53 protein-coding genes (1 of these 53 running past the window's edge) are annotated in these 57,671 nt (G+C 47.6%); 5 read left to right on the forward strand and 48 right to left on the reverse strand.

Going from position 1 to position 57,671, the window contains the following annotated elements; all coding sequences use genetic code 11:
• Positions 1 to 395: 395 nt before the first annotated feature.
• Positions 396 to 2,117 (reverse strand): adenine deaminase C-terminal domain-containing protein, encoded by a 1,722-nt coding sequence (locus CI595_RS19955; RefSeq protein WP_095175393.1) that lies wholly within the window; start codon positions 2,115 to 2,117, stop codon positions 396 to 398.
• A 15-nt stretch (positions 2,118 to 2,132) separates the two neighbouring features.
• A complete protein-coding gene (locus CI595_RS19960) occupies positions 2,133 to 3,437 on the reverse strand; it encodes an NCS2 family permease (protein ID WP_095175394.1) in 1,305 nt (434 codons plus the stop codon).
• Positions 3,438 to 3,667: 230 nt separating this feature from the next.
• On the opposite strand from CI595_RS19960, the gene CI595_RS19965 reads away from it, so the two are divergent.
• The gene (locus CI595_RS19965) at positions 3,668 to 4,591 is read left to right on the forward strand and encodes a LysR family transcriptional regulator (protein WP_095175395.1); all 924 of its coding nucleotides are present in this window, start codon (positions 3,668 to 3,670) and stop codon (positions 4,589 to 4,591) included.
• A 332-nt stretch (positions 4,592 to 4,923) separates the two neighbouring features.
• Here CI595_RS19965 and CI595_RS19970 read toward each other — a convergent pair whose 3' ends face one another.
• The 23 genes from CI595_RS19970 to CI595_RS20080 all read right to left on the reverse strand — a co-directional run bounded on the left by CI595_RS19970 (position 4,924) and on the right by CI595_RS20080 (position 26,297).
• Positions 4,924 to 6,609, reverse strand: coding sequence for a DUF4091 domain-containing protein (locus CI595_RS19970; RefSeq protein WP_095175396.1), 1,686 nt, complete (start codon positions 6,607 to 6,609; stop codon positions 4,924 to 4,926).
• Between the two features lie 26 nt (positions 6,610 to 6,635).
• Positions 6,636 to 7,442, reverse strand: a complete 807-nt coding sequence (locus tag CI595_RS19975; protein ID WP_095175667.1) for a protein-ADP-ribose hydrolase — start codon at positions 7,440 to 7,442, stop codon at positions 6,636 to 6,638.
• A gap of 4 nt (positions 7,443 to 7,446) precedes the next feature.
• Complete coding sequence (locus tag CI595_RS19980) at positions 7,447 to 8,319, reverse strand: SIR2 family NAD-dependent protein deacylase (RefSeq protein ID WP_095175668.1); 873 nt, start codon at positions 8,317 to 8,319, stop codon at positions 7,447 to 7,449.
• A 56-nt stretch (positions 8,320 to 8,375) separates the two neighbouring features.
• Positions 8,376 to 10,280 (reverse strand): GGDEF domain-containing phosphodiesterase, encoded by a 1,905-nt coding sequence (locus CI595_RS19985; protein WP_095175669.1) that lies wholly within the window; start codon positions 10,278 to 10,280, stop codon positions 8,376 to 8,378.
• Complete coding sequence (locus CI595_RS19990; RefSeq protein WP_095175397.1) at positions 10,270 to 11,712, reverse strand: glycosyltransferase family 2 protein; 1,443 nt, start codon at positions 11,710 to 11,712, stop codon at positions 10,270 to 10,272. The genes CI595_RS19985 and CI595_RS19990 overlap by 11 nt, the downstream gene beginning before the upstream one ends.
• A complete protein-coding gene (locus CI595_RS19995) occupies positions 11,705 to 12,847 on the reverse strand; it encodes a HEAT repeat domain-containing protein (RefSeq protein ID WP_095175398.1) in 1,143 nt (380 codons plus the stop codon). The genes CI595_RS19990 and CI595_RS19995 overlap by 8 nt, the downstream gene beginning before the upstream one ends.
• 21 nt (positions 12,848 to 12,868) lie before the next feature.
• Positions 12,869 to 15,025 carry a hypothetical protein gene (locus CI595_RS20000; RefSeq protein WP_095175399.1) on the reverse strand — a complete coding sequence of 719 codons (2,157 nt, stop codon included), beginning with the start codon at positions 15,023 to 15,025 and terminating at the stop codon, positions 12,869 to 12,871.
• 15 nt (positions 15,026 to 15,040) lie between these two features.
• Positions 15,041 to 16,207, reverse strand: coding sequence for a CotH kinase family protein (locus CI595_RS20005; protein WP_162291929.1), 1,167 nt, complete (start codon positions 16,205 to 16,207; stop codon positions 15,041 to 15,043).
• Between the two features lie 78 nt (positions 16,208 to 16,285).
• Positions 16,286 to 16,489, reverse strand: a complete 204-nt coding sequence (locus CI595_RS20010; RefSeq protein WP_095175401.1) for a hypothetical protein — start codon at positions 16,487 to 16,489, stop codon at positions 16,286 to 16,288.
• 6 nt (positions 16,490 to 16,495) lie between these two features.
• A complete protein-coding gene (locus CI595_RS20015) occupies positions 16,496 to 17,173 on the reverse strand; it encodes a DUF4956 domain-containing protein (RefSeq protein ID WP_095175402.1) in 678 nt (225 codons plus the stop codon).
• Between the two features lie 82 nt (positions 17,174 to 17,255).
• On the reverse strand, positions 17,256 to 17,951 hold the full coding sequence (locus CI595_RS20020; RefSeq protein WP_095175403.1) for a polyphosphate polymerase domain-containing protein: 696 nt from the start codon (positions 17,949 to 17,951) through the stop codon (positions 17,256 to 17,258).
• A gap of 6 nt (positions 17,952 to 17,957) precedes the next feature.
• Positions 17,958 to 18,842: a hypothetical protein gene (locus CI595_RS20025; protein WP_095175404.1), complete on the reverse strand. Its 885-nt coding sequence runs from the start codon at positions 18,840 to 18,842 to the stop codon at positions 17,958 to 17,960.
• A 191-nt stretch (positions 18,843 to 19,033) separates the two neighbouring features.
• Complete coding sequence (locus tag CI595_RS20030; protein ID WP_095175405.1) at positions 19,034 to 19,855, reverse strand: MerR family transcriptional regulator; 822 nt, start codon at positions 19,853 to 19,855, stop codon at positions 19,034 to 19,036.
• A gap of 84 nt (positions 19,856 to 19,939) precedes the next feature.
• Complete coding sequence (locus tag CI595_RS20035) at positions 19,940 to 20,266, reverse strand: branched-chain amino acid transporter permease (protein WP_278277954.1); 327 nt, start codon at positions 20,264 to 20,266, stop codon at positions 19,940 to 19,942.
• The gene (azlC, locus tag CI595_RS20040) at positions 20,263 to 20,982 is read right to left on the reverse strand and encodes an azaleucine resistance protein AzlC (protein WP_095175670.1); all 720 of its coding nucleotides are present in this window, start codon (positions 20,980 to 20,982) and stop codon (positions 20,263 to 20,265) included. The genes CI595_RS20035 and azlC overlap by 4 nt, the downstream gene beginning before the upstream one ends.
• 171 nt (positions 20,983 to 21,153) lie before the next feature.
• Positions 21,154 to 21,726, reverse strand: coding sequence for a DUF3795 domain-containing protein (locus tag CI595_RS20045; protein ID WP_095175407.1), 573 nt, complete (start codon positions 21,724 to 21,726; stop codon positions 21,154 to 21,156).
• 39 nt (positions 21,727 to 21,765) lie between these two features.
• Positions 21,766 to 22,296 carry a dihydrofolate reductase family protein gene (locus tag CI595_RS20050; protein ID WP_095175408.1) on the reverse strand — a complete coding sequence of 177 codons (531 nt, stop codon included), beginning with the start codon at positions 22,294 to 22,296 and terminating at the stop codon, positions 21,766 to 21,768.
• A 19-nt stretch (positions 22,297 to 22,315) separates the two neighbouring features.
• Entirely contained in the window at positions 22,316 to 23,044 is a 729-nt protein-coding gene (locus CI595_RS20055) for a hypothetical protein (protein WP_095175409.1), read from the reverse strand.
• A complete protein-coding gene (locus CI595_RS20060) occupies positions 23,031 to 23,855 on the reverse strand; it encodes an ATP-binding cassette domain-containing protein (protein ID WP_095175410.1) in 825 nt (274 codons plus the stop codon). The genes CI595_RS20055 and CI595_RS20060 overlap by 14 nt, the downstream gene beginning before the upstream one ends.
• 9 nt (positions 23,856 to 23,864) lie before the next feature.
• A complete protein-coding gene (gene lepB, locus CI595_RS20065) occupies positions 23,865 to 24,533 on the reverse strand; it encodes a signal peptidase I (RefSeq protein WP_162291930.1) in 669 nt (222 codons plus the stop codon).
• On the reverse strand, positions 24,523 to 25,032 hold the full coding sequence (locus tag CI595_RS20070; RefSeq protein WP_095175412.1) for an RNA polymerase sigma factor: 510 nt from the start codon (positions 25,030 to 25,032) through the stop codon (positions 24,523 to 24,525). Before CI595_RS20070 ends, lepB begins: the two co-directional genes overlap by 11 nt.
• 221 nt (positions 25,033 to 25,253) lie before the next feature.
• Complete coding sequence (locus CI595_RS20075) at positions 25,254 to 25,742, reverse strand: helix-turn-helix domain-containing protein (RefSeq protein WP_095175413.1); 489 nt, start codon at positions 25,740 to 25,742, stop codon at positions 25,254 to 25,256.
• A 108-nt stretch (positions 25,743 to 25,850) separates the two neighbouring features.
• The gene (locus CI595_RS20080) at positions 25,851 to 26,297 is read right to left on the reverse strand and encodes a MarR family winged helix-turn-helix transcriptional regulator (protein WP_095175414.1); all 447 of its coding nucleotides are present in this window, start codon (positions 26,295 to 26,297) and stop codon (positions 25,851 to 25,853) included.
• Positions 26,298 to 26,451: 154 nt separating this feature from the next.
• Here CI595_RS20080 and CI595_RS20085 point away from each other — a divergent pair, with 154 nt between their 5' ends.
• Positions 26,452 to 28,197, forward strand: coding sequence for an FUSC family protein (locus CI595_RS20085; RefSeq protein WP_095175415.1), 1,746 nt, complete (start codon positions 26,452 to 26,454; stop codon positions 28,195 to 28,197).
• A gap of 20 nt (positions 28,198 to 28,217) precedes the next feature.
• On the opposite strand, the gene zwf is transcribed toward CI595_RS20085, so the two are convergent.
• From zwf to CI595_RS20140, 11 genes are all read right to left on the reverse strand, one after another.
• Positions 28,218 to 29,615 (reverse strand): glucose-6-phosphate dehydrogenase, encoded by a 1,398-nt coding sequence (gene zwf / locus CI595_RS20090; protein WP_095175416.1) that lies wholly within the window; start codon positions 29,613 to 29,615, stop codon positions 28,218 to 28,220.
• Positions 29,608 to 31,038: an NADP-dependent phosphogluconate dehydrogenase gene (gene gndA / locus CI595_RS20095; RefSeq protein WP_095175417.1), complete on the reverse strand. Its 1,431-nt coding sequence runs from the start codon at positions 31,036 to 31,038 to the stop codon at positions 29,608 to 29,610. The genes zwf and gndA overlap by 8 nt, the downstream gene beginning before the upstream one ends.
• A gap of 66 nt (positions 31,039 to 31,104) precedes the next feature.
• Positions 31,105 to 32,076: a beta-propeller fold lactonase family protein gene (locus CI595_RS20100; RefSeq protein ID WP_095175418.1), complete on the reverse strand. Its 972-nt coding sequence runs from the start codon at positions 32,074 to 32,076 to the stop codon at positions 31,105 to 31,107.
• 25 nt (positions 32,077 to 32,101) lie between these two features.
• On the reverse strand, positions 32,102 to 32,800 hold the full coding sequence (rpiA, locus tag CI595_RS20105; RefSeq protein WP_095175419.1) for a ribose-5-phosphate isomerase RpiA: 699 nt from the start codon (positions 32,798 to 32,800) through the stop codon (positions 32,102 to 32,104).
• Between the two features lie 243 nt (positions 32,801 to 33,043).
• Entirely contained in the window at positions 33,044 to 33,400 is a 357-nt protein-coding gene (locus tag CI595_RS20110; protein ID WP_095175420.1) for a molecular chaperone Hsp90, read from the reverse strand.
• A 194-nt stretch (positions 33,401 to 33,594) separates the two neighbouring features.
• On the reverse strand, positions 33,595 to 34,305 hold the full coding sequence (locus CI595_RS20115) for a class I SAM-dependent methyltransferase (RefSeq protein WP_095175421.1): 711 nt from the start codon (positions 34,303 to 34,305) through the stop codon (positions 33,595 to 33,597).
• A gap of 109 nt (positions 34,306 to 34,414) precedes the next feature.
• On the reverse strand, positions 34,415 to 34,627 hold the full coding sequence (locus CI595_RS20120; protein WP_243135221.1) for a UPF0158 family protein: 213 nt from the start codon (positions 34,625 to 34,627) through the stop codon (positions 34,415 to 34,417).
• A complete protein-coding gene (locus CI595_RS20125) occupies positions 34,603 to 34,959 on the reverse strand; it encodes a KilA-N domain-containing protein (protein WP_095175422.1) in 357 nt (118 codons plus the stop codon). The genes CI595_RS20120 and CI595_RS20125 overlap by 25 nt, the downstream gene beginning before the upstream one ends.
• 65 nt (positions 34,960 to 35,024) lie before the next feature.
• A complete protein-coding gene (gene rlmD / locus CI595_RS20130) occupies positions 35,025 to 36,455 on the reverse strand; it encodes a 23S rRNA (uracil(1939)-C(5))-methyltransferase RlmD (protein WP_243135222.1) in 1,431 nt (476 codons plus the stop codon).
• 235 nt (positions 36,456 to 36,690) lie between these two features.
• On the reverse strand, positions 36,691 to 37,641 hold the full coding sequence (locus tag CI595_RS20135) for a 3'-5' exoribonuclease YhaM family protein (protein WP_095175423.1): 951 nt from the start codon (positions 37,639 to 37,641) through the stop codon (positions 36,691 to 36,693).
• Positions 37,642 to 37,716: 75 nt separating this feature from the next.
• Positions 37,717 to 39,060 (reverse strand): S1C family serine protease, encoded by a 1,344-nt coding sequence (locus CI595_RS20140; protein ID WP_187144051.1) that lies wholly within the window; start codon positions 39,058 to 39,060, stop codon positions 37,717 to 37,719.
• A gap of 532 nt (positions 39,061 to 39,592) precedes the next feature.
• On the opposite strand from CI595_RS20140, the gene CI595_RS20145 reads away from it, so the two are divergent.
• From CI595_RS20145 to CI595_RS20155, 3 genes are read left to right on the forward strand one after another with little or no spacing between them, the layout of a single operon-like run.
• Complete coding sequence (locus CI595_RS20145) at positions 39,593 to 41,971, forward strand: endonuclease MutS2 (RefSeq protein WP_095175672.1); 2,379 nt, start codon at positions 39,593 to 39,595, stop codon at positions 41,969 to 41,971.
• A 17-nt stretch (positions 41,972 to 41,988) separates the two neighbouring features.
• The gene (locus CI595_RS20150) at positions 41,989 to 42,693 is read left to right on the forward strand and encodes a response regulator (protein ID WP_018592951.1); all 705 of its coding nucleotides are present in this window, start codon (positions 41,989 to 41,991) and stop codon (positions 42,691 to 42,693) included.
• Positions 42,690 to 44,111: a sensor histidine kinase gene (locus CI595_RS20155; protein WP_095175424.1), complete on the forward strand. Its 1,422-nt coding sequence runs from the start codon at positions 42,690 to 42,692 to the stop codon at positions 44,109 to 44,111. The genes CI595_RS20150 and CI595_RS20155 overlap by 4 nt, the downstream gene beginning before the upstream one ends.
• A 67-nt stretch (positions 44,112 to 44,178) precedes the next feature.
• Here the strand turns inward: CI595_RS20155 and trmL are convergent, their stop codons facing one another.
• From trmL to dapF, 12 genes are all read right to left on the reverse strand, one after another.
• On the reverse strand, positions 44,179 to 44,679 hold the full coding sequence (gene trmL, locus CI595_RS20160; RefSeq protein ID WP_095175425.1) for a tRNA (uridine(34)/cytosine(34)/5-carboxymethylaminomethyluridine(34)-2'-O)-methyltransferase TrmL: 501 nt from the start codon (positions 44,677 to 44,679) through the stop codon (positions 44,179 to 44,181).
• Positions 44,680 to 44,732: 53 nt separating this feature from the next.
• A complete protein-coding gene (locus CI595_RS20165; RefSeq protein ID WP_095175426.1) occupies positions 44,733 to 45,722 on the reverse strand; it encodes an AIR synthase family protein in 990 nt (329 codons plus the stop codon).
• Between the two features lie 136 nt (positions 45,723 to 45,858).
• Complete coding sequence (locus CI595_RS20170; protein WP_095175427.1) at positions 45,859 to 46,569, reverse strand: 3'-5' exonuclease; 711 nt, start codon at positions 46,567 to 46,569, stop codon at positions 45,859 to 45,861.
• Positions 46,570 to 46,702: 133 nt separating this feature from the next.
• Complete coding sequence (gene nth, locus CI595_RS20175; protein WP_095175673.1) at positions 46,703 to 47,353, reverse strand: endonuclease III; 651 nt, start codon at positions 47,351 to 47,353, stop codon at positions 46,703 to 46,705.
• A gap of 78 nt (positions 47,354 to 47,431) precedes the next feature.
• Entirely contained in the window at positions 47,432 to 49,210 is a 1,779-nt protein-coding gene (locus CI595_RS20180; RefSeq protein WP_095175428.1) for a B12-binding domain-containing radical SAM protein, read from the reverse strand.
• Positions 49,207 to 49,374: a FeoB-associated Cys-rich membrane protein gene (locus tag CI595_RS20185; protein WP_095175429.1), complete on the reverse strand. Its 168-nt coding sequence runs from the start codon at positions 49,372 to 49,374 to the stop codon at positions 49,207 to 49,209. Before CI595_RS20185 ends, CI595_RS20180 begins: the two co-directional genes overlap by 4 nt.
• A 169-nt stretch (positions 49,375 to 49,543) precedes the next feature.
• Positions 49,544 to 51,532 carry a ferrous iron transport protein B gene (gene feoB, locus CI595_RS20190; RefSeq protein WP_095175430.1) on the reverse strand — a complete coding sequence of 663 codons (1,989 nt, stop codon included), beginning with the start codon at positions 51,530 to 51,532 and terminating at the stop codon, positions 49,544 to 49,546.
• Positions 51,529 to 51,756 (reverse strand): FeoA family protein, encoded by a 228-nt coding sequence (locus tag CI595_RS20195; protein WP_095175431.1) that lies wholly within the window; start codon positions 51,754 to 51,756, stop codon positions 51,529 to 51,531. Before CI595_RS20195 ends, feoB begins: the two co-directional genes overlap by 4 nt.
• A gap of 21 nt (positions 51,757 to 51,777) precedes the next feature.
• Positions 51,778 to 53,070: a cation:proton antiporter gene (locus CI595_RS20200; RefSeq protein WP_095175432.1), complete on the reverse strand. Its 1,293-nt coding sequence runs from the start codon at positions 53,068 to 53,070 to the stop codon at positions 51,778 to 51,780.
• Positions 53,071 to 53,254: 184 nt separating this feature from the next.
• Positions 53,255 to 55,390, reverse strand: a complete 2,136-nt coding sequence (nrdD, locus tag CI595_RS20205) for an anaerobic ribonucleoside-triphosphate reductase (protein ID WP_095175433.1) — start codon at positions 55,388 to 55,390, stop codon at positions 53,255 to 53,257.
• A 182-nt stretch (positions 55,391 to 55,572) separates the two neighbouring features.
• A complete protein-coding gene (locus tag CI595_RS20210) occupies positions 55,573 to 56,919 on the reverse strand; it encodes an MATE family efflux transporter (protein WP_330397453.1) in 1,347 nt (448 codons plus the stop codon).
• An 8-nt stretch (positions 56,920 to 56,927) separates the two neighbouring features.
• On the reverse strand, positions 56,928 to 57,671 hold the 3' portion of the coding sequence (gene dapF, locus CI595_RS20215; protein WP_095175435.1) for a diaminopimelate epimerase. The gene runs 90 nt beyond the window's last position; 744 of the gene's 834 nt are visible here — the last part of the coding sequence; the start codon falls outside the window, past its right edge — the gene reads right to left on this strand; it ends in the stop codon at positions 56,928 to 56,930.

Here is a 57,671-nt window from a genome sequence, read left to right on the forward strand (position 1 = left end):
AGAACTGTGAAATGGGAAAAATAAAACAGCTCATCTTCTGATTCAAAACAGTCATAAAACAACAAGGGGTCTTTTTGGGCTTTTGGCAGCTTACAGGTCTTTCAATTAAAAGTAGCACAACAAGTTAAGTTATTTACTCTTACATCCTGCCTAGAATCTGTGGGTCATAGACAAACAGGAAGTGGCTGGGAGAGGACCGGGGGAGGGAGATGCGTGTGAGCGATGTATAGTGGAGCGCCGCGGAGATCCACCTGCCCCAGCTACTTAATGAAGAGGCCATTGCCGATGAATTTAGTAGATGGGAGCAGGTTAGCTCCGTGGCAGCGGAACGCTTCGCTCACACGCATCTCCCTCCCCCGGTCCTCTCCCAGCCACTTCCGTCCGCCCTATCTATCCTACCTCACCACCAATTCCACCACTTCCCCTTTTTCTACATCCACCACCCCAAAATCCGTCAATTTCAAAGCCGGACTCACCGGAAGCCCCAGCGTGCAAAGCGACATGATCGGATTATAATGCTCATACCCCAGCCCCGCCAGGCTCCCTCTCACATCACCCAGCATCCTGCCAATATCATCCGCCGGAAGTTCTGAAAGGATACCGCATACAGGCAGCGGAAGTTCCGCTGTCACCTGACCGTTCTCCACCGTACATATTCCTCCCTGCAGTTCGATCAAACGTCTGGCCGCTATGAGCATATCCTCAGGATCAGCACCGATCACCATTAGATTATGATGGTCATGGTAATAGGTGGTAGCTGCCGCTCCCCGTTTCAGACAATCACCGGTCACAAATCCATAACCTATATTGCCATTCTTTCCATGACGTTCCAGCACAACTGCAAGCACACACCCGGTTTCCTGCCATTTTAAACGGCCATTTTCCACTTCCATAGAGACATGTTTTTCTCTTGTCTGCGTGCGGCCGTCACTTACTTCAATAACCCGCACCTGCACAGAGCCTTCCTTCACCCGGACCTTTGGCTCCAAATCTTCAGGCTCTATCTTCTCCAAATGTACCGAGTGATAAAATTCCGTTGGAAAGCCATAAGGCTTTAACTGCCTTCCGTCTCTTCCCTTGCGGAAGATCTCCTTCCCGTCTTTGAACACAAGATCCGGTTCAAAACCGGATAATGCCTCCTCTTTCACAAGCTGGAAATCCGCCTTTTTTCCCGGTGCCAAAGCACCTCTGTCCCTGAGATTCATTCGTCTTGCCGGGGTATAAGACGCGCAGTATATTGCCTCTTCAAGAGGAAATCCCATCTCCACGGCCTTTTTCACAATATAGTTAAGCTGTCCTTTTTCAAGCAAAGCATCTGCCATGGTATCATCCGTGACAAAACAACAGTGCTCAAAAAGGCTGTTTTCAATAATATGATCCAGAATCTCCGGTTTCAGCATTTTCTCCTGGAGTTCCACAAACATGCCATTTTCAAAACGCTGTCTGATCTCCTCCAGCGTGTGCTCTGTATGGTCCCCGTCAATTCCCCTGTACAGGAATTTTGCCAGATCCAGACCTACCAAAGAGGGACAATGGCCTTCAATCACTGCCTGAGGCTCCTCCTCCCTGAGGTAATCCAGAAACCTGGTGATCTCCATCTCAGTGCCCTTGACAATCTGGCGGTAGTTCATGATCTCTCCCACGCAGACAACGCCCTCTTCTCTCATGAGATGCTTCATTTCCTCAAATCCGATGACCCCGCCTGTGGTTTCCAGGCTCTCGTTTGTGGATGGAACACTGCTGGGAATTCCGTAAAAAACTTCAATAGGCGAATCTTTTGCCCCGTTGATCATCTCGTGGATTCCTTGTACTCCCATGACATTAGCAATCTCATGAGGTTCCGAAACCAGTGTCGTGACCCCGCAGGAAGCTGCCCGTTCCCCAAAGGAAACCGGGGTCATCATAGAGCTTTCAATATGCATGTGTATGTCAATCAATCCGGGAAGCATCAGATATCCGCTGCCGTCCAGCACCTCACCCGGAGAAAGCGTTTCCTCCTGTCTGGTATCCACATAGAATATCCTTCCCTCCCGCACATATACATCAGCAGGCATAAAACATTTCAGGTATGAATTGTAGACTTTTGTGTTTTTTATCAGTAAATCCGCCTTTTCCATAAGGCACCTCCCATCTTACACAATTGAGTAGAAATAGAGCAGACAGACTGCCACCAGCACCCACATAACGGGACGGATCTCCTTTATCTTTCCCGCTGAGATCTTCATCACCACATAGGTCGGAAGCGCGGCGCAGATACCGTTTGCAATGTTGTTTCCGAAGATAGTAAACGCAATACATACAAAGGATGGAAATGCCTCTGTAAAATCATGAAACTTAATGTTTTTCATGGCGCCCAGCATGTTGATTCCAATATACATCAGCACCGGGGCAGTAGCTGCTGAGGGGATCATAAGGGCGATCGGTGCAAGGAACAGTGCCAGGCCGAAGAATATAGAGGTGAACACCACCGACAAACCGGTCTTTCCTCCTGCCTCCACACCTGCTGAGGACTCCAGATATGTGGTCATACTGGGCATACCGAACAGTGCGCCGAAGCTGGTTGCCACTGCATCTACCTTGAAACATTTGTCGATTCCCGGAAGGTTGCCGTCCTCGTCCAGATATCCCGCTTTTGCCCCTACACCCAGAACGGTTCCGAAGGTGGAGAAAAAGTCAGGGACAAAAAGGGCGATCAAAAAGGGAATATAGGCAAAATTCAATGCTCCCAGAAAATCAACGTTCAGGAACTGCCCGCCGATATTGGCCGGCATGGTGAACAGGCTTTCCGGCATTTTTGTAACGCCAAAAGGGATTCCCACCAGTGTGGTGATGGCAATGGCCAGGATCATATCCCCCGGCACATTTCTTGTTTTCAGTATCAGTAAGATCACAAAGCCGATCACTGCCACAATCACAGTGGGCGCGGTCAGGTCACCGAATCCCAGGCTTTTCTTTGCCTCGTTGGCAATGATCAGGCCGCAGCTCTTTGCACCCAAGAGCGCAATAAACAGGCCGATACCTGCACTTACTGCGTGTTTCAGGCTTACGGGAATGACTTTTACCACTGCTTCCCTGAGTCCCAAAAAGGATATTGCGATAAACAGCACGCCACTCCAGAATATTACGCCGGAGGCAACATCCGGTGCGATCCCGTCATTTGCTATCATTGCGGTTACGATACCTACACTGCCAAGTCCCGGCGCCAGTGCAAAGGGGCGGTTTGTATAAAACGCCATTGCGCAGGTTGTGAGGATGACCAGCAAGATCAGCACAGTGAACATTACGTGCTTGTCCAGCCCCGCGGACTCCATCATGTTGGGCACTGTTGCCAGAACATAGGCCATGGTCACAAATGTAGTCAGACCGGCCAGAAGCTCTGTTCTGACATTTGAATGAAACTCTGATAATTTAAATTGTTTTTCCAGCCACTGTTTCATATAGATTCTCTCCTATTCGTATCTCCTTGATTCTTTTCCATTTTCATTGTATGATAACCCTGATCGGAAGTCTAATTCATCTTAACTATAAATTCTATTCCAAAGTGGAATAGTGGCAGCCATTCGGTAACGATCCAGTAGGTCTTGACATTGACTGTGCCGTCCAACAGCCGGGTAAAAATCCCATGGCCAACCTAAAACACTGTCTGCGGAAAGGTGGAAGAAAATCTATGAACATCCACGAATTGAACTACGTGCTCTGTATTGCCAAACATCAGAATATGACAAAAGCCGCTCAGGAGCTTTTTATCTCCCAGCCAACCCTCAGCAAACATCTCGGAAAACTGGAACGTGAACTGGGTGTCAAGCTGTTCAGCAGGATTGATAACTGCTATATCCCAACTTATGCCGGAAGACGGTATATGGAATACGCATCCCGTGTACTGGAACTGACCCATGAATGGGAGAAGGAGCTGGATGATCTGTGTTCCTTAAATGACGGCGAGCTGAACGTTGCCTTTCCCCTGATGCGCAGTTCCTGCATGATCCCCAAGATCCTGCCTGCTTTTCGCCGGATACATCCCAATATCCGTCTGAACTTTCTGGAGGAGACTTACGCTATCCAGGAACGTCTTCTCACAGACAGCCGGATTGATTTTGCGATCTTCAGCGACGGAAACCTGAATCCCAAACTGGAATATGAAACTCTGGGCCGGGAAGAGATCCTGCTGGCGGTCTCCCCAGCCCACCCTCTTGCCAAAGAAGCAGGAAACCTTTCCTGTCAGGACTGTGTTTATCCCCAGATGGATCTGTCCCGGCTTGGAAACGAAAAATTCATTCTGCATTTTCCGGAGCAGAATACAGGGGCCATAACCGAACAGCTCCTGAAAAAGTACGGTATAGAACCAAAAGTTCCGTTCTACACACGGAATACACAGGCTGCGCTTTTGCTTGTCCAGCAAAATGAAGGGATCTGCTTTGCGCCGGAAACTTATATCCAGAACATGACTTTTGCCACCCCTCCGGTCTGCTTTTCCCTCCATGACCCCGATGCCTTTACAAGTACGATCCTGGCTTACCGGAAGGGTGCCTATCTGACTTCCTATGCTATGGATTTTATTCAGATAGCAAAAGATTATTTCCGCATTCCCTAACAGAATGCCCATGGCGGCTGATAAATATGCCTGCGCTCCCGCCGGAAGCTTTTTTGTATCCCGAAGGCCTCTGTAACAGTAGAGCCGCTCCGGATGAAACCTCTCTTCATCCCTCCCAGACATTCTTTCCGGATGAGATGAAGAGGGGCACAGCAGTTCCGATGGGACAGCCTTAACCTGCACGTACATCCGCACGGCTTTCCCGCATGACAAAAAACCGCCCATCCGTATAGGACAAGCGGTCTGCTGCTTATTGTATATCACAAATTCACCCGGCATACTCCAGTACCTTTTCCCTATATGAAACCATTGCAAAAAACTCCGGTTTTCATTCAGGGCATCTCTGTGTTGATTCTACCTGTCATCTCCTCTATCTTCTCATTCACCCTTCTGCGGAAATCCAGAATCCATGTATCAGACACCGGATATTCGGAAAAAGTGATCTCTCTTCCCAATCCCTTCTCCATCTCTTTCACAACCGCTTCCCTGCCGATCAAATGCTCTAAAAGTTCCATGGCACGGATATCCTGCATGGCATGGAAAAGGACCATCAGACGCAGGGATTCTTCCGGCTTCTTATCATCCCCCGGATATACCAGAAATGCGTCCCCGGATGGGAATGCGGAATCAGCGTCCGTCACAGCATACGGGTTGATATGCTTCAAAGAAAACTGAGAATTATAAAAATTAAATCCCCAGTGCAAAAATCCCTCTATTCCAAACTTGTACAACTGCACACCTAAAATGCGGTTTCTTGCGGAAGGCATTGCCATAAAGCGGTTCGCAACCGCCGTACACTGCGCTGTACAGTAATAGGTCCAAAGTCCGGGAACTTTTGCTTTCAGAAAGGGTTCGATGCAGTCACTGGCCGGAACCGGCTTTTCCACCAGACCTTTTTCATAAAACGCATGATCCGACAACGCGTCTATTGTCTTGAATCCCTGCAGATAAGGTTCTATCATTTTTCTGGCCCTCTGATATGACTGCAGATGCTCTTCCGAAGGTTCATCGGATGTGTGAAAATACACATAATCTTCCATCCCCCACTCTATCAGTATGGAAGTGAGGGCCTGCAGGTATTCTTTCAGGAAATCCCGGTAATCCAAAGAATCGGATTCTGTCTCCCAGCCGAATATTTTCTTTACTTCCCCGTCCTCCCGTACGATCACTTTAGGCGCGTATTTTGCTCCCCACTGTGTAAACAAATGAGAAATCTCAAAATACCGGATCCCGTATTTTCTGCACAGCGCGATCCACCTCTTCAAACGCGAAAAATCAAAAGAATAATGTCCCTTCTCCCTTTTAATGACAGCTAACTGTATGGTTGTTCTCTCACCGCCCACCGCCGTGTCAAGAGGCGGCGTCAGCACAGGAGTGAGAATCGTATTCATACCTCTTTTTCCATAGACTTCTATGTAATTTTCAAGCATTTCCCAGTATTCTTCACTCCACGGCTCCATTCCGTAATAATCCGCAAGACAGTCCCCATGGAACCATTCTGTGTGATACAGCTTCTGCGTTGGAAGCAGGGCATCAATGACCTTTATCTCCCCACGGCCGCTGCAGAGGTCCTCACCCTTTTCGTTTTTCAGAGAAATCACGATCTCATAACTTCCGGCCCCGGCATCCTCCGGAATTTCCGCGTCGATCCACAAGGCCCTCCACTGCCGCGGGATAAGCGCTGCTTTGCTGTCCTCTAAATCTCTCAGTAAATCCGGGAACATTCCCGGAGTTGTCCGCAGGTAATTGTCATCATAAGCCGCGTTGCAGGGATAGGCGGAAGGCACCAGCTCCACGCTCCGGATGCGGATCCAATCCCTGATTTCAGAGTCCACTGCCACTTGGGCGTATTCCTTTGTCATACAGGCGCCATAATAAGCCGCCTGAAACGAGACCGTCTCTCCTTTTAAACCGCTGTACCTCATGTTTTCCGTCATTTCCACAGGCGCTTCTTCAGGAAATACTTTGACCAGTGGACTTAGAATTTTCATTTCAAAATCTGTTCTCCCAGGTATCATACTTATGCCTCTCTCACTTCATTGTCTTATTGTAGTCTGTCCCGCAAAACTTTCTCATATATCTCAAGGTCCTCATCCTTAAACACATTGAATACCACCCGCTCTATCCTGCTGTGTTCCAGCCATTCCCTCACTGTTTCCACCGCAATCTCCGCTGCTTTTTCGTTAGGGAAATGAAACTCTCCGGTAGATATACAGCAAAATGCCACACTGTCCAGCCCGTTTTTTTCAGCCAGGCTAAGGCAGGACTCATAACAGGAGGAAAGCTGTCTGCAGTGGTGTTCTGTAAGGGCTTCATACACAATAGGTCCCACTGTATGCAGTACATATCTGCAGGGCAGGTTGTACGCACCGGTTATCTTTGCCTTTCCTGTGGCCTCCTCATATCCCTGTCTCTCCATGATCTCCCCGCATTCCTCCCGCAGGCCTAAACCTGCCGCAGAATGTATGGCATTGTCGATGCATCCGTGACAGGGAACAAAACAGCCCAGCATCCCGGAGTTGGCCGCATTTACAATGGCATCCACAGACAGTCTGGTGATATCCCCCTGCCACAGGGAAATCCTGCTGCCCAGCTTTCCGTTTATCCCGTACGCCTCCTGTATGGTGGGAATGGCCTCCACCTGCACAATCCCTTTTTCCGCGGCCTCCTGCTGCAGGAAGGCATCCTGTATTTCCAGAAATTCCTCTGAAACCGGCCCCGGCATACGGATATTCATAAGGGAGCGGAGTGTGGCGCGCCGTTCCGCTTTTTCAACCCTGAGACCTTTGTACCGGACAGAATCCCGGCACAAATATTGGATCAGATACTCCAAACGCTCCTCCTGGGACATATCCTTAGCTTTCATCTTCCATTCTCCTCCTCCATATATTTAAGATCCCGCCGATATCCCGGTTGATACAGATGGATTTTTCCTCTATATCCCGGGGTGCAAAAGCCTCTCCCAGATTGATACACCCATAGGACGCTCCCGGCCATTCACAAGCCATACGCCAAAAACTGAATTTAATGATCCCCGGCGTATTCATCCCGCAGCCCAGTTCCAAAAACAGAACCCTGCTGTTTTCATGCGCCTTCAGGAATTGCTCATACCGTCCGCTGGCCTCATGCCATCCCGCATCCTCCACAAACGTATCGTCTGCCCTCAGATTCATGCTCATGGGCTTTTTACAGACCGGACAGAGAGGAACCAATTCTCCCGGAACGCGCATATCTTTTTGCTCTGCAAACATGCAGCGCACCACTTCTTCATTGTCATATGTTTTCTCATGACACGGCACGGAACACTGCCACAGTCCAAAATCCCCCTGGGTGTAAAACAGCCGTTTTTTGTCAAATCCGGCCCTCTGGAAACAGTGGTCCACATTGGTTGTCAGCACAAAATAATCCCTGCCCTCCACCAACTTAAGCAGATCCTCAAAAACCGGCTTTGGCGGCTCCTGATATCTGTTCAGATAAATATATCTGCTCCAATACGCCCAATATTCTTCAGGAGTCTCATAGGGATAAAAGCCTCCGCTGTACATGTCATGAAAACCGTATTTTATCTCAAAATCATGAAAGTGATCCCGAAATCTTTTTCCGGTATAAACATATCCGGCAGAGGTGGAAAGACCTGCCCCTGCCCCGATCACCACCGCCTCTGCCTCCCGCAGCTCCCGGTACAGTTCCTCCTCCTTCTTTCCTTCCTCTCTGCTTAATGCATCCATCTGTTCCACCGCAAATCCCTCCTGCCTTCCGTCCTGTATCACTTCTGTGTGTTTGGTCATTTTCCCCCTGTCAGCTCACAAAACACTTCCCGGCTGACAGGATAGTAATAGTGGAACCCGCTGACCATAGTGCATCCCAGTTCTCTCAAAAAGGCTTCCTGTTCCTCATCTTCCACCCCTACACTGAGCACCTCCAGATTCAGCTTCCTGCATAATTCCACTACGCTTTTCACTACCACTTTTCCCTGGGGCTTATGGATCTCACTGATCATTTCCTGCCTCAGTTTAATCCCATTAATTCCGCAGTAAAGATAATGAAAGAAAACCCTATCCAGCTCCAGACCTGCCAGATACACATCAAACCCATACTGCCTGAGCTGTTTTATCGTCTTCATGTAAATATCTGACTGACTCATTTCCACCATCTGGTTTAACTGGACTATGATCTGATCCCGGCTGATCTCATACTGTTCGGCTATGGCATACAAATGCCCTGCAAACTGCTCGTCACCGATATTCTCAACGGTAAAGTTAAACAGCAGTCTGAGAGAATTCCCCTTCTCTGCCTCCTCCTTCAGAAACCGGCAGCCCTGCCGGTAAATCTCCATATTCATCTTTCCTGTGAGCTGCTTGCGCTTCATGACATTTAAAAAATCATTTGGTCTTAAAAGCCCCCGGTTGGGATTCTGCCATCTGACCAGGGCCTCCGCTCCACATATTTTGCCGCTTTCCAAGTCCACCATGGGCTGCAGATACATGATAAACTCTTCATGCATCAGCCCGTGGATCGCCTCATGTTCCATGGCATAACCGGATATGGTCTCCCGCTCCACATATTCATCATAAAGGGCGTAATCCTGGACGTGCATCTTTGCATATTCCATAGCTACTTCGCTGAACTGGATGGTCTTCAAAGGGTCCTCGTCCACACTGGTCATTCTGTAGATACCTGTGTGCATCTCCAGAAAATATTTTTTCTGCTGTTTTTTAAACGCCTCCACCACTTGCTCCTGCATGTCCCTGACCCGCTCTTTCAGCTGTTCCACACCGGTATACTCTACGAAGAAAATGTAATAAAATTCATTAAACCTGGAAAATGCCTCCTTTTCAGGTTTGATCAGGGACTCACAGGTATCACTGATCAGTTGAAGTGCATTCTCCGCCTCCTTGTATCCGTAAATATGGCTTACCACGTCAATACCCGCATACAAAAAGAGCACAGCATAATGGTTTCTGTTCTCCTCCACAATACATTTTGAGAATTTCTGCTTCCAGGATGTAAGATTATCTCTGCCCGTAACGTCGTCTTTATAAGCCATCAGCTCCATCTGGTGCCTCTTTCTCAAAAAGAAAACCGGAAAAGTCACCAGGATCAACACAGAAAAAACGGAAAGTCCCACTATGGTCCAAAGATAAATGCCTGCTCTCCCTGCAGCGTCATCCCCCTTAGCAGCATAGCCTGCATAAACCCCCTGGATCTTCGCTTTATCAATATTCAGAAAAGCCTCTTCCAGTTTTTCTATATCTCCGTCCTCCATACTCTTGGTATAAGCCAGGCTTATTGCCTGTTCTTTCTTGTCATTCTCATATACGATCAGGTCACGGCCCTTTTTAAGACCTGCGTCGTTTATCTCATCTTCTGTAAGTCCCAGGGTCCAGACCGCATCGGCCTGAATATTCCCAGCCAGAGCCAGACGCCTGTCCTTATCGGAAGGCTTTATATACTTTATGGTGATTCCCGCAGCATCCCCAGCCTCTTTTAAAAGGTCAGGAAGCACCCCTTTGTAGTCATTCTCCCCCTTGCTGTAAAACTCAAATGGCCAGGAGTCCGGCATACCGGCCACATAAACCTCATTTCCTGCACGGCATACAGAGGGTGCCCAAAAAAGCATGGCTGCGGCAAACACTGCCAGACACATGACTTGGGATCTGCGCATTTTTCCTGTCTTCCTATTTTTCATCTCCTGTTTTCCCCTTTTCTCCGCCTGTTTGATTGAGATGTATTTTCTGTCTTTTAATCTGCCCCCACACATTTTTCCGCTTCTTATATCCGAAAAATGCCGTCATTCTGGTAAACGCCTGAATGAATCTGAAAAAAACGCTCTCCGCAATACACAGATAGACAGCCTTCACCACATCCAGCGCGGACAACTTGATATTCTGTGTATAGATTCTGGCAAAGAACGCGGTGATGGTCAAAACAGCTCCATAGAGGGCGTAAATCAGAAAAAACATTATCATAAACGGCACATTTATCAAATTTACCATATATGCCAGAAGAATAGTCACAAGCCCGAACAGTTCGATAAATGGTGACAGCAATTCATACAATAGATAGTATAAATATGAAATATAACCCACCATTCCGAATTCTGGGGCCATAAACATTCTCCTGTGTTTATTCAGACACTGGAAAAGTCCTAAAAACCACCGCCTCCGCTGCTTCTTCAAATCCCCTATACTGGAGGGACACTGGCTCCAGCAGATGGCATCGGGAATATAGCGTATTCCGTAAGGTATCTTGTTGATACGGCAAAAAGCATGGAGTTTAACCACCAGTTCCATGTCCTCCCCCATGGTGGAAGCATCATAACCGCCCACGCTGACAGCCATATCCTTTTTGAACAGCCCGAATGCCCCGGATATGATCAGGTTGCCGTTAAATTTATCCATAAGGATCCGGGATGCCATAAAAGAGCGGTCATACTCCAGTATCTGCATTCCCACAATGGGATTCCAGGGCATGTGATAGTCCACCAGCTCTCCCTCACTGAGCACTGCACAATTGGATATCCTCACCAGACCGCCTACAGCTATAATGGTATCATCCTCCAAAACAGGGCGGACAATATATTTTAAAGAGTCCTTCTGCAGCACACTGTCCGCATCCATACATATAAAATATGGATATCTGGACGCATTGATCCCCATATTCAGGGCATCCGCCTTACCGCCGTTTATCTTCTGCACCAAAGTGATATTGATTCCATTCACCACCGCCTCATATACATTTTGTTCCTTTTTGCATCCTATCTGGCGGTTTATAGGCCGCATCACCTTTTTCAGATGAAAAGCATCCAGAAGTACCTGCGTTGTCCCATCCTTTGACCCGTCATCCACAACCACTATCTCATATAGTTTGTAATCCATCATCAGCAGGGATTTTACGGTATCAACCACCGTAATCTCCTCATTATATGCGGGAACTACAATAGACACCGGTACATAATAGTCATGATCGATCTCATTGTGGTACCTTCTTTTTTTGCTCTCTTTATACAGGTCAAGGGAACCGGCGATCACAGAGGCTATCAGAAATGTGGAATACCCCAGCAGGTAGATGACGAACAACACACCAACTACGGTATAAAAATACTTAACAAATTCAAACATCTGTCTCCCTCAGCTCCATTTCCTGGCCTTTAATCTCTATTTTTTCTGTGACGTAATGCAAAATCTCCCTGGCATAACGGTCACGGCCATTGTACACGTCGAATAAATCTTTTTTCTGTATTTTAAGTCCCACAATGAGCGCATCCGCGCAATTGAGCCTCACATACCAGTTAGCAGCTTTCAGCCCTTCTTTCAGACAGTCTACGGTATCCGGCCCCGGATAGGACGCAAGCGCCTGGGCAGCCACCGCGGCGTATTCCCAGTCCAGAAATTCATGGTACTGCAAAAATCTCTGCAGTGCCTCTCTTGCCGGTCCGTATGGGTATTTTCTGAAATATCGGACTGCCTCCAGGCGAATTTCCTTATCCTCTGTCTCTTTCTTCATGATTTCAAGGAATCCACTCCTGAAGTCCTCACCTAAGAACCGGATAAACTGCATGACAGGCAGTATCAGACGTGGTTCAAATCTGTCCCTGTGGCCAAACAGCAGACGGGCCAGCTCACCCCTGTCACCGGTGAAGCTTAGAAGGCCATCTGACAAAAGTTTTTTGCTGTGATAGATCTCGTTATCCTCCATCTTCTCCCAGGCTGCCAGCACTGCCTCTTTATTCCCCATCATATAGAGGGCTTTCAGCGCATTTTCCCTGACATACACCCCTTTATTCACTACCATCCGTATCATAAGATCCATCAGACCGTCATACCCCTTATGCCCTCTGTCAATTTCAAATTTCTCCACAAGGCTGGCAAAATATGCCTGTTCGATCTCATCCCTCTTTTCATATATGGGGACCAGCTCCAGAAAAACCCTGCGCAGATGCTCCAGATACTCTTTCATATCCTCTTTTGGCACTGTCTTCTGTATCTCATCCATGGAAAACTCAAACGCCCTCAGCTTTTCCAGCTTTCTAAGTCTGCGGGCCAGACCAAAAAAATAGGCCTCCTGTATATTGCCTTCCTTCGTGTCCTGTATCTGCCCGCTGATCTCGTCAACCATCTCCAGACTCCTGTGCTCCAGGCGCCGGCCTTTATACTTATCCACAAATATATAGAGTATATTAAACACAAGGACAGCCAGGCAGCTTGCCATATAAAAATAGAGAATCATTTCCGGCTTGATTGAAAGTACATGCATTGGCTCCTCCTTTATGTTTTCCTATTTGTTCCATATTTCCTGCATCATGTAATAAGATTGTTTCAGCCGCTCATGATAGGTTGGATTTTTCCCCCATCCCTTCAGCTCCTTCCATTCCATCCCGATCCTGTCATTTTTCGCAGCATCGGTTCCGATTCCTGCATAAATTCCGTCTATCTGCAGATTCTCGATTCCATAGTTCTCATAATAGTCATCATGCACCTGCATTTGGGAGGGATTGGAAAAGTTCAGCAGATCCCACGGAAGGCGGATTTCAATATCGTCGCCACTGACAATAAAGTCCGATACGGAATTGTATTCCCGGTCATACGGGTTTCCATTGCCATAGGTAAGGCTTCCCGTCTCGAACTTCTCAGACATTCGGTCCCCCTCTTCCGCTGCATTCACATTGCCGATCTGCAGGGCCATATAGATTCTGTCAAACACAGGGCTATCCTTATCCGGTGGATCAAAGAACGGATTTTCCTCCCCGTAATCTTCGCTGTACACTACGTGAAATACATCGTAACGCTTCTGCACCAGCACACGGCTGTTCTTCCTGCCGTCCAAAACCAGCAGAAAATCGGCCTGGCGTTCAAATTTCACATCCTCCCCTTCCGCATAATAACTGCCCGTCTTAGGCGTAATATCAAGAGGAATATAAATTTTCTCATTTTCAAGATCCAGGTTATCCTTGTGGACTCTGAAATAGATAAACTTCTCATCATATTTCATGGACAGCGCATAATCTCCATTTTCCGTAAGAACGTCATCCCCGCTCCACTCCCCTATGTCTCCGTCCGTGTAGCAGACGCTCTCTTCCTCCCCGGGGTCAAAAGACATCAGCCCGAAAAACTGCTCATTTGTCTGAAAATCGCTCCAATAGGCAGTCTTGGTCAGATCCACGTTGGCCATGGTATTCCACGTCCGTTTGAACCACTCATCCTGCCAGGAAAAAACAACGCTTCCCGCACACCCGGACTTTTTAATATCCTGATAGCTTGACACCAGGGCATTTCCCTGTTCTTTCTCTGACATATATCCCTGGGAACGGGCAGTATGAAAGTCAAGCTGTGCCCTGCCCCTGGATGTAGGTACCCCGAACTCCGATATAACAACCGGCATAGAATGGTGCCGGTTCAGCATCTCCAGATATATTCCATAAGTGTTGTAGCTGCCGTCCTCCTGCAGGTAATCGTCCGCGTAAGGGATCTCATCCGTCCAGGAGTCATAATGGCTCAGATAATCAGGATAATAAGAGTATACATGGTATGAGGCAAACTGACCTGAGAGGAATTTGTCCGTGGACGCAATATGCTCCACATCTACTTTTGCACATTTCATAAACAACCGGTTGATCTCTTCCGGATACTCCATGGGGTCTGTTGTAGGCCAGTTGGAAAATGCCACAAGGCGCTGCTGCTTATATTTTTTGCTCTCATACATAATGATCTGGTCTCCCACTTCCGCCAGCATGGCCTCAAATGGTGTGGCCTCCTGGGTGGTATACATGTATTCCCCCCGGTAAGTATTGTTTTCTTTTCGCATATGGTCCGTATATGCCACCGTCACATCTTCCCACTCCACTCCCAGAATATATCCCAATACCCATGGGGAGATATCTTTTGTATAAGAACCGCTGGCATTGGACGTGCTGTATCCAAGATTTACCTTTTTCTTACCGTGGATGATATCAACAAGAGTCCTGCAGTCTGTCTTAAACGTTTTTAGAAAAGAATCATCAAACGCATCCACATGGGAATTCTGTATATAATCATTGACCCATACCCCGTGGATAATATAGAGGGGATCGGGATTGTCCTTATTATATTCATACACTGCCTCATAGAAATCGCTGGAAAGAATGGTGTACACACGGATGGTATTTGCTCCCATCTCCCGGATCATACCAAACCACCTCAGGTACGTTTCCTTGTCAATGGCATATTCTGTGGCAAAATGTCCCGGTATTCCAGCCCCCAGATCCACACCCTTTATTTCAAAAGGCTTTGGACCGTTTCCCTCATCCACCAGGATCTCCTTTCCGCTGACTCCGGTAAATGTACTGACCTGCCTGCCCGGATGAAGATCAATATAGAATCCCCACCGGTAATATGCCGTATCCAGCAGGAAAACCAGAAGGATCAGTGAAACAGCCCCTATCAAAAATTTCTTCAAAATGTGTTTCCTCCACTAGTCATTGAATTTTTTATTCACAGACTCATGACTATAAGAATACAGGTCATCTATGTGTTTATCCAGCCATCCCATGCGGCTCACAAGACGTTTCCGGTATTGTTCCACCGCCTCCTCATAAGAGCCGATCTGCCGTCCTTCCCCTGTCAGCAGATCATTTTGGGATTCAAAGGTATATCCCCATACCCGGAAGTTCCGCTCCACCGCACATCCCAGATAGTCCTGCACTTCTTCCATATATGCCTTTACATTATCATCGCTCAATATGCCTTTTCTGAGCTGCCTGTATCTGGTTATTATCTTCTCCGTAAAGTCCTCATCCTTGGTGAGCATAAAAAACCAGGTTCTGTTCTGCATGAAAAATCCTGCCATGGGCTGCTGGTATTCCATATAATTATCACAGCAGTTATTAAAATCCCACACTGACATTTTCAGCTTTCCCGTTATATCTTTGTAAAAGTAAGTGGAATAAATGCCTGCATCAGCATTCTGTGTCACCTCATTGATAATAAAATAATCCACAAAATTGTCTGTATCTATATAATTCCGGTATCCATAACGTTTGGAAGTATAATCGTAGGAATACAGCGACTTCTCAAATTCCGAAAAATCCCGGCTGATATAATCCGTGATCTCCGGTGTCAGTTTCCTGGCCCCCGGATATTTGACCTCCACCTTGCTGGTCATACGCCTTGCATATTCTGTAAAGTTATCCAGGTAGTCCACATCATTGACGCTCTCTCTGTCCACACACACAATATAGCTGGAGATATTAGACCTTCCGTCGTACTCCGTCACCTCTATCCTGCCTTCCCCCACGCTTATCTGTTCTGTCATCACATATACCCCCTGGTAAGCCCCGTTTAGGAACACCTCACAAAAACGTACATCAGGCGCCCACTCCATGATCTGTCCGGAAAGGTTATACCACATGTAATTCCGCATAAGCGTTTTATCCAGAAACGGCCCGTGCAGCACCCAGGTGCTGTCCTGCTCCATCCCCATAACCTCATAGGGCTTATCGCTGCCGTCCGTGTCAGTAAATTTAAACAGATATCCCACCTTATCAAACAGCCTGGAAGAATTCCCCCTGACACGTATCTGTATGTCTGCGTCCACCTGTGGTTCATCTTTCAGTGTATTGAGCTTTCCGTCATTTTCCATGATCTGCATCCTGGCTGAGATAAAGGTATTCTCCACCTGGCTTACCCTCTGGCCTTGTTCCGGCCTTCCCGGTATGGTCTACCCATCTGTCTCAATACTTACAACCGGCAGATGGGAGGAAAAATCTGAGGCCTCGACAGATAGATTGGTATCCTTCACCTCTGTATTGTAAGACTTATGCTGCTGCACCCTGGCATTTTCCGGCTCCGCAAATTTTGCTATGCTCAGTACGCCGGCCAGTGACAGCAGCACTGCCCCCACGTATATCCATTTACTTTTCATGCTCTGTTACCCGCTGATCTCATCATTCTGCGTTACAATGTTCACATATTCAATAGATTCCAGTTCATACAGCATTTCCGCAATGCTCTTTTCTTTTTTATTAGAAATAAGATACGTCTTTCTGGGCATCTCGTATATCAGTTCAATGGATTCCCGGCTTGTATTCTTAACCCTCAGCATGGCTTTTGCTTCAAAATAGTCAAATACTATTGCTTCAATCCTGCGCTCCATATTTCTGGCCCCCCGTATGATGAGGAGAATCCTATTGTCATTCTTGACTCTGCCAAGCACAAGCAGGACCAAAAAGACAATTCCGCTTCCCACGCAGGCTACCACATAGTCCCCCACACCGCAGCAGATACCCACAATTATAGTCCAGAAAATATAAGTGGTATCCCGGGAATCCTTGATCGCTGTCCGGAATCTTACAATGGACAGCGCACCTACCATACCAAGCGATAATGCAATGTTATTTCCGATGACAGTCATCACTGTTGCGGTCAGGATTGTCAGGGTTATGAGAGATACATTAAACTTTTTGGAATACACCCCGCCAGCGTGGGTGAAATAATAAGACAGGTAAATGACAACTCCCAGAATAACGGCCACCAGTATATTTAAGATAATCTGTTCCGTATTCAGGGATCCTGTCTCCTCAAACATAGAGTAAATGTAATTTTTCATATGGTTCTTATCCTCTCTTTCTGCTCTCCCTGGAGTTTGTGTGTCTCATGAAGCGGCATCTGCCAGGGTACGGAATCGTTTTTTAAAATAAATAATGAAGGCTGGTGCTTCTGGAAAGACTGTATTTGCTCACCGAAAGAGGACTTTTCCCCTCCAAGCTTACCATCTTTTTTATATAGCTTAACATAAATCCGCTGTATTTTACTTCCATAACCACCAGATATCTATCCATCACAGGATTCTGATTTAAATCCGGGGCAAAAATCCGGAAATCACTTTCTGTGGCTTTTATATCAAAATCAAAAGTGATGCGGGTCTTGTTCTCGCTTGCTATATATGCTTTCCTCTGGTATTCCACAATGGATTTTGGGCGGTAACACATCATATTCATAAGCCCATAACACTCCTTTGCAAAGGAATCCTCATACCCCAGAAGGCATCCGTATCTTCCCTGTGACAACTCTATTGCATGCTCTCTTGTGACACGCAGAGACCTTTTTTTCTGATTCTCTCCCTGCTTTTGTTTCATCTCCAGCATTGCAAAATCGGACGAGGGGTCATAGGTTCTCAGACGTATCTTTCTGCGGATCTCAAGCCCATCCTCCTTTTCATAAAAATCTCTCTCCTGCATGGTATCAAAATACAGACTGCGCACCGCGTATCCGGTCACACCGTTATGGGGGTCCGGATGCAGCACTTTTTCAAATGTATTATCTAATGTTCTGAACTGGTCATAAGACAACAAATATTTTTTTTCCTGGCGTAATACCTCTCTCATAATCCATTATTCCCTTTCCCTCAGCAATTCCAGCACAGGTTTCAGGTAATGCCAGGAAAATCCCATATTCTCATTTGGGATTTCTTCCCTGAGATGTCTCCAGCTTTTTTTGACCGCCTCAAAACCATCCTGGTAATACGTGTTTTTCGGTTCCAGTTCATGGGTGCCCGGCTTCTGCATTTCTGTGATATGAATGATCCCCTTTTCATATTTTGCCGCCAGCTCCGCTTCTCCTGATATCTGTCCTGCCTCATCTGTTTTGTCATAATTCATAACAGCTACAGCATCACAGCCTGACTGGATCAGCTTTTCCAGTGACTCCTCCATGCCCACTGCGTCGTAAAAATTGGGAATACACAAAATCACCAGCAAATCTTGCTCTTTTGCAGCCCGGTATGCCTTTACAGCGTTCTGTACAAACTGTGACATGACTGTGACAGGGTCAGTCTCCCACCGCATCAGCAGATAGGGTTCCACATCCCATACGATTCCGCAGAATCCCCCATCCCCTCTTGCCTCTTTATTCCATTTTCCTACGATTTCAACAGTCCGAAGCATGGCTTCCCCGTTCTTCTGCACTGCCCACTTTGAATCTCCGGCCAGGCAGTAAACATCCTGCCCCGCTTTCCTGCGCCGTTTCAGATAATCCTTTATTACGTCAATATCCGTATCCTCCGGTATCTGCTGGTACACCGCCTCGCAGCCAAGTGTTTCCAAAGCCTGCCCTGCCTCCGCCTCCATATCCGGCAGCAGGTATTCCTCTTCCCATGAAAACATACTGGTTTTACATACCCTTTTTGCTGTATCCTCTTTGTTATTTCCACATCCGCCGGTACAGCAGACCTGCAGACAAAGCAGCAAAAAAAACGCAGCTCTGATCACCCCTGCCATGAAAACCTCCCCTTGATCATCAATAGAATGAACCATTTTATTATTTTTTACATAGATGATACAATAATTTTATTATAGCATATGGGTAAACTACTGCAAATTAATATATTTTTAAATTACCGGTACTTCCATGCACGGCCTGGAAATCACATGAAAAAAGCCTCTCCTAAGAGAAGCCTTTTCCATCTTATTTACTGTTTCTTCTTTACCGGATAACAAACCTCCGTCACATACTCCTCCGGATCCTGTGTATCCTTTGGTCCCACATGATAAATGTTAAATCCCATTCCATCGAACTCATACCCGTTGTCCGCACACCACTTAGCCACTGCTTCATTCACCTTAGTGATCTTTTCATACTGCCCTTTAAAAGCAGCTCCGGCATACTGGACCTGGGGTGCAGTTTTGAATTTCACATGTTCTGTGTCCTGATAGGTGCCGGTTACCGCCCGCTGCACCTCCACATCCACATTTCCCTCCATATGCTCCCCATCATAAAATACGGCCAGGTCATAAGCAGGGCTGTCATAGCGAATGTTCCTGCCCAATGTCTCCTCCATCATAATATGCCACAGCCTCCCCTCCTCCTCATAGGAAGGGATCACCTGCCGCACACTGGCTACATAACGTTTCGGCAGAATCTTCAGACTTACATCGTATCCCATAATATTACCATCCTTTCTCAGCCACTCCATGGTACTGTCAATCAGATGTTTTCTCTGCCTCAGTATCTGCTCCTGCTCTGCAATTTCATGTCTTTTGATCTCCAGAAAATGCTTCAGTTCCTCCGGGTCTGCATAATTCTCCATGATCTCCCGGATCACGGAGAGACCAAATCCCATGTTCTTCAGCACCTGGATACGCTCTCCGTCCAGAAGCTGGGATTCGTCATAATATCTGTAGCCAGTGAACACATCCACCTTTTCCGGCTTCAGCAGACCGATTTCATCGTAATGCCGCAGCATACGGATACTGATCCTTGACAGTTTTGAAAAATCTCCTATTTTTAACATGTTTTTTTACCTTTCACATATGTGAATGATTCGAGCTCATTTAGAGTATAGGGTGTAACATTATGGGAGAGTCAATACTTTTATTCAAAAAACCGTCTGTACTAAAATCATGTAAAACACCGTGCCCCCTGCTATAGATAACAGCATCTGCCGTTTCCAGAGATGAAGCACCACCACCAGCAGAATAGCCAGAAGTTCGGGTATGCCGTGACTGCCTGTAAAAACACTTACATTCTTCAGGCAGTAAATGACCAGCAGCCCAAAGACAGACGCCGGCAGCACCCTGCCAAGATACTGTATGTACTTGGGAGTCGGTTTTCCCGCGGGAAAAAGCAGAAAGGGCAGAAAGCGTGTGAGCATGGTGCCCAGAACCACCATAGCAATCGTTATGATCTGCTGCGTAAGAGTCATTGGCAGACTTCCCCCCTTTCTTTTTCAATAGGTTTCCGAAGCAGGGTCAGCACTCCTATGATTGCTGCCATGGCAGGGATCATGAAATTCTCCGCCCCAAAGGCCAGCAGGCACAGAAGAGACAAACCCAGTCCCAGCAGGGAACTCACATGGTTCTTTTCTTTGAGCCATTGCTCCATAAAGATAACCACAAACATGGCAGTCATCACAAAGTCAAGCCCTTCTGTATTGAACTTCAGAAGAGAACCAAAGATCCCACCCAATGTGGAACCGGAAAACCAATAAAAATAATTCAGCAGCGTCACGAAAAACATAAACCAGCCTCTGTCTACGTCCTCCGGTATCTTTGCTGTATAGTTGATGGTAAAGCTCTCATCACACATCCCAAAAATCAGGAACCCCTTTTTCCAGCCTGTATTTCTGTATTTATCCAGCATGGAAATGCCGTAAAATAAATGCCGGGCATTTATCATCAGGGTCATGACAAAAGCCTGCAGGGGATTGAACGCGCCCAGCAGCATATTGACCACCACAAATTCTATAGAGCCTGCAAAAATGGTCAGGCTCATGATCATGGGATACCAAAAACTAAATCCGGACACATTCATGTAAATGCCATAGGTCAGCCCCAAAAACCAAAACCCTGCAAAAATAGGTATGGTATAAGGGAAGGCCGCACAGAATGCCCTGAAGATCCTCTTTTTCTTTCCTTCCATTTTCTTTCCTGCCTTCTTATCTTTTGTCATTCGGCACACAGACTGGCTGTCCGGGAGGACATTTCTCCTCATTGCGGACGATCTCCTCCTCACCGCTCAGCGGATAACTGCTGCCATTTTCCTTTCTATTCTATCAAAGTCACAGATAAAAGGAAATGGAAAATGAAAAATTTATGGTGTTTTCTGACTCTTCCCGGCCGGCTTTTTTCTTAATTTCAATTCTATCCCATGTGCCCCGGCTGCTGCCTGAAACAGCTTAGAGACAAAAGCTGCCCGCTCTTTTGGTGGCAGGTCCATGATCCCCTCTTTCTCCGCAATCACCTTCATCACGGACCTGATATCCTCTAAATCCAGCAAATTTACTGCCAAGCAGTAAAAATTCTTTTTTCTCCCATCATTAAAATGCTCCAGTAGATATCTTAAAATTTCCGCTTTCTCTGCCTGTTCTTCCCCATAAGCCCTGCTGCCCGCCTCTTTAGCCTTCTGCATGTCTTTTACTCTGCTGCGGTGTGTGATGAAACTGTCGTATTGGTCTATCCCTTCATATCTGCCGCAGGGGTAATCCCCGCACTGCCAGCAGTATTCCACTTTATCGTGCTCCAGACTGCACCTGGCAATGGCACAGGACTGGTTTCCCTCACCGCCACCGCATCCGGGACAATACCCTCCAATCTGCATGGGACACAGCCCGCAGTTCAGCCCGCACAGCGAAAACCGTTTATCTTCCCTGGTAAATCCCTTCATCTCATCCTCCTCATACTGCCCTGATCTCCGTTTTCTTTCCTATTCCCGCCTGTATACCAAATCCGTCATACCGTTATAGCATTTGGCTGAAATAAGTCTCAGTTTTATCTTGGGATTTTCTCCGTCAAACAGCCTTATGCCTTTTCCCAGAATGACAGGTATGACGGTGATCCGGTAATCGTCGATCAAATCTCTTTGGACCATCTGGTTTACGATATCCGCCCCTCCGCAAATCCAGATATCCTTCCCCTCCTGCCCTTTCAGACGTTCCAAAATAACCTCAGGGGGTTCCTCCGTGAAAGTGATCTCCTTTTTATCCGAGATATCTTTATGGGTAAATACATAGGTCTGCATACCTTCATAGGCCCATCTGTCCGGTGAAAGCTCTGTCACGATCTGATGATAGGTTGTATATCCCATCAGCACAGTATCTACTGTCCTGATAAACGCAGGATAACTTCCCTCCTCCAGGCCATCCGGATATTCCCCGGTCAGCCAGCTCACATCCCCATCGGGTGCTGCAATAAAACCATCCAGACTTTCCGCAATATATAATACTGTTTTTCTCAAAGCTCTCTCCTTTCTGCTGCTAAAATCCTTTTTTCTTCAAACCCGCGATTTTTACTGCTGTCCAAATCATACCAGATAAGAGCAGAATAATAAACGCCGTACTATATTTATTTACAGAAAAATAGGTTTCATCCGCAAATATTGCCATCACATCTGATACAGGGGGAAGTACCCATAAAATCACAGCCAGCACAGGTACTTCTTTTAAAAGAGCCGTCTTTGTCACAGCCGTGACTGCCAGCAGAAAGGTGAAGATAATGGCGGTCTTTCTGTCCTTGTTCAGCCTGGGATGTGAGATCTCTCCCAGGGATACACCTGAGAATCCACTCAAGCACATAAGCGTAAAACCGCCGGCCAGGTCTGCAGCACCAAAAGGCCGTTCAAAAAGCTGTCCCTGATTCCACAGATCCATAAGGACCGGAAAGATAACCGCAACGGCACTTACCATCATTCCAAGTAAAAACAGGAACACTGCGTGACTGACATAATATTTTTCAGCACTCTGCACTCTCAGTATCAAGATCTGTTCCGATACCATATCCTCCATATCGCAGGCAGTGACCCCAACCCACACCATGACTAAAAACAAAAATACACAAGATACTGTCAGGCTGTCCATCACTCCCACCGGCTTTGAAGAATAAATACTGTACAATAAGATCATGAGCACGGCAAAAGGCATGACAAACTTGCTGGTGCTGAAATACTGCTGCATCTGATATTTTATCAATCCGTTAAATTCCCGCATCACGCATCCCCCTCAGTTTCCATCCGCACCGGATCATCTCCATTATCATCTGACTGCTCTCATCTTCGGGAATCCTGGCCCTGCAGCCTTCCCCTGTCTGCCGGATATAGTGACTGTATTTCTCCGGCATAGTGGCATTTTTCTGCTTTTCAAACCACAAAATGCACTCTCTTCCGGAGAATGCTGCAGTTATGTCAACCTTTTCCACCTTACCCTCTCCCACTGACAATACCGTGTCCGAAATACTTTCCATCAGATATTGTTCGTGACAGGACATGAGAAGTGTGACATTTTCTGCTCTGAGGGCATTCATTTTCTCAATAAAGATCATCTGGGAATCCATATCCTGGCCGGACAGAGGCTCGTCCAGCAGCAGCACCTGCGGCTTACGCAACAGGGCCTGTATGACACCTATCTTCTGCAAAGTCCCCTTGGACAAGTCCTTCATAGAGGTATTGACCATCTCGGTCAGGAAAAAATCCTCAAACAGGTTTTCGCATCTGTCTTCCAGAACTTTCCGCGGTATCCCGTCTATCTCCCCCATCCTTTTTAAATACTGCCAAGCTGTGAGGCTCATTTTAGGAAAACGTTCCGGTACATAATGAAACAGCAGCCTGTCCCTGTAAACCACTCTTCCGCCGGAAGGCTTGACCAGCCCGGCAATAATCTTTAGCATGGTGCTTTTTCCGCTTCCGTTATGACCGGTAAACGCAATAGACTGCCCCTCATATATGGATAGATCAATTTGGTTTATGATCCGTTTATGACCATATTCTTTTGAAATCTTTTCTAACTGAATGATCTCTTTCATCTGCTCCCCTTAATGGGTGACCATCACTTTTCCGGTGATGTCACGTTCCCTGATCATATGCTCATTATTTTCTGATGCTTTGAGATTATCCTCCAAAACAAAATATTCATCACTGCCAAGTTCTGTCTGCGCCAGACTGCAGTCCTTTGGATAATCCTTGTACTCCCCGTATCGTCTGCCGTCAATGTACACGTCTCCCTGTCTCATCTCCACACATTCCCCGGGCAGGCCTATCACTCTGGTAATATGGTAAATGCCGTCTTTCTCATATACAAGAATATCCCTGCGGCTGGGGACATCTGTTTTGTATGCCCATTTATTTATTATGTAATACTCCCCGTCCCTGACGGTTGGCACCATACAATCACCTGAGACAATGGCCGGCTGAAACATGCTGGCTGTTATAATGAAGATCAAAACACATAATAATACAACAAGCCCCACCACTCCTGCCCGCCTGCGGCGGATACGCTTTGCCACTTTTTGATACCGCATTCTTTCCTCTGACTCATTGGCCGTGTTGATGTCCTCCCCCTTTATCTTTTCATAGAGCGCTCTGCACTCCCCGCACGCTCTCAAATGCCTGCTGATCAGTTCTTCCGTCTCCTGACTCAGCGCACCATCCCCATAGAGGGGCAGCAGATCCTTTACTGCCGGACAGAAACTATTATCCTTCATCCCCATATCCCTCCATTCTATCACGAATCATGTTCTTCCCCCGGTGATAGATCACCTTTGCGGAATTTTCTTTTATCCCCATCACCTCTGCGATCTCATGAAAAGACATATCGAAAAACAGACGGTAGATCAGCACATCCCTGTACTTTTCTTTCAGTCCCATGATCTCCTGCACAGCATGGGAAAATATCTCCTTCTGCTCTGCCCTTTCCTCCATGGAAGTAAATTCCCTGTCTTTCAAAAAAGCAGGCTCTATTTGCTCAAAGTCCGCTGTGGCAGGATTTTTCTTATAATATCTGCGGCAGACATTTTTTGCAATGGCGCAGATCCAGGTGAGAATGCTGGAATCTCCTCTGTATTTCGGAAGGGAGAGGTATACCTGATAAAAGGTTTCCTGGGTCAGTTCATCTGCAAGGTCCGCATTGGAGTTGGTAAGTTTCAGCATAAAATTGTAGACGTATTGATTGTATTTTTCATACAGTTCCTGAAATTCCTGCATTTTCTCACTCCCCTCTATAGATTAGTAACTGATTTTTCCGAATGGTTACATCTTACCCGCAGAATTTATATGATATTCCGTAACTGTTCAGTACCCTCACAGTTACAGGCAAAAATCCATGCAGAATCGCCTTCAACTACAACAAGCAGGTTCTGCCATTTTGTATGAACTGCCAGACCTGCTTGTTATAATGATTTTACGGCTGTTGTTATCTGTACCCTTTATTGTGAGTCTGAATCATATTTGTTTCTGTGATGAAGGCAAACCATGATAGCGACTGCCGTGGCTGCTGCTAATATAATAAACGGCAGTGTAACTCCCGGAAAGATATTCCATAGAAAATCGTTTTCAAAGGAAATACCTCTCAGAAGCACAATAACCGCAATGGCCGCCAGATAAATACCCACACAACTCAGGACACAGAACTGTTTTTCTTTTCTCTTCCTGCTCTCTCTTGCAAGTTCCTGCTGCTGTTTTTCCAGCATTTCTGTTTTAATAGAAAGTTCATCCAGTTCTGAGGGCTTCAGCAGATAATCGGTAGTCACTTCAAAAATCCCACTCAGCGCCACAAGCTTTTCTAATTCCGGTACAGACTGTCCTGATTCCCATTTTGAGACTGACTGTCTGGAGACATTGAGCTTTTCCGCCAGCTCCTCCTGTGTGAAACCCTTAGCTTTTCTAAGCTGTAATATTTTTTCTGATACATTCATTTATATTTCCTCCTTTTGTTTCCCCAACTATAACAAACATGGTGGTTGCACACCAGCAAGTCTGCCGTATAATTGGGCAACCGGCAGGTGCATACAGGGGAAATGCCTCTATTTCAGCTTTGGAAGTATCTCACTGAGTGTTTTGGCCGCCCCGTTCAACTGCCGCAGTTCTTCCTCTGTGAGCTGTTCCTCCAGCATCTGAATAAAGACTTTGTTTTTCAGATAATACTCATCCAGATAGGCCGATGCCTTGGGGGTGAGCTGAATCCAGACCGTCCTTCTGTCTTTTTCATTGCTCACACGCTCCACAAACTCATATTCACTCAGCTTATCAATCAATTTTGTAACTTGCTGCTTGGGCACTTTCAGTTCCCGGGCAATCCTTGTCATGGTCACAGTGCCGCACTGCTTCACCGTCTCCAGACAATAATATGTCTCCAGGCTCATCTCCCGGTTTAGTGTATCCTTAAACGGTTTTACCAGCTTAGAATGCCAGTTTGGCATAACCAAAAGTAAATTTTGTACAAACTCTTCCGAAACTTTTACATCCTTCATCTTTTTTCTCCCCGTTGACAAATATATTGAAAGGTGTTATGCTGATAAATTGGTAAACAAAATATGACTATCATATTTATTTAACAATAACAGACTCATTATAAAACATATGGGTTTTAATCCAAAAGAAACAGAAAAGGAGATGCCGTTCTACATGCAAAAAAATAAATGGAGCATACCGGATGTGATAAAGGATAACTTCCGATTCAGTACACTGAGTTTTATTTTTATCATTTTCTATGTGAATGTATTTCAGATCCTCTTCGGCGCCGAAAATTCCATCGTGGGTGTTATCTTTACCATTATGATGTCTGCCTCCATGGTACGCGATCTGACTGCCACACCTTTTCGGCATCTTTGCATTCAGGCCATGGTTCTGATCTGGATGGCACTTGCTGCATTCTGGGTCAGCACACTTCCCGCCCCTCTGTCCTTTGTCATTAATTTTATCACATTATCGGTGATTTTGTATGCATTTACATATGAATATTCCAGTCACATATATTTTCCATATATCTTGTCATATTTATTTCTTGTATTTATTTCACCTGTAAACGCACAGCAGCTCCCCAAAAGAATGCTGGGTATGGCGGCAGGTGCCGTATCCATTATGCTTTATCAATGGATAATGGGAAGAAAAAGAGTGGTGGAAACTGCCAGAGATGTACTGACTGAAATGATTGATGATATATGTCTTCTTATCTCCCATCGGATGGATGAGACAGCGGAGGAGCCGAATCCCCCGGACATACACCGGAAACTCTGCCGGCTTGGCAGAACGGTATATGAGCGCAGAAAAAAAGTACTGTGTATTTCAGATGCAAGTTTCTCCATGGTGGCCGCAGGACGTGGACTGGAACATCTGCTGCTGCTGGTCCATGAACTACCTGATAAACTTTCTGAACAGGAAACTGCCCTTCTTGCAAAAACTTCTGACTATCTGGCCTCTTTCCGCTCTTTCCTCCATATGGAAATCGCGGAACTTCCGCCTATTGCTTTACCTGACTTTTCCGCTGTTCAAAGCGAAAAAACAGCCCGTCTGTTTTATAATACACTGTTGTATACCCAGGACAGACTTCTGCACATGACTGACCCCCAGAACAAGACCCATTACAGGAAAACAGCCATCTCCTTAAAGGTGCGTATTCAGGCAGCGCTTGATCTAAGCCCTGTGAGAGCCATCTATGCGTTTCGTACCGCACTGCTCTTATCCTGCGCCACCCTGCTTGTGCAGTTTCTCGGTCTTCCCCATGGGAGATGGCTGCTCTTCACCCTGGCATCCGTCTCTCTGCCCTATGCGGACGATGTGCCTTCAAAAATGAAAAAACGTATCGCCGCAACCATAGCCGGCGGGATCTTATCTGTTGTGATCTACTCTCTGATCCCGTCTCCGGCGGGACGGACGGCTGCCATGATGCTTTCCGGATACCTTTCCTTTTACTTTACGGATTACAGGGAGACTTTTACTTGTTCCACCATAGGTGCGCTGGGAGGAGCTGTCTTTATGAACCGTTTCGGTTTCCAGGCTGTGGGCAGTATGTTCCTGATCAGACTTGGCTATATTTTTGTGGGGGCTGCAGCCGCTTATCTGGCAAACTGCGTGATTTTCCCTTACAACCGTGCCAAAGCCACAAGACAGCTCTGGAAAAAATATAGATCCGTCACAGAGCTCCTTGACAGGATCTGCCTCTCCGATTCCATGGACACCCAGCTTTATTATCATCTGGTCATACAGGCTTATCTGCTGGAGGAAAAACTTTCTCAAAACGCGGATTTGGATGCCTGGGAAGAGTTCCCCGCACTTCTGACCACATATCAGGAAAAAATACGGAAAGCCCACCGAAAACTCATAGCGGGACGGGCAAATGCCCCTGTGTTTGAAGGCGGACATCTAAAATAGTCCGCCTTTACACATAATCTTCAATCCAGCCAGTGGTCCCCTGCTTTTTCCAGCATCTTTTCTGCGGCATAGGGACCATAGCTCCCCGGTTCATACGCATAGACCGGAAGCTTCCTGTCATGATATCTCTTGCGGATCTCGTCTACATATTTCCAACTGGCCTCAATCTGGTCCCACTGGGAGAACCAGAACCGTTCTCCTCTGACGCAGGCTCCCAAAAGCCGCTCATATGCCTCCGGTGTGTTCATCTGGTTAATAAAAGAACAGCTCTGGCAGAAGTCCATTTTTGCCTGGGCAATCTCATCTTCCTCACCCGGTCTTTTAATATTAAACTGCAGATAGACCCCTTCTGTGGGCTGTATCTTAATATTCAATATATTGGACTGCACATGAGGGGCTGCAGGTTTAAATACCACAAGTACCTGCATTTCACGGTGACCCAGCTTTTTCCCTGTCCGGATATAAAAAGGCATACCTTTCCACCTGTCATTGTCAAGGAAAACCTTCATGGCTGCATAACTTTCCGTCAGGGAATCCTCCGCCACTGCTTTTTCTTCCCTGTAGCCTCTATACTGTCCCAGGACGAGGCTGTCCTCAATATCCTCAGGCGTATGCAGGGAAGACAGGACACGAATCTGTTCCCTGTGCATCTCTTCACCAGCAAGCATCAGATCCCCCGGCTGTTCCATCGCCACTATGGAAAGGATCTGAAACAGATGGTTCTGCACCATATCTTTCATGGCCCCGCTGTGGTCATAATATCCGCCTCTTGTCTCCACCCCAACCTCCTCCAGGGCTGATATCTGTATACACTCAATGTGTTCCGCATCCCAGACCCCCGAAAAAATAGGATTGGCAAACCGTATGGTCTGTATATTCCGCACCATTTCCTTCCCCAGGTAGTGGTCGATCCGGTAAATGTTATCCGGTTGGAAAAAGCTTTCCATCTTCTCATTCAGCTCTTTTGCCGCTGTCAGATTTTCACCAAAAGGCTTCTCCAGAACCACTTTTCCATGGCAGGCATGTTCCACATGGGCCAGTCCTGTCACAATGGAAGAAAAAAATCTGGGGGCAACCGCAAAATAGAATATATGGCTTTCTGCCTCCATCTCTTCGTAAAACTCGTTGAGCTGTGTATAGGCTTTTTCATCCGTAAAATCCATCTTATAGTAGAAAATGCCTGCTGCCATCCTGTCATAATCTTTTTCCGTGTACGGCAGCCGGGCAAATTTTTCCACCCAGTCCCTGGCGATGACCCGGTACTGCTCACTGGTATAATCTCTTCTGCCGATGATGATCACCTGTCCCACAGATTCCCTTTTGCTCGTCACGGACATATTGTAGAGCGCCGGAAGCAGTTTCCGGAAAGTCAGGTCACCGGTGCCTCCGAATATGGTAAATGTGAGTTTTTTATTCATATCCCTGCCCCCATTCATGATGGAAGGTGCCGTGCCTGTCAACCCGCTCATAGGTGTGGGCACCAAAACAATCCCTCTGTGCCTGAATCAGATTGGCCCCCACGGGCATTCCTCTGAAGGCATCCAGATAGGCTGCGGCCTGGCTCATGGCTGGCATGGGAATCCCTGACAAAATGCCGCAGGATAAGATGCTGCGCAGGCTCTCCTGGTTTTTATTGATCTTGTCCAGGAAAAATCCGTCCAGGATCAGGTTGGTCAGTTTGGGATTCTTCTCAAATGCTCTGGTGATGTCGTTGAGAAACTCTGCCTGAATAATACAGCCGGCCCGGAATATGGCTGCGATCCTGCCAAAGTCAAGATCCCATCCATATTCAGTGGAGGCATGGGACAACAGGTCAAATCCCTGGGCGTAAGCTACGATCTTCGCCGCGTAAAGACCTTCCCTCACAAGGTCTGCAAAGGTCTCTTTCTGCACAGGTGTTTTCCGTGTCCCCTCCATGGTTTTTGGTCCCTTTATGACTTTTTTCGCTGCTGTGCGCTCCTCCAGGCGGTTTGACATGATCCTGGCATTGCAGGCAGCCGTTATCATGGAAACATTTACCCCCTGTTTCAGGGATTCCAGACTTGTCCACCTTCCGGTGCCTTTCTGCCCTGCACTGTCCACAATATGGTCCACCAGCCTGCCCTCCTCAAAATCATCCGCCTCACTGAAGATCCCGGCCGTTATGCCGATGAGAAAGCTTTTCAGTTCACCCTGATTCCATTTGGAAAACTCATCAGCCAGTTCCTCATTGGTAAATCCACCCGCGTATTTTAACAGCAGGTAAGACTCTGCGATGAGCTGCATGTCCGCGTACTCAATCCCGTTGTGCACCATTTTCACATAATGTCCCGCCCCGTCAGGTCCCATGTATGCACAGCACGGCTCTCCCTGTGCCTTTGCTGCGATCGCCTCCAGTATAGGTGCCACAGCCTTATAGGCCTGTTCATTTCCACCCGGCATAATGGACGGGCCGAACCGCGCTCCTTTTTCTCCGCCGGAAACTCCCACGCCAAAGTAATGAATCCCTTTTTGTGCAAGCGCCTCTGTGCGCCTTCTGGTATCTTCAAAGAAAGAATTTCCCCCGTCAATAAGAATATCCCCCTCATCCAGAAGCGGTTCCAGTTGGGCGATCACTGCATCTACCGGATTTCCGGCTTTCACCATCATCATGAATTTTCTGGGGTGTTCCTGGGATTCCACCAATTCCTCCAAGGTATAAAATGGTATGAGATTTTTATGGGGATGCTCTCTCATGACCGTGTCTGTCACCTCTTTGCTCCTGTTGTACCCTCCTACTTTAAACCCATGGTCCGCCATATTTAATGCCAGACTTCTGCCCATCACTGCCAGGCCTATGATTCCTATATCTGTTTTCTGCATGATCTGCCTCCTTTTTCATTCATTTCCGCGCCACTCCCGGCGAAACACCGGGTTATCTGCCGGAAGTTACACCAGTATCACAGATACTCCCTGGGGAATATCTGTCTGTCCTGTTATCTTCACGATCTTTCCGCTGTTAAGGTCTCTTTTCATACTGACAAGCCCGCCCCGGCTCCTGTTTACGGTCAACACAAATTGCCCGTCACTGCTGAGTATAAAGTCCCGGGGATGTTCCCCCTGGCTGGATACACGCTCCACCAGTTTTAAATGTTCTCCCTCCGCTGCCAATACTGCGATCTGGTCTGCTCCCCGCAGGGAAATGTACAGAAAGCGTTCGTCACCGGATAAACGGACAGCCGCGGCTGCCCCTTCCTCCCTCTGCAGAAGCGGAAATGTCTCCTTGAGCTGAAACTTGTCTTCTTTTACTGCAAAGTAATAAACTTCATTGCTCCACTCGCTGACAACCCAGAATTTACTGTGGGCCAGGTTAAATATTCCATGCCTGGGGCCACTGTTTTCCGGAAAAAGCAGTTCCCCGGTTTTTTCAAAATTCCGGGTTCTGTCAAAACACAGAATACGATCCAGCGTCAGGCAGGGAACCAGCATAAGCGGACCGTGAAACAGGATCTGGTGGCAGCCTGCCCCGGGCGCTGTGACGATCTTTTTCACAGGGCAGAGCGCTTCCCTCTGTCCCGGCCTTTTCTCATATATCATGACCAGGCCTTCGTGATAGTTGGCGGTATATACATACGTCTCATCCTGAAGGATATAGCAGGGCGTATGTTTTTCCGTCAGAACTTCTCCCAGAAATTCAGCCTTTCCGTCCGATATATCTAAAAGGCAGGTGCCGGCCCATGCATGTTTTGCCACAGGTACTGCCATGATATTTTTATACAGGGATATCCATTTTGCATCTTTTGCTTCATAGAATAACTCCGGTTTTCCTAAAGACCCGCTGACTGTGTCAAATGTAAACCGGTATACGCCATTACTGTTTTCAGATGCATATGTGCCGATAAATCCATTTATTTTTCCCATGACCTGCGCCTCCTGACCGTTTTTCTTACTCTATCACTCTATGCGGGTTTTCCATGACTTTGACTCCGGAAGAAGTGCCTGCCACAATACGGCTGCACATCTGTCCAAAATACCCGGTCTCCACAACCCCCGGCATTTTACGGATCCTCTCCGCTGCTGCAGGAATATCCGCATCCTGTGCAAACTGTATATCCAGAATATGGTTCCCGCTGTCTGTAAGATAGGGTGACCCGTTCCTCACGCGCAGGACAGAGACTTCCCCCATCTCCCTGATCCTAAGCTTTACAAACGGCATACCGAAAGGTACTGTCTCAACAGGGAATGGAAAGGTTCCCAGGTGTTCTACCAGTTTGCTCTCATCCATGATCCAGATCACATCATCTGCCCGGGATGCAATGATCTTTTCCCTCAAAAGCGCACCGCCGCCGCCTTTGACTGCTCTGAAATCCCTGTCTATTTCATCCACACCGTCAATCGCCAGGTGAATCTTCCCTGCCTGCTTGGGTCCAAGAAGTGGTATTCCCAGTGATGCTGCCAGTTGTTCCGATTCCCTTGATGTGGCGATTCCGTAAAAATGAAGTCCCTGTGCATATTTTTTCCCTGCTTCCCGGATCAGATAATGGGCAGTGGTACCGGAACCAAGTCCGATTGTCATGCCTTCTTTGATGTAATTTGCTGCGGTTTGGGCTGCCTGTTGTTTTTGCTGCTCTTTTTTCCTGTTCATTTTCCCACCCCTTTTTGTTATTCCCCAAATGGATGAATCTCACTCTTTTGCTTTTACATGGGAGGTTACTATGTTGTATTAATGTAATTATAATTGTTACAGTTTTGTTTGTCAATGTATTTCGGGAATAAAATAAACAGAGCACCAATCATCTCTGACGGGTGCTCTGTAAAACGTTCTGGCTGTCAATTTCGTTTTGGCAACGACAGAAAGCACGCTCTGCGGGCTTTCTATTGTCAAGAATTAAATAAGGCAGTCTTTCTTTTCGAGAATTGCTTCTGCGGCTGCACATGCCGGGCAGTCACAGTATTTTGCTCCGGCTGCCTTGATCTCCTTTGCGTGTGCTGCAACATTTTTCGCAACATCAGCTCCGAAGACCTGTGCACCGGCATCCGATTCTGCAAAAGCGATCAAACCGTCAATGGGCATAATATCCGCTTCCAGCTCAGCTATGTATTTTTTGGTTTCTTCTGCCTCATTTTCCGTCCCAACAGCATCCAGCCAAGCCTGAGCTGCTGTTTTTGCCTCACTGCTGCATGATGCCGCATTCATTAAATCATGCGTTTTCTCAACTACAAAATCTAATACTTCTTTTTCCATAATTGACATACCTTCTTTCTTTTGGAATATCTATATTTTACCATAAAGGGGATGCAATTAGAAGATATGGGGGATATTTAATTTTTATTTTATACTCTGCCGCACGGGTGCAAAAAACAACAGCCTGTTACATTTTCCATATCCGGAACTTTTTACCGCCTATGGTTTGTAAAAAGCTGCTTTTTGAGAGAAGATCAAGCTTTGCGCTTCAAAAAATATTGCACCATGGAGACAGCATCTATCTTTTCTCTCTTTTCTATTTCAAAGAAATCAAGGAGAATTACTTCAAATTCCTTCGTGGACATGTCAAATTTATCAGGCCTGCCCATAGAAGTCTCAACCAAATTCATAAAATGGCGCATTTTCCCTGCATGATCAGGAATATCCAGAACAAATTTACTATAAGGCTTCAGTATCCTATGGATTTCTATAAGAACTTCCCTGACAAATGCTTTTTCATAATATTCCAGAACACCTATACAGGCCCCTATATGGAAATAATTGTCCTCAAAAGGTGTCTCATGTATACTTCCGCAGTGCAGCATACCTACACGGAGTCTCTTCTTTTCGGAAAACTCCCTGAGAAGCTTTATTGTTTCGGTACTTATGTCAACCCCATAATAGGTGGATGGCCATTGATCATACCCATTAAACATTAGATTCAGACAACACCCTAAATCAACGAATCTTGCATTTACTGCTGGTGACAGAAATGCTTTGATTTCTATACGCCCGCTGTCTGAATCTAAACCGTTTTCTCTTGCTGTTTGAAAATTAATGTAATCCGGATCCTTCTTTAGATATTCCGGTAAATTATTGTATGAATCGATACCATTTCTTCCTAATTCAATTGCTCTGTCATAGGACTGCGCTATTGCTTTTAAATGACTGTTTATGTTTTTCATCTCCTTCGGCAGCTGTTGATTCCGGGGGCGAACTCTAATTCTGTTACCCGGATGTGCTTATCCTATAAAGAAAGTGTTTCAATGTCTGATTTTTCCACAAACCTAATCTTCACATACTCCCCTCCGCATACTCTAACCCATGCTCCCGGCACCACTGGATCGCCAGTTTCCTGTAACATTCTGCCTGAAAATCATACCACTGCTGTGATATTCCCATTCTATCTACCTTATCCTTAAATCTCCTGAATGCTCCCCGCCCCCGTATGGCACATTCCAGTTTATCCGCCTTTTCACCTTTTAAAGTCCAGATAAATTCTTCCATGATATGGTATTTGTGAATTTCAAAACGATGCCAATAGCATCTGTCGCTTCTATCCGTTTCTTTGGTGACAATGTAAACGCATTCGCTCCTGCCTGCTTTTTAACCCCCTCGAATTCGAGGGGTTTAAAATCTGGATTATGAAGCCTTTCCCATAATCCCAGAAATTCTATTACATCCCGATTTCTCATCCAATTTTGAATAACCGCCGTTGGATCATCACTTTTATACCGGGCAATATCCGTCAATGAAATGAATTCATTTTCAAAATCCTGCGTATAAATTCCAATATCTATCCCATTTGCATGAATTGTATCTTTAATTATTTTTCCCATTGTAACTCCTACAATTACACCATAATGTTTTGTAATTCCTTATTCTCTTTCCCTTTAAGAAATTTCTACTGATCTAAAGGTACTTTCCCATCACCTTCTCCAAATTCAATCTTCACGTTGATATGGCTATCTGGTGATTTGTGGGACAAAAGTACAATGGTTTCCACATGCACTCCAGCCGGAAACATATCACAAACTGCCACCCTCTCCAACGCATACCCCTCACCGCACAAAATCTTCAAATCCCTTGCCAGTGTAGAGGAATCGCAGCTCACATACACAATCCTCTCGGGTTTCATGTCCAGCATAGTTGACAGCAGTTCCTCATCGCACCCTTTTCTGGGCGGGTCAACCACAATCACATCGGCACAGATGCCTTCTTCCTTGTATTTCTTTGGCAGAACCTCCTCCGCCTTGCCCACATAAAACGCCGCATTCTCTATCCCATTCAGCTCTGCATTCTTCTTGGCATCCTCTATAGCAGCAGGTACTATCTCAACACCATACACCTGCTTTGCCCTCTGCGCCAAAAACAAAGAGATGGTTCCAATACCGCAGTACAGATCCCAGACTGTCTCGTTCCCCGTAAGGCCTGCATATTCCAGTGCCGTCTCATACAGTTTCACTGTCTGCACGGGATTGACCTGGTAAAAAGAAAGGGGGGAGATCTGATATTTTACATTACCGATATAATCCGTGATATATTCCTGCCCCCACAGCGGAATAATCTTGTCCCCTAAGATCACATTGCTCCGCTTTTTATTCACATTTGCCGTAATACTTGTCATTCCCTGAACCTTTGTAAGCTTTTCGATCAACCTCTCCTTTTTCGGAAGGCGCTCCCCATTGATGATCAGACATACCATAATTTCTTTTGTAGTAAAACCATAACGGATCAGCGCATGACGGACAAGGCCTTTCCCTGTCTCCTCATTGTACGGCTCCACGTGGTTCTCTTCCATGTATGCAATGATAAGATTCAGTATCTCCTCATTTTCTTTTACCCCCAGATAACAATTCCTGTTTGGAATAATGGCATGGGTCCTGCCGGCATAAAACCCTGTGATGATCTTGCCGTCCTTATCTTTCCCAAAGGGAAACTGCGCCTTATTTCTGTAACGCCACGGCTCCTTCATACCCATTACCTTTTCAATGGCAAAATCCTGAAATCCCCCGATATGGCGCAGATTTCCATCCACCTTATTTTTTTTGAATTCCAGCTGTTTTTCATAGCTGAGAAACTGAAGCTGGCATCCGCCGCATGCCCTGGCCTTTGGACATTTGGGTTCAGTCCGGTCAGGGGACGGGACAAGTACATTTATGAGACGGGCAAATCCATAATTCTTTTTTGTCTTCATGATCTTTGCTTCCACTTCATCCCCGATCACCGCGTCTTTAATAAAAAGCGTATACCCGTCGGCTTTACCGATTCCGGAACCGTCATGGCTCATATCTTCTATTTTTACTGTGACAATATCATTCTTCTTAAATTCCATCTCTGCTTCCTTCCATCCGGATAAATTCCACTGCCTGTATCAGAGCGTGTCTGAATCTTTGTTCCGACATAGTGTCACGCACCTCTTGCCAAAAACAATTTTCAAACCCACTCCAGCCCAAAAAGGGAGTGGCTTCTGCCTAATGGCATTCTGCCGCTCCCCTTATAATGATTGCCGGGCAGATAATTACAATCTGCCCGGCTGCCTCACCAGGTCAGAAAATATTCTCTTCCCCTTACTCTTCACATCCGGTCTTTCTCAAATTTGACTCAAACAGCCGATTATAACCCAGCCATTCCTTACTATCTCCAGCTGCGCGGAAGATTTCCGTCAGCGTCTCCATCTTGGCATCCGTATTGTCCGCAAGATTCAGTGCCATTGCCTCTGCAAGGGCAGGTTTCTTGGGTGACCCGTATTCCAGTTCACCGTGGTGGGCCAGTATACAATGCTTCAGCTCACTCTCCAGCCTCTCCGGAAATCCCGGGATTTCGCGGGCCTTATCATGGATCATTTCCGCCCCGATCATAATATGTCCCAAAAGCTGTCCGTCATCCGTATAATCGTTCATGGGAAACGGGCTGAGTTCTTTTGTCTTGCCGATATCATGGAGCATTGCCGCTGCAATCAGCAGGTCCTCATTCAGAATCGGATATGTACTGCAGTAATAACTGCAAAGTTTCACTACACTCAGCGTGTGCTCCAAAAGCCCACCGATAAATCCATGATGCACGGTCTTGGCAGCGGAATTGCCCTTGAACGCCTTGATAAACGCCTCATCCTCCGCAAAAAAGCTGTGCAGGAGACGGGAAAGATAGATATTCTTCACTTGGCTTACAAAATTCAGGAGTTCCCCATACATGGCGTCCACGCTTTTGTCGCTGACCGGAAGATAATTTCCCGGTTCATACTCTCCCTCCGATGCCTTGCGGGCGCGCTTGATGCTCACCTGCAGAGCGCCCTGGAAGCTGGTGACATCACCCACAACATCCACATAGTCCAGTGTACCGAAATCATCAATCCCAAGAGAATTGGGATCCCATATCTTGGCGTCAATGGTGCCTGTCTTGTCCTGTAAAATCACGTTTTCGTAGGGTTTTCCGTTTTTTGTGACTGCCGGCTGCTTATGTTTGCACAGATAGATCCCCGCTAACTTTTCGCCTTCGTGCAGTTCATTGATAAATCTCATATTTCAACCACCGGCGCGGTAAAATGCGCTCCGCCGCCGGTTCTGTGTGTCTGTTTCACACAGAATCCTTTCTTTTTATAATGCCCCCAGAGTCACTTCAAAAGTGACCTCCACATAGCCTTCTGTTCCCTGGCGCATTGCCTTGACTTCTATGACAGATCCGGCTTTGCAGGACTTAAGCTGCTGCTGATAGCCTTTTACTGTCTCCACCTTTTCTTTGTTGACCTCCACGATCACATCCGCATTCCGGATATCGGCCTGCATAGCCGGTGAATCCACCTCCACGCCTTCCACAAAGACGCCTTTGGGAATGCCTTTCTTCTCGGAAATCTCTGTGGTGATGGTCTGGCCTGTGATTCCCATATAGATAATATCCTTATTGTTGGACAGATTTTCGATCAGATCCTTCGTCTGGGAAATGGACAAACCGGTAATGATATTTTTTGTATCAGCCTTGGCAAAGGACTGGGCAATCACACCCACAACCTCTCCTTTGAGATTGACCAGAATACCGCTTCCGTCTCCGCTCCCCACAATATCCGTCGTGAGGATACCGTACTCCGCATCCACTTTTGACACAGAATTGGTGGTAGAAGTCACCACTCCATAAGCTATAGAATCACTATACCCCATCGGGCTTCCAATTGCAATAACAGGTTCACCCTGATTTAATCCGTAGGAATTTCCCAGAGGTGCGGTTATGATTCTTTCCTTTGTCTCCGCCGGGATATCGGTCACGGGAACCTTCAGGATAGTAAAACCTGTATTCTTATCCGCCTTTTGGAATCTGGCATCCACCATGCTTCCGTCACAAAATACCACTTGGATCCGGTCCACATTCTCCACGATCCTATACTCTGTGAGTATAAACATCTCCTGCCCGTTATCTGCCACGATCAGACCTGATATCTGGTTCTCATAAGGCGTTTGAAACCAGTCCTCGTCCTTTTTGCTGCCGATCACAGTCACCATGGCTTTCTTAGGTTCCTCCGCCTGCTTCAGGATCTCCGTATACAGGTTCTCGTAATCATCCAGCGTGATCTCCCTGGGTTCCGCCTGGGCTGTCTGGCTGTCCTCCCCGGTATTGTCCCCTGTCTGCGGTTCTTCCTGCCCGTTGTCTTCTGAAGACTGCTCCTCCTGTGTCCCGGGTTCTTCATCCCCAGGAATATTTACATAAGGAACCTCTTTGCGCTGCATGTTTTTCTCTATCTTGGGTTCCACATAAGCAAATGTCAGCGCAGCCACAAGTCCGAAAAGAACGCCACCGGCTGCAAGAAAGCCGGCGTGCCTGGCCAGCTTTTTTTTATCAATAGGGCGCTCTTTGATTGTCTCTTTCAGAAACTCATAATTATCTGTTATACTGTCCTGTTCCTGCTTTTCGTCCTCGTGCCTTAAATCTTCTTTTTTTTCATCATCCATAACACATCTCCTGCCGCTCTGTAAAAGATGCAATAATTTGTAACTATACAGCAGATCTGCACATTTACTGCGCTGACCGTAAAAAGTTCAACAGCCAGGCAAAAATCCCATCGTCAAAGGCGATTCTGCATGGATTTTTGCTTGTAACTGTGAAGGTACTGAACAGTTACAATAACTTTTAACTATTTTATCAGACAGATATGAACAATTTGTGAAGAAGGAGAAAATTATTTCTCCTACTCATAAAATGCACCTTTCCTTTCCGGCAATTTTGCGTTAGAATAAGAATATCTGTGTTACTATTCACGGCTGTTGTCCCGCGAGGCGTTTTTATGCGCTTGCGCATGAAAATCCCGAGGCAGCCAGCGCGATATGGGGCAGCATGCTCCATATCTGTGCATCGCGAAGCGTGTTACTGTTTACAGAACTGCGTTTTTTGCAGGGCTGTGAATAGTAACATATCTGTATCATGGTCATAGTATGCCATCACAGAACCGGACATATCAATGATATACTGAAAAAGGTGAAATTTATGAATGAAAAAGCATTAAAAACTCTTGAGTATCACAAAATCATAGAACAACTGGAGAGCTTTGCCACATGTTCCATGGGAAAGGCCCTGTGCCGGGAACTGGCTCCGCTGGATGAGATCGGAAAAATTGAAGTGATGCAGCAGGAAACTGCAGATGCCCTGGCCCGGGTCTATCAGAAGGGCAGCCTTTCTTTCGGCGGGGTAAAGGACGTTCGCGGCTCCTTAAAGCGCCTGGAAGTGGGAAGTACCCTGGGCGCCGGTGAACTACTGGCTGTCTGCTCCCTGCTGGAAAATACAAACCGGGCAAAAGCGTACTCCAGAAAGGAAAACGAGGATGACCGTACAGACTCCCTGGACAGCATGTTTGAGGTACTTCAACCCCTGACTCCCCTGTCTGCAGAGATAAGGCGCTGTATCCTCTCCGAGGAGGAGATTGCCGACGACGCAAGCCCGGGACTCCGCCAGGTACGGCGCTCCATGAAAAACGCCAACGACAAGATACACAGCCAGCTTACTTCCATTGTGAACGGCGGCTCCCGCTCTTATCTGCAGGATGCGGTGATCACCATGCGGAATGGCCGCTACTGTATCCCTGTAAAAGCAGAGCACAAAGGCCAGGTACCCGGTATGATCCATGACCAGTCCTCCACCGGCTCCACTATTTTTGTAGAACCGATGGCTGTAGTAAAATTAAACAATGACCTGCGGGAACTGGAGATCAAGGAACAGCAGGAAATAGAGATCGTGCTGTCAAACTTAAGCGAATTAGCTGCCGAAAATCTGGAACTTATCGGTGACAACCTGAAAGTCATGGTGGAACTGGATTTCATCTTTGCCCGCGCCCTGCTGGCGAAATCCCAGAACGCCTCAGAACCTGTCTTCAACCGGGATGGGATCATTGACATAAAAAAAGCCCGCCATCCGCTAATTGAAAAGCACCAGGTAGTACCCATTGACGTGCGCCTGGGCGAATCCTTTGACCTGCTGGTAGTCACAGGTCCCAACACAGGCGGCAAGACCGTATCTTTAAAAACAGTTGGGCTTTTGACCCTCATGGGACAGTCCGGCCTTCACATACCGGCCTTTGACAACTCCCGCCTCAGCGTTTTTAAGGAAGTCTACGCAGATATCGGTGATGAGCAGAGCATTGAACAAAGTCTCAGTACCTTCTCCTCCCACATGACCAATGTGGTACGCTTCATTGAAAAAGCGGACAAAGATTCCCTGGTGCTCTTTGACGAGCTGGGTGCCGGAACAGACCCCACAGAGGGCGCTGCTCTGGCGATTGCCATCCTCTCCTCCCTGCATGAGCGGGGTGTGCGTGTTATGGCAACTACCCATTACAGTGAGCTGAAGGTCTATGCCCTCTCCACCCCCGGTGTTGAGAACGCATCCTGTGAATTTGACGTGGAGACCCTGCGTCCCACATACCGTCTGCTCATAGGTATTCCCGGAAAGAGTAATGCCTTTGCCATTTCCGGCAAGCTTGGGCTGCCGGAACATATTATTGACCGCGCCAAAGAGCAGATCAGCCAGGAGGATGAATCCTTTGAAGATGTACTGACCAGCCTGGAGCAGAGCCGCATAACAATTGAAACGGAACGGGAGGAGATCGCTTCCTACAAAGAAGAGATCAAAGCCCTGAAGGCACAGCTTGAAGAAAAACAGGACAAACTGGAACAGCGTAAAGAACGGATCCTTGCCCAGGCCAACGAGGAAGCACACCGTGTACTGCGGGAGGCCAAGGAGTACGCAGACCAGACCATGAAAGTATTCAACAAGGCCGGCAAAGAAACCCTCTCCGCCAAAGAATTGGAGCAGAGACGTTCCGAACTGCGCAAAAAAATGGATTCCGCAGGCAAAAAGGTTGCCCTTAAAACACCTCCTAAAAAAACATCCACACTCCGCCCCCAGGATTTATCTTTGGGCGACTCCATCAAGGTACTGAGTATGAATGTAAAAGGGACCGTAAGCTCCAAACCCGATGCCAAAGGAATGCTCTTTGTACAAATGGGCATCCTGCGCTCCAAGGTACACATTTCGGACCTGCAGCTTCTGGACGAACCGGTCATCACAGGCCCGGCACTTTCCAAAACAGGGGCCGGCAAGATAAAAATGAACAAATCCGCCTCTGTCAGCACAGAGATCAATCTGCTGGGCAAAACCGTGGATGAGGCTGTGGCAGAGCTGGACAAATACCTGGATGACGCATATCTGGCGCACTTAAACAGTGTCCGCGTAGTCCATGGAAAGGGCACAGGCGCCCTGAGAAAGGGAATCCACAATTACTTAAAACGCCTGAAATATGTAAAAGACTATCATCTGGCTGAATTCGGCGAAGGGGATGCCGGAGTCACCATAGTAGAATTCAAGAAATAAACCATAGGGGGTATATAATGGCTGCGAAACAGAAAATACTGATCGTTGATGATGACAACAATATAGCAGAGCTTATCTCTCTGTACCTCACCAAAGAATGCTTTGACACCATGATCGTCAATGACGGGGAGGAGGCTCTGAAGGCCTTCGCCTCCTTTGGCCCCAACCTCATTTTACTGGATCTGATGCTGCCGGGTATGGACGGCTATCAGGTCTGCAGGGAGATCCGCCACAAATCCAATGTTCCCATCATCATGCTCTCCGCCAAAGGGGAGATTTTTGACAAGGTGCTGGGACTGGAGCTGGGCGCGGATGATTATATGATCAAGCCTTTTGACTCTAAGGAACTGGTGGCAAGGGTGAAAGCCGTCCTCCGCCGCTACCAGCCCACCGTAGCTCCCGGAAACCAGCCTTCAGGAAAATACGTGGAATATCCGGACCTGGCCATCAATCTGACCAACTATTCTGTTGTGTACTACGGAAAACAGGTGGATATGCCGCCAAAGGAACTGGAGCTTCTCTACTTTCTGGCTGCTTCCCCCAATCAGGTCTTCACAAGGGAACAGCTTTTGGACCACATCTGGGGATATGAATATATCGGTGACACAAGGACCGTGGACGTACATATCAAACGTCTGAGAGAAAAAATAAAGGACCACCCCGCCTGGTCGATCAGCACCGTATGGGGTATTGGCTATAAATTCGAGGTCAAAAACGGATGAAAAAATCGCTTTATATCAAGTTTGTGGCCTTCTTCCTGATCCTGGGGTTTATGGGATTCTTCGCAGTTTCCATGATAGGCCCCTCCATGGTGGAAAGCCACCTGGAAGATGTCTACAGCGGAGATTTATACCGGGAAGCTGCCTCCATAGCGGAAAACAGAGCCTCCAAATATTATCAGGAACAGGCCTCCCTGGACAGTGTGGCCATGAATCTGAAAACCCTGTCCATCTATCAGGATGCGGAGATCTGGCTCATCAGTCCCAAGGGTGAGATCCTTCTGAATACCTCCGATGATTTTTCCGCGGAGGAGAAAAAGATCATAGAGCATTTTAACCCCGGACATTCCAGCGGCTCCTATTACCAGATCGGCAGCTTTTACAGCCAGTTTGAGGAGGACCATCTCAGCGTCATGGTGCCTGTCACCTGGAAAATGTCCATTCAGGGCTATGTTGCCATGCATCTGCCCATGTCCATTCTGCAGGAGCAGGAAAATGATGTCATGAATATTATTTACATTCTGATCCTGATCATTTTTCTGGTCATGCTTTTAATGCTGGCTGTATTTTCCTTCATGGTCTATCGTCCCCTGAAGAAGATCATTGCGGGAGCGGACCAGTTCGCCTCAGGTAACCTGAAACACAATATCCCGGTTTACACCAGGGATGAGATGGGCTATCTTGCCCTGACTCTGAATTATATGTCTGATGAGCTTGACAAGACAGGAGAATACCAGCGGAAATTCGTCTCCAATGTTTCCCATGACTTCCGCTCCCCTCTGACTTCCATCAAAGGCTATACAGAGGCCATCCTGGACGGCACGATCCCCCCTGAACTGCAGACCAAGTATCTGAACATTGTGGTGTACGAGACAGACCGCCTCTACAAATTGACCCAGAGTCTTCTCACCCTGAATGACATGGATGAAAAGGGCAGGATGCTGGACTATACGAACTTTGATATCAACAATACCATCAAGACCACTGCTGCCGCCTTTGAGGGCACCTGCCGGGAAAAGCGCATTTCCATTGAACTGCTGCTCACAGGCCAGACCCTGTATGTTTCCGCAGACATGGGCAAGATCCAGCAGGTCCTTTATAACCTCATTGACAATGCCATCAAATTCAGTCCCGCAGATTCCGTCATCAAGGTGGAGACCACCATAAAACATGAGACTGTATTTGTCTCCGTAAAGGACTCGGGCTGCGGTATCCCCAAGAGCAGCCTTCCGAAAATCTGGGACCGCTTCTACAAAACCGACCCCTCAAGAGGCAAGGACAGAAAAGGCACCGGACTTGGACTATCTATTGTCAAGGAGATCATCAATTCTCATAACCAGCATATCAATGTCATAAGCACAGAGGGCGTGGGAACGGAATTTATCTTCACGCTTTCTAAAGGCACCGAAAACAAAAACTAAAAACAACAGGCAGCCAAATACAGTGGATCATACTGATTTTGGCTGCCTGTTATTTTTGTGCCTTCTATTATTTCCAATCGTATTTGGTCAGATGTCCCTCCATCTGCATATGGTCAAAATGATTCTGCCGCAGCGCCTCATAGAGTACGATAGCCACGGAATTAGCCAGATTCAGAGAACGGATATTTCCGATCATAGGGATACGGATGGCTGTCTCCTGGTTTTCCAGAAGGATCTCCTCAGGAATCCCGGCACTCTCTTTGCCGAACATAATGTAACAGTCCTCCTCATACCGGACATCCACATAAGTCTGAGGGCCTTTTGTTGTTGCCATATATATTTTTGCCCCCGGATTGCGCTCCAGAAAATCCTCATAATTAATGTAGGTGGTCACATCCAGGTCCTTCCAGTAGTCCATCCCTGCGCGTTTGATCGCCTTTTCATTCAGCATGAAGCCCAAAGGCTCGATCAAATGCAGTCTGGTGCCTGTGGCCACACAGGTTCTCCCGATATTTCCTGTATTTGCCGGAATCTCCGGCTCGAAAAGTACAATGTTAAGTTTTGCCATAATTGCTTCGCCTCTTTTTCCGCCCGGACGCTTTCCGGTCCGCCTGCGGATCTTTAACCAAGATATATTTTATAAAGCTCGTCACTCTGGGGTTTATCCAGATATCTGGTATCCTCACCATTTCTCAGGATCCTATCATTGCTGTCCGTGACTTTTCCCACCACTGCCGCATGAATGCCCGCCTGCCCCAGCTTTCTGACCAGACCAAACCCGTCATCCGTGGTTATGAGCATAGAGCCGCTGGACATGAGGATATAAGGGTTCAGCCCCAGCACCTCACACACCTCCACCGTCTCCTGCCGGATGGGTATCTTCTTCAGATCAATATCAAGACCCGTGCCGGAACCGCTTCCCATCTCCCAGAGCGCACCGAACACACCGCCCTCCGTAATGTCATGCATGGCAGAAACACCCCAGGCTTTTGCCACTCTGGCCTCGGGTACCACGGAGAGATACTGGTCAAACCTTTTCGCCGTCTCCACAAAAGAAGGGGCAAAACGCTCCAACAGAGTTTCCTCTTTCTCTTTTGCGGCAATGGAAGTACCTTCCAGTCCGATCCATTTTGTTATGACAACATCCTGGCCGGGCTTTGCCGCAGAGGTGGTCAAAACTTCTTCTTTGGGAATCCTGCCCACACCTGTTATGGAAATGAGAGGCTGCTTCACCACATCTGTGATCTCCGTGTGCCCTCCCATAACCTCAATATTCAACTGTTCACAGGCTGCCTCCAGCCCCCGCATCATCTCTTTTAACTGTGCTTCCTCTGTCTCCGGTGTCAAAAGTATCGTCACCATGATCCCCAGAGGCTCTGCCCCGGAAGCAGCCAGGTCATTGGCTGTGATATGCACGCTGTGGCTTCCGATATCCTTCACGGTCCCGGTGATGGGGTCAGAGGAGAATACCAGCACATCTCCTTTTGCCGGCTCCAAAACCGCACAGTCCTGTCCCACTGCCGGTCCGACCAGGACCTCCGGCCTTCTATGCTGTACTTCTTTTAAAACGGAACGGATCAGCACCGGTTCCGGTAATTTTCCTATCTTCATGTTCCCTGTCCTCTCTGTCTGTCAGTTTAAAAAGGACAATGCCATGGGAAGGACCATAGCCAGGACCAGAATCCCTGCCACAATACCTGCAACCACGCGTTTCACTTTTTTATTGTTCATATTCATCATTGTCATTTCACCTCTTAATCTTTCCATAAGACCCTAAGATCGTATCTATCAGTCTGGAGGCTTCATTTTTAGTCAGGCTCTCCACATCCATGCTAAGCTCTATTCTATGATATTTTACTAATTCCTGCAAGTGGCGTTTTTGTGCCTGTGTGGCAGGTCCCTGCTTTTTTACTCTGTAATTCAGTTTTTTGGGTGTAAACAGCTCTGCATTGTCTTCACCGTACTCACGTTTCAGCCTTTGATACAGAAGGTGTGTTGTCAGTGCATCGTCCAGTGCCCTGTGGGCATTCTCCTGGGGGATCCCATAGTGTAAGCGGAGGCTCTGCAGGCTGCGGCTCGGAAGGTCTGCAAGCAGCGCTCTGGAAATTTTCAGAGTATCCATTCCCTCCGCCTCAAAAGTGAGGCCGCTGTTGACTGCACTGTGCTTTACAAACCTGTAGTCAAACATAATATTATGGCCCAGAAGCGGCAGATCACCGCAGAACGCAACAAGACCTGCCACCACATCTTTTATTTCCGGCATCCCCGCCACCATATCCTGGGTGATTCCCGTCAGTTCTGTGACCTTTTCCGGAATCTCCATCCTTGGATCAATGAGTGTGCTGCATCTTTCCTCCACAATTCCATTCACCACCCTGACAGCGCCTATTTCCAGGATCCTGTCTGATTTTGGTGACAATCCCGTAGTCTCCAGGTCCAGAGCTATATATGCATCCATATCCTTAATTCCCCTGTAACTGCTCGGTAAGTGTCCGTACCGTTGCTGTTCACATGTAACAGTTCAGACAAACTGAACCGTTACGTTCAGATGCCTTCACCCAGTGAACAGTAACTCCGGGCCTGCTGATCCGTTACTTTTTCCTTTTCTTTTTTTGTCGTTCTTTATACTCTTTACAGTAATCTGTCAAAAAACATTCCTCACATTTCGGACTTCTGGCAAAGCAGATCTGCCGTCCAAAGGTGATGATCTGTATATTATAGAGGATCCAGTGTTCCTTTGGCAGAACCTTCATAAGATCCATCTCAATCTTTTCAGGGTCCTCCTCTTTTGTGAATCCCAGGCGTTTGGAGATCCGCTTTACATGGGTATCCACCACAACACTGGGCTCATGAAATATATTTCCCCGGATGACATTGGCAGTCTTACGCCCCACGCCCGGAAGCAGTGTCAGCTCCTCCAGGGTGCTCGGCACCTCACCGCCGTATTTTTCACAGACCATCTGCGCACATCCTATAATATTCTTTGCCTTGTTGTGATAGAATCCCGTGGGCTTAATATCCTGCTCCAGCTCCTTTAAATCCGCATGGGCAAATGCCTGCATATCCGGGTACTTTTTAAATAAATCCTTTGTCACTATATTAACCCTGGCATCTGTACACTGGGCGCTTAACATGGTAGCGATCAGAAGCTGGCCCGGATTTTCATGGTTCAGATAACATTTATATTCTGTTGTATAGACTTCATCCAGTTTATCAAGTATCTCTTTTGTCCTTTTTGTCATGGTCATCTCCTTTATTTTTATAATCCGTTTCCCGGCAAAACATTTACCGCTGCTGTCCATGCCTGGCCCGGTTCCCATCTACAGCTGCAGGTCAGCCGCGTACATGGCGGCATCATAAGTCAGCGGGTTCCGCTTCCGGTAATCAAAAAGCACCGGAAACTCCCCTCTTGCAGGCAATGCATGTTGGCCATCCGCTGTTCGCACAATGCCGGCACGCTTCTCACTAACGCGCATTATATCGTAGTGGAAAACTTCCAGATGGGTCATTTTCATGGTCTGTCTGGCCTGATATCCTTTGTAGTCCCCAAGGAGAACCGGGGCTTCCTCCTCTTTTTTGTAGAACTCCATTACTTTTTTCTTATAGGGTGCCATGTCACATGCCCAGGCAGGCCTGGTCTTCAGGTTTTCCCTGGCATACAGGTCAAACAGCATCAGTTCCCGGAAATACGCCATATCCGCCTGCTGCCTCTCCTCCAGATATTCCAGAAGGATTTCATACCTCCGGATACGCGTGTGGGAGATCCCCCGGTATCCCTTTTCATCATAAAACGCTGCCAGAGCCTCATACATGGAAAAGGCATCTGCAAACAGCTCTTCCATAGCTGTCACTGTGCGGATAAACTGGCTGCTGTTATAATAAACCTCCACCATCTCCTCCACGCCTTTTAATTTCAAAATATCCCCATAGGAAATCCATTCAGTCCTCAGGACTTCATAGGGTTCTGTCTCCTGATAGACACATCCGTACGCCTCTGCCCTCTCATACATATAAGAGCCTTTTAATACCTTCAGAAACCCAAGCTGAAGCTGCTGGGGCCTGAGGCTGTAAACCTGATCAAAGGAATGACAGAAGCTTTCGTAATCCTCAAAAGGAAGTCCCGCGATCAGATCCAGATGCTGATGTACATTCTGCCCCTTCTGTACTTTCTTTACGGTCTCCTCAATTTTATCAAAACTGGTCTTTCTCCGTATTTCCCGGATGGTCTTTTCATTGGTGGACTGCACCCCGATCTCAAGCTGGATCAGCCCCGGCCGCATGGTAGCGATCAGACTGATCTCTTCCTCTGTCAATAAATCAGCGGCAATCTCAAAATGAAAGTTCGTTACCCCGTTGTCATGATCCCTGAGATATGTCCAGACAGCCATGGCGTGTTCTTTTTTGCAGTTGAATGTGCGGTCCACAAATTTCACCTGGGGCACCCTTTGATCCAGAAAAAACTGCAGTTCATCAAGCACCAGGTCCAGGCTGCGGAACCGCAGTTTTTTGTCAATGGAGGACAGGCAGTAGCTGCAGGAAAAGGGACAGCCACGGCTGCTCTCATAGTAGATGATCTTATGGGAGAACAAGGACATATCCCCATAGGGAAATACCAGTTTGTCCATATCCATAATGGGCCTTTGGTCTGTCTTTATCATGTCTTCGCCCTGTCTGAAAACGATCCCCTGAATGTCTTCCAAGCTCCCTGTCTGCTGCACATAATGGGAGGCCAGTTCCAGGAAAGTCTCCTCCCCCTCCCCGCACATAACACCGCAGGCCCAGGGACAGCCCTTTAAAAACGTCTCCGCATCAAAAGAAACCTCCGGTCCGCCCACCCAGATATCCGTATCCGGCAGAATCTTTTTCACATCCCCCATAAGCTCTTTTACATAGGAAATATTCCAGATATAGCAGGATACACAAAGTACATCCGGCTTCTGCCTGTATACTCCCCGCAGGATCTCATCCTTCTGCTGATTAATGGTATACTCTGCAATATCTGTCCGGATCCCATGCCCGGCCGCATAAGACTGCAGGCTGTATACCGCCAGATTAGAATGTATATATTTGGCATTCACTGCCATAAGCATGATCTTCATGACTCATCCACCTTCTTTTTCTGCCCCCCGCAGCCTCTGCCGCAGTCCGCACAGCTGCCGCTGCAGCTGCAGAATTTTCCTTTTTTTATATCTTTCACCTTTTTTCGGATCACAAACCCGGCATAGGCTGCCACCGCAGCAGCAAGTATAATGGTAACTGCCATATTTCCTCCTATTCAAAGGAGGTGCCGCACCCAAAAGCTCCCTGCGAAGCCCGATACAGCACCCCCACTATAATTGATTCTTACACGATTGTCACAGGTACGCCATCCGGCCAGAAACCATAGCTGCAGCACCGCTGCTATGGTTTCTGACCGACGGCATACCAGGAGACTACAGAAACAGACTTCCCACCTGGAAAACCAGCACAGATGCCGCGTATGCCAGTATGAGCTGGAACAACACCATTTTTAAAGTCCAGGCCCAGGACCTTGTTTCCCTCTTGATAGTGGCCAGTGTTGCCACACACGGTGTATACAGCAGACAGAATACCATCAGGGAGTAGGCATTCAGTGCACCGAATCCCACAGTACCCAGAGAAGCGCTGAGCACTGCCATACCCTGCACGGAGTTTACATTGTTCACGCCGTAGAGTACGGAAAAACTGGATATTACCACCTCTTTGGCAGACAGACCGGAGATCAGTGCCACCACGATCTGCCATGTACCCAGACCCGCAGGAACTAGCAGCGGTGCCACCACTTTTCCAATCTGGGCGCCAAAGCTCTGTGTCACATCCGCGGTCATGCCATGGATACCGTAATTCAGGATAAACCAGATAACAATGGAGGCAACAAAAATGGTTGTACCTGCTTTTGTCAGATAATCCTTCACCTTCTCCCACACATATATGCGGATCGTCCTGGCATTCGGCACTTTATAATCAGGAAGTTCGATCAGAAGGGTTGCTTTCTCTTCACTCTTCCACACTTTTCCTATCACCAGCGCTATGGCTATTGCCATGAGAAGTCCCAGCGCATAGAGGGAAAAAGCAGCGATCATGGCATACTTTCCGAAGAACATATCCGCAAACAGAACGTAAATGGGCAGCCTTGCCGAACAAGACATAAACGGTGTCAGGAGTATGGTCTTCTTCCGGTCCTCCTGGTTTTCCAGCGTCCGGGATGCCATGACGGCAGGAACCGTACACCCAAATCCCAGCACCATAGGAAGAAATGCCTTGCCGGAGAGTCCCACCCTTCCCATGATCCCGTCCATAACATAGGCCACACGCGCCATATAGCCGCTGTCCTCCAAAAAGGCCAGAGCCAGAAACAAGATAAAGATGTTAGGCAGAAAGGTCAGGATACCACCCACACCGGTCATGATCCCGTCCACGATTAGGGAGACAAGCCAATCCGCGGTACCCAGATTTTCCAGGGTGTTCCTTGCCACGGTAAAAGCCAGATCCATCCAGGATTCAAACAATCCTTTGACGGCGTCCCCCACCGTAAAGGTAAGAAAAAACACCATCGCCATAATCCCCAGGAAAACCGGAACGCCCCAGACGGGATGGGTCAGAACCCTGTCCGCTTTCTCTGTCAGGGATTCCCTGTTTCCCTTATAGAAAACACACTCTTCCAGAACTGACTCTATATATTCATATTTCTGATTGATGATCTGTTTTTCATAATCCTTGTCCATCAGGTCAGACACATCAAGGGGATGCTCCTTGAATATCTGCTCATCATTTTCCAGGATCTTTATACTGTGCCAGCGGATATTTTCACTGTCAGGATGTTCCGCTTTAATACGCTTGGACACTTCCAGGATCTTTCTCTCAATATCCGGACTGTATGTGACAACCGGATCAGCCACAGGCTCCTCATAATGATGCTTGACTGCGTGCAGAAGTACATCCAGGCCGCTCCTCTTTCTGGCAGACACAGGCACCACCGGAATATTGCCCAGCATTTCCGGAAGTCTGTGAAGGTCCAGCTCCATTCCCCGTTCCTCCACAATATCCATCATGTTAAGTGCCAGGATGACCGGTTTCCCCAGCTCCAGAAGCTGCAGCGTCAGATACAGATTCCTTTCCAGAGCGGAGGCATCCACAACATTTACGATCACATCCACCTCACCGCCCAGAATAACCTTCCGGGATACCATCTCCTCCATGGAGTAGGAGGTGAGACTGTAAATGCCGGGCAGGTCGATCAGCCTCATCTTCTGCCCTTTATAGGATGTCTCCCCCTCTTTTTTCTCAACCGTGACACCCGGCCAGTTGGCAACCTTCAGGTTTGCCCCTGTATATGCGTTAAACAAAGTGGTCTTGCCGCAGTTTGGATTGCCTGCAAAGCCTACGCGAATTTCCTCTTTCATCCTCCAAGCTCCTCCACTTCTATTCCCTCCGCGATCTCATTGCCAAGCGCCCATCTGGTCCCTCTCACCTTGATAATGGTGGAACCATTGTTCTTTCTGTTCAGGACCACTACCTTTGTCCCCTCCAGAATCCCCAGAGCCTCCAGGCGCCGCTGGATCTTTTCCTGCTCCTGAACGCTGGTTATGCGGTAATTCTGCAATATTTCCGCCTGATTCAGCTTCATCTGTTGTACTTCCTTCCGTTTCTATTTTCCCTGCTGCTTTCCGCCCACATAACGGGACGCATCGCTTTTTCCAGCCGCCTCGGCTTCTTCTATATGTTTTGCGTATTCATTCTCCTGATATTCCACCTTGCCGCTCTTCTCACTGAAGGTCATCTTGAGCAGAATAGGTGAAATGATCGTAGTGATAACTACCACTACCACGATCGGCCCCAGAAGGGCGGAGGACATCAGACCTACTGCATTGCCCTTTGCGGCAACAATGAGGGCCACCTCGCCTCTGGATACCATGCCCATGCCGATGCGGACACAGTCCTTGTTCTTATACTGACAGACTTTAGCGCCCACACCGCAGCCCACGATCTTAGTGAGCACAGCGACAATGACCAGAACCACAGCAAATGTCACGATCATGGGACTCATATCCGGAAGTTCCACCTGAATACCAATGCTGGCAAAAAACACCGGTGACAGCAGAATATAGGACAAAATCCCAAACCGCCTTGCAATATAATTGGTGTGCGTTGTCTTTGTGATGATCAGACCTGCGAAAAATGCCCCTGTAATGTCCGCAACACCGAAAAACTTTTCTGCACAATAGGAAAAGAGCAGACAGATAACAAAGGAGATAATGACGAACCGCTGCAGGTCCCTCTCATAACCTTTCACCCATTTTTTAAAAACTATGTGAAGCACATAGCCGCCGACACCTACGAACACGAAGAATCCCACGATCTTTGCAAATACAACCACCACATTGACGCTGGCATCCGCCAGGCTTGTGATGACAGTCAGAGCGATAATGCCCAGCACATCATCAATGATGGCAGCGCCCAGAATGGCATTACCGGCCTTGGTGTTTAACTTGCCCATCTCTTTTAAGGTCTCCACAGATATGCTCACACTGGTGGCTGTCAGAATGACACCGATAAAAATGTTCTGCAGCATAATACTTGCTGACGCATTGGATGCTATCATGCCCGGCCGGTTAAAGAACCAGGCTACTCCAAATCCTCCCGCAAGCGGAACCAGCACACCTAAAAGGGCAATGACAAAAGAGGCCTTGCCGCTCCTTTTCAGTTCATCAATATCTGTCTCCAGGCCTGCGCAGAACATCAGCACAATGACACCGATCTCCGACACTTCGTGGATAAATTCCGTCTGCTTCAGTATCCCAAAACAGGCCGGCCCCAAAAGCAGTCCCGCAAGCAGGGCGCCCACCACCTGAGGCATCCTGACTTTCCTGGTAAGAAGTCCAAAAACCTTGGTGCTCAGTAATATAAGCGCCAGGTCCAGTAAATAATTATAAGAGTTCATGTTGTTCCGTCCTTTCTCTCCCCTGTGTCTTGCTCTTTTCCCGTTTTCCTCACTAAACGAAATCGAATTAATCGTACCACACTTCTAAAAAAAAGGGAATGGAAAAACATCACAAAACCTCAAAAAACCACACAAAAGGCCGCCCCAAAAGGGCAGCCTTATCCTTGTCCGTCATCTCTGCGCTTTACATGGATCTGCGCTCTGCGATCTCCGCCATCTTGGCAGTGTTCAGCCTGGTATCACCATGTACACGGCTGTACGACAGATACCCGTTCATCCTGTCAATCTTAGTTAGGTTTGTGGATCCGCAGACCGGGCACACATCCATCTCCAGCTCCTCATGGCCGCAGTCATCACAGTAAGCCAGGGAAAGATTCACACCCTCATAATATCCCAGCGTCATGGCTCTTCTCACCAGCGCCCGGATCGCATCTGTGTTGTACCCGATGGGATAGCGCACATACTGGATCTTGCCGCCGTTGCACAGCTCCCAGAAACGGCCCTCGCAGTCCTGCTTCTCAATGGGGGTGATCTCCTCTGTCACATGGCAGTGGAAACTGTTGCTGACATAGGGGCGGTCCGACACGCCCTCCACGATGCCGTACATCTTCCTGAACTGCTCCACCTGCAGACCACACAGGCTCTCTGCCGGGGTGCCGTAGATCGCGTACAGATTGCCGTCCTCCTCCTTGAACTGGGTCACCTTACTGTTGATATACTGAAGGACTTCCAGGGCAAAGGCACCGTCCTCCCGGATAGACTTTCCGTTGTACAGCTCCTGCAGCTCGTTGAGCGCGGTGATGCCAAAGGAAGCTGTCATAGGCTTCAGAAGGGGTTTTATCTTGTCAGAGGGTTTTAAACTGCCTCCGTAAAATCCGCCCTCACAGTATGCCAGCGGATTGGTGGATGCTTTCATCTCCCCCAGGTAGTCATAAGTTCTGATATGAAGCTGGCGGATCATCTCCAGATAAAAGTCAAGCACCTCATAAAAATCACGGTTCTCCGCTCTGGCTTTTGCCAGAATCATGGGCAGATGCAGGCTGACAGCCCCCACATTGAACCTTCCCACAAACACGGGCACATCCCGGTCATCCGCAGGTGTCATACCGCCCCGCTCATACCAGGGGCTTAAAAAGGCGCGGCATCCCATGGGACTGATCACCTTTTTATACTTTTTGTACATACTGGAAATATAGCCTTCCCCGCTCATGGACAGCCAGTCCGGATACATGGTTTTGGCTGAGCACGCAATACCGGCTTCAAACACATCCTCGCTGGCACCGCCCTCCCCGTGAATGGCCTCGTCATATAAGAAGACGATCTTGGGAAACAGCACCGGTTTCCTGTGTCCTGCTTTTCCCTGTCCTTCTTTATGCACATTGAGCAGGGAAATACTGCACATCTTCTCAAAGCGCCCGGTTCCCAGCCCCAGTGTCACTGTCACAAACGGATAGTCTCCTCTGGAGGAACCCACGGTATTGAGCTTGTACTCAATGCCCTGCCATCCCTGGTCAAAATCCCGCTGTACCTTGTCATATGCGTACGTTTCCGCTTTCTCCTGCGCGTGTTCCCACTCCGGGTCTACATATTTTAAAAATTCTTCTCTGTATTTTCTGTAGCTTTTCTCTGCATAAGGGGCAAGTATCTTATCCACCTCCGGCACGGTAAACCCGCCGTACTGCTGGGCCGCTGTACTCAGAATGATATCCCCCATAACATCAAAGGCGGTATCCAGTGTCTTCGGTTCATTGTACCACACATTCCCCATCTCAAATCCGCCCTTCAGCACATTGGCCACATCGAAGAGACAGCAGTTCATGGTATCCAGCCTTGCGGACTGGTCGTGAATGTAAATATAACCGTCCTTACATGCCTGCAGCTCATTGCGGTTCATAAAGAATTTACGGTACAGTTCCTTGTTCAGTTCATTAAATATCAGGCTCCTCTTAGTCGCGACCAGAGCACTGTCTGTATTTGCATTACTCTTGTCACCGATATAACGGATGGACTGGCTTTTGGTATACACCTCGTCCATCATGTGGATAAAATCATGCTTATAATTTCTGTAATCCCGGTAGCTCTTGGCAACCGCAGGGTTCACCTGCTCCAGTGCTCCCTCCACGATATTGTGCATCTCCTGGATAGTGATCTCACCCTTTCCCAGGGATTCTGCCTTGTCTGTGGCATATCTGCACAGAAAGTCAATCTCCTGCTCCGTAAAACTGTACATAATTCTTTCCGCGGATTTATTGACTGCTCTGACTATCTTCTGTACGTCAAATTCTTCTCTTGTTCCGTCTTTTTTAATCACATAAATCATTGCCTTCACCTCATTGCAGCACTACATCTTGTGTCACTTATTATTTTATTCTTTTGTTATTACCAGATTTTGTATCACAAAGTATATCATGTTTTTCTTTGAAATGGAAGTGGGAATATTGCACAAATTCTTGACGAATTTAATCCAATATCCCCATCAAAGCCCTGTGGCCTCTGCATTTTTTATCGCGTAATATTATTAAGCCATTTATAACTTTTATACCGCTTCCAGGAAAACGGCACCTTTATCACTTCATCGCTGCACAAGATTATGTAAACCCATGGCATGGGTACATGTATCACAAAGGCTGCCACAGCCGCAGCGAAAATAGAGCAGAGCCACATGATCCCCACATCCAAAAACAGCCCGAACATGGTATCACCCCCGGCCCGGAACACGCCCACCACCAATGTGGAGTTAAAGGACTGCCCCACCACATAATAGGACATGATCACCATCATGACCTGAAGATAGGATTTTGCCAGAGGCGTCAATTTCAGCATATTGCACACAAAGGGAGAAATGAACAGGATCAGGATACCTCCCGCCGCCCCAAACAAGAGGGACAGCTTGGCAAACCGGTTTCCATAGTCCCTGGCAAGCTCCTCTTTCTTCTCCCCGATCGCCTTGCCTATCATGATGGCCGTGGCGTTGGAGATGCCAAAGGCAATGACCATGGACAACTGTCTGCACACCTGTGCCACGGAATGCGCTGCCACAGAGGCGCTGCCCAGATGCCCTACAATGGAGGATATGGCAGCCATACCCGCGCCCCAGGCAAATTCATTGAGGAGCACCGGAAACGCATACACGAAAAAGTCCTTTTCCAGCCACTTATATCTCTTAAACATATCTTTGATGCGGATGCGGACCACATCATTTTTCTTCCGTGCATAATATACCACAATGATAACCTCCACAGCCCTGGCGCAGAGCGTGCCGATAGCCGCACCCGCTGCCCCCAGAGCCGGCGCCCCAAAAAGGCCGAAGATAAATATTGCATTCAGTATGATATTCACAGACAGAGATGTGGCGTACACCACCGTGGCGATGACCACACGCTCAATACTTCTGATTATGTTCAGATATACATTGGTAAACGCTGCAAGTATGTATGAAAATGCCACGATCCGCAGATAACTCACGCCCTCCGCAATGATCGCCTCGTCCGAAGTAAAGATCCGCATCAGCAGGTCCGGCACACACAGAGCCAGCGCCGTAAATACTGCTGCAGACAAAATGGCGATCCGAAAAGACATTCCCATGACCTTCTCAATGGTCCTGGTATCATGTTTTCCCCAATACTGGGCAGTCAGCACACAGGCCCCTGAGGTGAGCCCGAAGAAGATCAGTGACAATATAAAGTACACCTGGTTAGCCAGGGAAACGCCGGAAAGGGCAGTCTCACCCACTCTTCCCAGCATGATAACGTCCGTGGATGTAACCCCCACGTTGATCAGGTTCTGAAGTGCCATAGGCATGACAAGCCTCAATACATTTCTGTAGAACCGCTTGTCCTCTGTTGTCATGCTAAATCTCATAGTTCTATCGTACCGTCAAAAACCACTTCCGCTGGACCTGTCATGTAAATGGTATTCTCTTTTCTGTCCCAGAAAATCTTCAGGTCGCCGCCCAGCAGTTTTACCGTTACCTCCTCCTCTGTATATCCGTTCATCACACAGGCCGCCGCCACTGCACAGGCTCCGGTTCCGCAGGCCAGGGTCTCCCCGCTGCCTCTCTCCCAAACCCGCATCTCCACGGTCTTCTCGTCCAGGACCCGGACAAACTCTGTGTTAACCCCCTCAGGAAATGCCTCGTGTTTCTCAAAATACGGTCCGATCTCTTTAATATCCAGCCCTTTTACATTATCCATGAACACAACTGCATGGGGATTTCCCATGGAAACCGCAGTCACCTCGTAGACCTGCTGATTGACAGCCAGAGGCTCCCGGATGACTTTTTCTTTTTTATGCTTCATGGGGATATTTTCCGTGTGAAACTCCGGCTTTCCCATATTCACTTTCACCTGGGCCACCCTGCCGTTTTTCACCGTCAGATCCAGATATTTGATTCCGCTTTTGGTATCCACACTGATTCTTGTCTTGTCTGTCAGGCCGTAGTCGTACACATATTTTGCCACACAGCGGATGCCGTTGCCGCACATGGCGCCCTGACTGCCGTCCGCGTTATACATTTCCATCTCAAAATCTGCTTTCTCTGAAGGTTTGATCAGGATTAACCCGTCAGATCCAATGCCGAAATGCCGGTCACTGACCTTTCT

The organism is Blautia hominis, from assembly GCA_002270465.1.
Taxonomy (GTDB): Bacteria; Bacillota; Clostridia; order Lachnospirales; family Lachnospiraceae; genus Blautia; species Blautia hominis.

What these genes read in the sequence shown, in the direction of transcription:
- trmL (WP_095175425.1), bottom strand. Translation starts at nt 44,679, where the DNA reads ATGGCAAAACTTAACATTGTACTTTTCGAGCCGGAGATTCCGGCAAAT.
- CI595_RS20120 (WP_243135221.1), bottom strand. Translation starts at nt 34,627, where the DNA reads ATGGAAGAATTTATCTGGACTTTAAAAGGTGAAAAGGCGGATAAACTG.
- lepB (WP_162291930.1), bottom strand. Translation starts at nt 24,533, where the DNA reads ATGAAGGATAATAGTTTCTGTCCGGCAGTAAAGGATCTGCTGCCCCTC.
- CI595_RS20030 (WP_095175405.1), bottom strand. Translation starts at nt 19,855, where the DNA reads ATGTTAAAAATAGGAGATTTTTCAAAACTGTCAAGGATCAGTATCCGT.
- CI595_RS20005 (WP_162291929.1), bottom strand. Translation starts at nt 16,207, where the DNA reads ATGGAAAATGACGGAAAGCTCAATACACTGAAAGATGAACCACAGGTG.
- CI595_RS20170 (WP_095175427.1), bottom strand. Translation starts at nt 46,569, where the DNA reads ATGGATGCATATATAGCTCTGGACCTGGAGACTACGGGATTGTCACCA.
- CI595_RS20060 (WP_095175410.1), bottom strand. Translation starts at nt 23,855, where the DNA reads ATGAAAGAGATCATTCAGTTAGAAAAGATTTCAAAAGAATATGGTCAT.
- CI595_RS20195 (WP_095175431.1), bottom strand. Translation starts at nt 51,756, where the DNA reads ATGAAGCTGAATCAGGCGGAAATATTGCAGAATTACCGCATAACCAGC.
- CI595_RS19985 (WP_095175669.1), bottom strand. Translation starts at nt 10,280, where the DNA reads ATGAAAAATAGGAAGACAGGAAAAATGCGCAGATCCCAAGTCATGTGT.
- CI595_RS19970 (WP_095175396.1), bottom strand. Translation starts at nt 6,609, where the DNA reads ATGATACCTGGGAGAACAGATTTTGAAATGAAAATTCTAAGTCCACTG.
- CI595_RS20135 (WP_095175423.1), bottom strand. Translation starts at nt 37,641, where the DNA reads ATGAGATTTATCAATGAACTGCACGAAGGCGAAAAGTTAGCGGGGATC.
- CI595_RS20020 (WP_095175403.1), bottom strand. Translation starts at nt 17,951, where the DNA reads ATGAGAGAGGTATTACGCCAGGAAAAAAAATATTTGTTGTCTTATGAC.
- CI595_RS20200 (WP_095175432.1), bottom strand. Translation starts at nt 53,070, where the DNA reads ATGAACTCTTATAATTATTTACTGGACCTGGCGCTTATATTACTGAGC.
- CI595_RS20180 (WP_095175428.1), bottom strand. Translation starts at nt 49,210, where the DNA reads ATGAAGATCATGCTTATGGCAGTGAATGCCAAATATATACATTCTAAT.
- azlC (WP_095175670.1), bottom strand. Translation starts at nt 20,982, where the DNA reads ATGGAAGGAAAGAAAAAGAGGATCTTCAGGGCATTCTGTGCGGCCTTC.
- rpiA (WP_095175419.1), bottom strand. Translation starts at nt 32,800, where the DNA reads ATGAACAGGAAAAAAGAGCAGCAAAAACAACAGGCAGCCCAAACCGCA.
- CI595_RS20155 (WP_095175424.1), top strand. Translation starts at nt 42,690, where the DNA reads ATGAAAAAATCGCTTTATATCAAGTTTGTGGCCTTCTTCCTGATCCTG.
- CI595_RS20010 (WP_095175401.1), bottom strand. Translation starts at nt 16,489, where the DNA reads ATGAAAAGTAAATGGATATACGTGGGGGCAGTGCTGCTGTCACTGGCC.
- CI595_RS20045 (WP_095175407.1), bottom strand. Translation starts at nt 21,726, where the DNA reads ATGAAGGGATTTACCAGGGAAGATAAACGGTTTTCGCTGTGCGGGCTG.
- CI595_RS20210 (WP_330397453.1), bottom strand. Translation starts at nt 56,919, where the DNA reads ATGACAACAGAGGACAAGCGGTTCTACAGAAATGTATTGAGGCTTGTC.
- CI595_RS20075 (WP_095175413.1), bottom strand. Translation starts at nt 25,742, where the DNA reads ATGAATGTATCAGAAAAAATATTACAGCTTAGAAAAGCTAAGGGTTTC.
- CI595_RS20070 (WP_095175412.1), bottom strand. Translation starts at nt 25,032, where the DNA reads ATGCAGGAATTTCAGGAACTGTATGAAAAATACAATCAATACGTCTAC.
- CI595_RS19955 (WP_095175393.1), bottom strand. Translation starts at nt 2,117, where the DNA reads ATGGAAAAGGCGGATTTACTGATAAAAAACACAAAAGTCTACAATTCA.
- CI595_RS20085 (WP_095175415.1), top strand. Translation starts at nt 26,452, where the DNA reads ATGCAAAAAAATAAATGGAGCATACCGGATGTGATAAAGGATAACTTC.
- rlmD (WP_243135222.1), bottom strand. Translation starts at nt 36,455, where the DNA reads ATGGAATTTAAGAAGAATGATATTGTCACAGTAAAAATAGAAGATATG.
- CI595_RS20165 (WP_095175426.1), bottom strand. Translation starts at nt 45,722, where the DNA reads ATGAAGATAGGAAAATTACCGGAACCGGTGCTGATCCGTTCCGTTTTA.
- nrdD (WP_095175433.1), bottom strand. Translation starts at nt 55,390, where the DNA reads ATGATTTATGTGATTAAAAAAGACGGAACAAGAGAAGAATTTGACGTA.
- nth (WP_095175673.1), bottom strand. Translation starts at nt 47,353, where the DNA reads ATGACAAAAAGGACAAAAGAGATACTTGATAAACTGGATGAAGTCTAT.
- CI595_RS20080 (WP_095175414.1), bottom strand. Translation starts at nt 26,297, where the DNA reads ATGAAGGATGTAAAAGTTTCGGAAGAGTTTGTACAAAATTTACTTTTG.
- CI595_RS19975 (WP_095175667.1), bottom strand. Translation starts at nt 7,442, where the DNA reads ATGTCCCAGGAGGAGCGTTTGGAGTATCTGATCCAATATTTGTGCCGG.
- CI595_RS20110 (WP_095175420.1), bottom strand. Translation starts at nt 33,400, where the DNA reads ATGGAAAAAGAAGTATTAGATTTTGTAGTTGAGAAAACGCATGATTTA.
- CI595_RS20025 (WP_095175404.1), bottom strand. Translation starts at nt 18,842, where the DNA reads ATGGCAGGGGTGATCAGAGCTGCGTTTTTTTTGCTGCTTTGTCTGCAG.
- CI595_RS20100 (WP_095175418.1), bottom strand. Translation starts at nt 32,076, where the DNA reads ATGGGAAAAATAAATGGATTTATCGGCACATATGCATCTGAAAACAGT.
- zwf (WP_095175416.1), bottom strand. Translation starts at nt 29,615, where the DNA reads ATGAATAAAAAACTCACATTTACCATATTCGGAGGCACCGGTGACCTG.
- feoB (WP_095175430.1), bottom strand. Translation starts at nt 51,532, where the DNA reads ATGAAAGAGGAAATTCGCGTAGGCTTTGCAGGCAATCCAAACTGCGGC.
- CI595_RS19995 (WP_095175398.1), bottom strand. Translation starts at nt 12,847, where the DNA reads ATGCATGTACTTTCAATCAAGCCGGAAATGATTCTCTATTTTTATATG.
- CI595_RS19965 (WP_095175395.1), top strand. Translation starts at nt 3,668, where the DNA reads ATGAACATCCACGAATTGAACTACGTGCTCTGTATTGCCAAACATCAG.
- CI595_RS20185 (WP_095175429.1), bottom strand. Translation starts at nt 49,374, where the DNA reads ATGGCAGTTACCATTATACTTGCTGCTGCGGTGGCAGCCTATGCCGGG.
- CI595_RS20015 (WP_095175402.1), bottom strand. Translation starts at nt 17,173, where the DNA reads ATGAAAAATTACATTTACTCTATGTTTGAGGAGACAGGATCCCTGAAT.
- CI595_RS19990 (WP_095175397.1), bottom strand. Translation starts at nt 11,712, where the DNA reads ATGTTTGAATTTGTTAAGTATTTTTATACCGTAGTTGGTGTGTTGTTC.
- CI595_RS20145 (WP_095175672.1), top strand. Translation starts at nt 39,593, where the DNA reads ATGAATGAAAAAGCATTAAAAACTCTTGAGTATCACAAAATCATAGAA.
- CI595_RS20150 (WP_018592951.1), top strand. Translation starts at nt 41,989, where the DNA reads ATGGCTGCGAAACAGAAAATACTGATCGTTGATGATGACAACAATATA.
- CI595_RS20035 (WP_278277954.1), bottom strand. Translation starts at nt 20,266, where the DNA reads ATGACTCTTACGCAGCAGATCATAACGATTGCTATGGTGGTTCTGGGC.
- CI595_RS20125 (WP_095175422.1), bottom strand. Translation starts at nt 34,959, where the DNA reads ATGGGAAAAATAATTAAAGATACAATTCATGCAAATGGGATAGATATT.
- CI595_RS19960 (WP_095175394.1), bottom strand. Translation starts at nt 3,437, where the DNA reads ATGAAACAGTGGCTGGAAAAACAATTTAAATTATCAGAGTTTCATTCA.
- CI595_RS19980 (WP_095175668.1), bottom strand. Translation starts at nt 8,319, where the DNA reads ATGGATGCATTAAGCAGAGAGGAAGGAAAGAAGGAGGAGGAACTGTAC.
- CI595_RS20140 (WP_187144051.1), bottom strand. Translation starts at nt 39,060, where the DNA reads ATGGATGATGAAAAAAAAGAAGATTTAAGGCACGAGGACGAAAAGCAG.
- CI595_RS20115 (WP_095175421.1), bottom strand. Translation starts at nt 34,305, where the DNA reads ATGAAAAACATAAACAGTCATTTAAAAGCAATAGCGCAGTCCTATGAC.
- CI595_RS20055 (WP_095175409.1), bottom strand. Translation starts at nt 23,044, where the DNA reads ATGCGGGAATTTAACGGATTGATAAAATATCAGATGCAGCAGTATTTC.
- gndA (WP_095175417.1), bottom strand. Translation starts at nt 31,038, where the DNA reads ATGCAGAAAACAGATATAGGAATCATAGGCCTGGCAGTGATGGGCAGA.